49 protein-coding genes and 1 CRISPR repeat array (1 of these 50 running past the window's edge) are annotated in these 57,671 nt (G+C 50.5%); of the genes, 14 read left to right on the top strand and 35 right to left on the bottom strand.

Going from position 1 to position 57,671, the window contains the following annotated elements:
• Positions 1 to 556, top strand: the final stretch of a protein-coding gene (locus ACN0YR_RS15165; RefSeq protein ID WP_417850088.1) for an ABC transporter permease. Its footprint begins 584 nt before the window's first position; only the last 556 of its 1,140 coding nucleotides appear in the window; its start codon lies beyond the left edge, outside the window; its stop codon occupies positions 554 to 556.
• Positions 557 to 775: 219 nt separating this feature from the next.
• Here ACN0YR_RS15165 and ACN0YR_RS15160 read toward each other — a convergent pair whose 3' ends face one another.
• From ACN0YR_RS15160 to ACN0YR_RS15135, 6 genes are all read right to left on the bottom strand, one after another.
• Entirely contained in the window at positions 776 to 1,660 is an 885-nt protein-coding gene (locus tag ACN0YR_RS15160; protein ID WP_417850087.1) for a universal stress protein, read from the bottom strand.
• Entirely contained in the window at positions 1,657 to 2,151 is a 495-nt protein-coding gene (locus ACN0YR_RS15155; protein WP_417850086.1) for a hypothetical protein, read from the bottom strand. The genes ACN0YR_RS15160 and ACN0YR_RS15155 overlap by 4 nt, the downstream gene beginning before the upstream one ends.
• Positions 2,152 to 2,314: 163 nt before the next feature.
• Positions 2,315 to 2,833, bottom strand: coding sequence for a universal stress protein (locus tag ACN0YR_RS15150; protein ID WP_417850085.1), 519 nt, complete (start codon positions 2,831 to 2,833; stop codon positions 2,315 to 2,317).
• 714 nt (positions 2,834 to 3,547) lie between these two features.
• A complete protein-coding gene (locus ACN0YR_RS15145; RefSeq protein WP_417850084.1) occupies positions 3,548 to 5,380 on the bottom strand; it encodes a PAS domain S-box protein in 1,833 nt (610 codons plus the stop codon).
• A complete protein-coding gene (locus ACN0YR_RS15140) occupies positions 5,377 to 5,784 on the bottom strand; it encodes a response regulator (protein ID WP_417850083.1) in 408 nt (135 codons plus the stop codon). Before ACN0YR_RS15140 ends, ACN0YR_RS15145 begins: the two co-directional genes overlap by 4 nt.
• A gap of 2 nt (positions 5,785 to 5,786) precedes the next feature.
• On the bottom strand, positions 5,787 to 6,911 hold the full coding sequence (locus ACN0YR_RS15135; RefSeq protein ID WP_417850082.1) for a two-component system sensor histidine kinase NtrB: 1,125 nt from the start codon (positions 6,909 to 6,911) through the stop codon (positions 5,787 to 5,789).
• A 694-nt stretch (positions 6,912 to 7,605) separates the two neighbouring features.
• On the opposite strand from ACN0YR_RS15135, the gene ACN0YR_RS15130 reads away from it, so the two are divergent.
• A complete protein-coding gene (locus ACN0YR_RS15130; protein WP_417850081.1) occupies positions 7,606 to 7,881 on the top strand; it encodes a hypothetical protein in 276 nt (91 codons plus the stop codon).
• A 158-nt stretch (positions 7,882 to 8,039) separates the two neighbouring features.
• On the opposite strand, the gene ACN0YR_RS15125 is transcribed toward ACN0YR_RS15130, so the two are convergent.
• The 4 genes from ACN0YR_RS15125 to ACN0YR_RS15110 form a co-directional block, all read right to left on the bottom strand.
• Positions 8,040 to 9,206, bottom strand: a complete 1,167-nt coding sequence (locus ACN0YR_RS15125) for an NAD(P)/FAD-dependent oxidoreductase (protein WP_417850080.1) — start codon at positions 9,204 to 9,206, stop codon at positions 8,040 to 8,042.
• Positions 9,207 to 9,540: 334 nt separating this feature from the next.
• A complete protein-coding gene (locus ACN0YR_RS15120; RefSeq protein WP_417850079.1) occupies positions 9,541 to 10,008 on the bottom strand; it encodes a universal stress protein in 468 nt (155 codons plus the stop codon).
• 39 nt (positions 10,009 to 10,047) lie between these two features.
• A complete protein-coding gene (locus ACN0YR_RS15115; protein ID WP_417850078.1) occupies positions 10,048 to 10,938 on the bottom strand; it encodes a universal stress protein in 891 nt (296 codons plus the stop codon).
• 342 nt (positions 10,939 to 11,280) lie between these two features.
• Positions 11,281 to 12,642, bottom strand: a complete 1,362-nt coding sequence (locus ACN0YR_RS15110) for a sigma-54-dependent transcriptional regulator (RefSeq protein ID WP_417850077.1) — start codon at positions 12,640 to 12,642, stop codon at positions 11,281 to 11,283.
• Positions 12,643 to 13,430: 788 nt separating this feature from the next.
• Here ACN0YR_RS15110 and ACN0YR_RS15105 point away from each other — a divergent pair.
• Positions 13,431 to 14,966, top strand: coding sequence for an AAA family ATPase (locus ACN0YR_RS15105; protein ID WP_417850076.1), 1,536 nt, complete (start codon positions 13,431 to 13,433; stop codon positions 14,964 to 14,966).
• A gap of 140 nt (positions 14,967 to 15,106) precedes the next feature.
• Here the strand turns inward: ACN0YR_RS15105 and ACN0YR_RS15100 are convergent, their stop codons facing one another.
• From ACN0YR_RS15100 to ACN0YR_RS15085, 4 genes are all read right to left on the bottom strand, one after another.
• A complete protein-coding gene (locus ACN0YR_RS15100) occupies positions 15,107 to 15,982 on the bottom strand; it encodes a hypothetical protein (protein ID WP_417850075.1) in 876 nt (291 codons plus the stop codon).
• Between the two features lie 114 nt (positions 15,983 to 16,096).
• A complete protein-coding gene (locus tag ACN0YR_RS15095) occupies positions 16,097 to 16,546 on the bottom strand; it encodes a DUF423 domain-containing protein (RefSeq protein WP_417850074.1) in 450 nt (149 codons plus the stop codon).
• Positions 16,547 to 16,813: 267 nt separating this feature from the next.
• Complete coding sequence (locus tag ACN0YR_RS15090; protein ID WP_417850073.1) at positions 16,814 to 17,395, bottom strand: DJ-1/PfpI family protein; 582 nt, start codon at positions 17,393 to 17,395, stop codon at positions 16,814 to 16,816.
• Positions 17,396 to 17,616: 221 nt separating this feature from the next.
• On the bottom strand, positions 17,617 to 18,387 hold the full coding sequence (locus ACN0YR_RS15085) for an alpha/beta hydrolase-fold protein (protein ID WP_417850072.1): 771 nt from the start codon (positions 18,385 to 18,387) through the stop codon (positions 17,617 to 17,619).
• Positions 18,388 to 18,467: 80 nt separating this feature from the next.
• Between ACN0YR_RS15085 and ACN0YR_RS15080 the strand changes: the two genes are divergently transcribed.
• Positions 18,468 to 18,986, top strand: coding sequence for a hypothetical protein (locus ACN0YR_RS15080; RefSeq protein ID WP_417850071.1), 519 nt, complete (start codon positions 18,468 to 18,470; stop codon positions 18,984 to 18,986).
• 101 nt (positions 18,987 to 19,087) lie between these two features.
• The gene (locus ACN0YR_RS15075) at positions 19,088 to 20,278 is read left to right on the top strand and encodes an amidohydrolase family protein (RefSeq protein ID WP_417850070.1); all 1,191 of its coding nucleotides are present in this window, start codon (positions 19,088 to 19,090) and stop codon (positions 20,276 to 20,278) included.
• Positions 20,279 to 20,563: 285 nt separating this feature from the next.
• Here ACN0YR_RS15075 and ACN0YR_RS15070 read toward each other — a convergent pair whose 3' ends face one another.
• Complete coding sequence (locus tag ACN0YR_RS15070; protein WP_417850069.1) at positions 20,564 to 22,522, bottom strand: Na+/H+ antiporter NhaC family protein; 1,959 nt, start codon at positions 22,520 to 22,522, stop codon at positions 20,564 to 20,566.
• 282 nt (positions 22,523 to 22,804) lie between these two features.
• Between ACN0YR_RS15070 and ACN0YR_RS15065 the strand changes: the two genes are divergently transcribed.
• On the top strand, positions 22,805 to 24,841 hold the full coding sequence (locus ACN0YR_RS15065) for a serine hydrolase (RefSeq protein WP_417850068.1): 2,037 nt from the start codon (positions 22,805 to 22,807) through the stop codon (positions 24,839 to 24,841).
• Positions 24,842 to 25,174: 333 nt separating this feature from the next.
• Here the strand turns inward: ACN0YR_RS15065 and ACN0YR_RS15060 are convergent, their stop codons facing one another.
• Complete coding sequence (locus ACN0YR_RS15060; protein ID WP_417850067.1) at positions 25,175 to 25,642, bottom strand: DUF1579 domain-containing protein; 468 nt, start codon at positions 25,640 to 25,642, stop codon at positions 25,175 to 25,177.
• Between the two features lie 401 nt (positions 25,643 to 26,043).
• Between ACN0YR_RS15060 and ACN0YR_RS15055 the strand changes: the two genes are divergently transcribed.
• Complete coding sequence (locus ACN0YR_RS15055; protein ID WP_417850066.1) at positions 26,044 to 26,262, top strand: hypothetical protein; 219 nt, start codon at positions 26,044 to 26,046, stop codon at positions 26,260 to 26,262.
• A gap of 137 nt (positions 26,263 to 26,399) precedes the next feature.
• Here ACN0YR_RS15055 and ACN0YR_RS15050 read toward each other — a convergent pair whose 3' ends face one another.
• Positions 26,400 to 27,818, bottom strand: coding sequence for an NAD-dependent malic enzyme (locus ACN0YR_RS15050; RefSeq protein ID WP_417850065.1), 1,419 nt, complete (start codon positions 27,816 to 27,818; stop codon positions 26,400 to 26,402).
• A gap of 197 nt (positions 27,819 to 28,015) precedes the next feature.
• Here ACN0YR_RS15050 and ACN0YR_RS15045 point away from each other — a divergent pair, with 197 nt between their 5' ends.
• The 3 genes from ACN0YR_RS15045 (at position 28,016) to ACN0YR_RS15035 (ending at position 30,849) form a co-directional block, all read left to right on the top strand.
• Entirely contained in the window at positions 28,016 to 29,353 is a 1,338-nt protein-coding gene (locus ACN0YR_RS15045) for a sulfatase (RefSeq protein WP_417850064.1), read from the top strand.
• A 47-nt stretch (positions 29,354 to 29,400) separates the two neighbouring features.
• On the top strand, positions 29,401 to 29,940 hold the full coding sequence (locus tag ACN0YR_RS15040; protein ID WP_417850063.1) for a type 1 glutamine amidotransferase domain-containing protein: 540 nt from the start codon (positions 29,401 to 29,403) through the stop codon (positions 29,938 to 29,940).
• Between the two features lie 129 nt (positions 29,941 to 30,069).
• A complete protein-coding gene (locus ACN0YR_RS15035) occupies positions 30,070 to 30,849 on the top strand; it encodes an enoyl-CoA hydratase (RefSeq protein ID WP_417850062.1) in 780 nt (259 codons plus the stop codon).
• Between the two features lie 53 nt (positions 30,850 to 30,902).
• Here the strand turns inward: ACN0YR_RS15035 and ACN0YR_RS15030 are convergent, their stop codons facing one another.
• The 9 genes from ACN0YR_RS15030 to ACN0YR_RS14990 all read right to left on the bottom strand — a co-directional run bounded on the left by ACN0YR_RS15030 (position 30,903) and on the right by ACN0YR_RS14990 (position 38,991).
• Positions 30,903 to 32,030 (bottom strand): peptidase, encoded by a 1,128-nt coding sequence (locus ACN0YR_RS15030; RefSeq protein ID WP_417850061.1) that lies wholly within the window; start codon positions 32,028 to 32,030, stop codon positions 30,903 to 30,905.
• 136 nt (positions 32,031 to 32,166) lie between these two features.
• Positions 32,167 to 33,489 carry a UDP-N-acetylglucosamine 1-carboxyvinyltransferase gene (gene murA, locus ACN0YR_RS15025; protein WP_417850060.1) on the bottom strand — a complete coding sequence of 441 codons (1,323 nt, stop codon included), beginning with the start codon at positions 33,487 to 33,489 and terminating at the stop codon, positions 32,167 to 32,169.
• A 61-nt stretch (positions 33,490 to 33,550) separates the two neighbouring features.
• On the bottom strand, positions 33,551 to 34,450 hold the full coding sequence (gene prmC, locus ACN0YR_RS15020) for a peptide chain release factor N(5)-glutamine methyltransferase (protein WP_417850059.1): 900 nt from the start codon (positions 34,448 to 34,450) through the stop codon (positions 33,551 to 33,553).
• An 89-nt stretch (positions 34,451 to 34,539) separates the two neighbouring features.
• Complete coding sequence (prfA, locus tag ACN0YR_RS15015; RefSeq protein WP_417850058.1) at positions 34,540 to 35,610, bottom strand: peptide chain release factor 1; 1,071 nt, start codon at positions 35,608 to 35,610, stop codon at positions 34,540 to 34,542.
• Between the two features lie 237 nt (positions 35,611 to 35,847).
• Entirely contained in the window at positions 35,848 to 36,108 is a 261-nt protein-coding gene (locus tag ACN0YR_RS15010) for a type B 50S ribosomal protein L31 (RefSeq protein WP_417850057.1), read from the bottom strand.
• A gap of 262 nt (positions 36,109 to 36,370) precedes the next feature.
• Positions 36,371 to 36,940 (bottom strand): hypothetical protein, encoded by a 570-nt coding sequence (locus tag ACN0YR_RS15005; RefSeq protein WP_417850056.1) that lies wholly within the window; start codon positions 36,938 to 36,940, stop codon positions 36,371 to 36,373.
• Between the two features lie 117 nt (positions 36,941 to 37,057).
• Positions 37,058 to 37,624: a 2-amino-4-hydroxy-6-hydroxymethyldihydropteridine diphosphokinase gene (gene folK / locus ACN0YR_RS15000; protein WP_417850055.1), complete on the bottom strand. Its 567-nt coding sequence runs from the start codon at positions 37,622 to 37,624 to the stop codon at positions 37,058 to 37,060.
• Positions 37,625 to 37,734: 110 nt separating this feature from the next.
• Positions 37,735 to 38,106, bottom strand: a complete 372-nt coding sequence (folB, locus tag ACN0YR_RS14995) for a dihydroneopterin aldolase (protein WP_417850054.1) — start codon at positions 38,104 to 38,106, stop codon at positions 37,735 to 37,737.
• A gap of 153 nt (positions 38,107 to 38,259) precedes the next feature.
• The gene (locus ACN0YR_RS14990; protein WP_417850053.1) at positions 38,260 to 38,991 is read right to left on the bottom strand and encodes an SDR family oxidoreductase; all 732 of its coding nucleotides are present in this window, start codon (positions 38,989 to 38,991) and stop codon (positions 38,260 to 38,262) included.
• 88 nt (positions 38,992 to 39,079) lie between these two features.
• Between ACN0YR_RS14990 and ACN0YR_RS14985 the strand changes: the two genes are divergently transcribed.
• Both ACN0YR_RS14985 and ACN0YR_RS14980 read left to right on the top strand, forming a co-directional pair.
• Complete coding sequence (locus tag ACN0YR_RS14985; RefSeq protein ID WP_417850052.1) at positions 39,080 to 40,234, top strand: glycosyltransferase; 1,155 nt, start codon at positions 39,080 to 39,082, stop codon at positions 40,232 to 40,234.
• Positions 40,235 to 40,442: 208 nt separating this feature from the next.
• A complete protein-coding gene (locus ACN0YR_RS14980; RefSeq protein ID WP_417850051.1) occupies positions 40,443 to 40,805 on the top strand; it encodes a hypothetical protein in 363 nt (120 codons plus the stop codon).
• Between the two features lie 397 nt (positions 40,806 to 41,202).
• On the opposite strand, the gene ACN0YR_RS14975 is transcribed toward ACN0YR_RS14980, so the two are convergent.
• The 7 genes from ACN0YR_RS14975 to ACN0YR_RS14945 all read right to left on the bottom strand — a co-directional run bounded on the left by ACN0YR_RS14975 (position 41,203) and on the right by ACN0YR_RS14945 (position 49,187).
• Entirely contained in the window at positions 41,203 to 41,988 is a 786-nt protein-coding gene (locus ACN0YR_RS14975; protein WP_417850050.1) for an NIPSNAP family protein, read from the bottom strand.
• 192 nt (positions 41,989 to 42,180) lie between these two features.
• Positions 42,181 to 42,342: a DUF6800 family protein gene (locus ACN0YR_RS14970; protein WP_197442069.1), complete on the bottom strand. Its 162-nt coding sequence runs from the start codon at positions 42,340 to 42,342 to the stop codon at positions 42,181 to 42,183.
• A 274-nt stretch (positions 42,343 to 42,616) separates the two neighbouring features.
• Positions 42,617 to 43,363: an SDR family NAD(P)-dependent oxidoreductase gene (locus ACN0YR_RS14965; protein ID WP_417850049.1), complete on the bottom strand. Its 747-nt coding sequence runs from the start codon at positions 43,361 to 43,363 to the stop codon at positions 42,617 to 42,619.
• Between the two features lie 327 nt (positions 43,364 to 43,690).
• Positions 43,691 to 45,568 carry a DEAD/DEAH box helicase gene (locus ACN0YR_RS14960; RefSeq protein WP_417850048.1) on the bottom strand — a complete coding sequence of 626 codons (1,878 nt, stop codon included), beginning with the start codon at positions 45,566 to 45,568 and terminating at the stop codon, positions 43,691 to 43,693.
• Positions 45,569 to 45,588: 20 nt separating this feature from the next.
• Positions 45,589 to 46,116, bottom strand: coding sequence for a hypothetical protein (locus tag ACN0YR_RS14955; RefSeq protein ID WP_417850047.1), 528 nt, complete (start codon positions 46,114 to 46,116; stop codon positions 45,589 to 45,591).
• A gap of 446 nt (positions 46,117 to 46,562) precedes the next feature.
• Positions 46,563 to 46,934, bottom strand: a complete 372-nt coding sequence (locus tag ACN0YR_RS14950; protein ID WP_417850046.1) for an STAS domain-containing protein — start codon at positions 46,932 to 46,934, stop codon at positions 46,563 to 46,565.
• A gap of 168 nt (positions 46,935 to 47,102) precedes the next feature.
• Complete coding sequence (locus ACN0YR_RS14945) at positions 47,103 to 49,187, bottom strand: thioredoxin domain-containing protein (RefSeq protein ID WP_417850045.1); 2,085 nt, start codon at positions 49,185 to 49,187, stop codon at positions 47,103 to 47,105.
• A gap of 397 nt (positions 49,188 to 49,584) precedes the next feature.
• On the opposite strand from ACN0YR_RS14945, the gene ACN0YR_RS14940 reads away from it, so the two are divergent.
• Positions 49,585 to 50,112: a MarR family winged helix-turn-helix transcriptional regulator gene (locus ACN0YR_RS14940; RefSeq protein WP_417850044.1), complete on the top strand. Its 528-nt coding sequence runs from the start codon at positions 49,585 to 49,587 to the stop codon at positions 50,110 to 50,112.
• A 204-nt stretch (positions 50,113 to 50,316) separates the two neighbouring features.
• On the opposite strand, the gene ACN0YR_RS14935 is transcribed toward ACN0YR_RS14940, so the two are convergent.
• On the bottom strand, positions 50,317 to 52,710 hold the full coding sequence (locus ACN0YR_RS14935) for a polysaccharide biosynthesis tyrosine autokinase (RefSeq protein ID WP_417850043.1): 2,394 nt from the start codon (positions 52,708 to 52,710) through the stop codon (positions 50,317 to 50,319).
• Positions 52,711 to 52,783: 73 nt separating this feature from the next.
• A complete protein-coding gene (locus tag ACN0YR_RS14930; RefSeq protein WP_417850042.1) occupies positions 52,784 to 53,755 on the bottom strand; it encodes an SDR family oxidoreductase in 972 nt (323 codons plus the stop codon).
• Between the two features lie 659 nt (positions 53,756 to 54,414).
• Here ACN0YR_RS14930 and ACN0YR_RS14925 point away from each other — a divergent pair.
• On the top strand, positions 54,415 to 56,226 hold the full coding sequence (locus ACN0YR_RS14925) for a S1 RNA-binding domain-containing protein (RefSeq protein ID WP_417850041.1): 1,812 nt from the start codon (positions 54,415 to 54,417) through the stop codon (positions 56,224 to 56,226).
• Positions 56,227 to 56,954: 728 nt separating this feature from the next.
• Positions 56,955 to 57,648: a CRISPR direct-repeat array (repeat unit 36 nt; unit sequence GTTGCGGATTGGTCACCGGCTGGGGTTTGTTACACT).
• Between the last annotated feature and the right edge of the window lie 23 nt (positions 57,649 to 57,671).

Here is a 57,671-nt window from a genome sequence, read left to right as displayed (position 1 = left end):
AGCAGGATTGGTGACGCTCCACGAGGTGTACCTGAATGAAGGTGCCGATCCCGAGTCGGTGAGCCGTTCCATTGATGAAGCACTCCGGGCCGGACCAGTCCCGACAACAACCCGCCGCAAGGGAGCCTTTCAAGCGAGCACGCTGGCGGATCTCGTCGACCTGATTGGTTTCGCTCACTATCTTGGTTATGCCTGTGTGGGTCTTGTTCTTTCAATCGTGGCGACGACAACGGTGATGTCAGTTCAAGACCGCATTGCAGAACATGCCATCCTGCAAGTCATGGGAGTTCGCCCCGGCAGGCTATTTCGATTCATCCTGAGTGAGAGCACCGTCCTGTGCTTTCTCGGAGGTCTTCTCGGGACAGGGATCGCCATGGGAGTTCTCTACTGGAACGGCCTCGCCATTGGAGCAGAAGGGGTCACGATTGCGTTTCGACCTTCCTTGTCACTCGCTCTTTCTGCGATCGCAGTCTCCATCCTTGTCGGGCTCGCAGCCGGGATTATTCCCGCATTCAAAGCATCTCGAAGCTCGATCGTCATGGCCCTGCAGCAATAGAGCATCTTTCGAGTTGGTTTACAGGTTCTGCCTCGTGGCGAACAGCATTTTTACTGGAGAAATGTGTTCTTCACGGGCACACGGTAGAACAAACTGCTCTGGAGGATCTTCAACGCTGCTCTCTTTGCGATGACTCATCGGCTTCCAGCCTCAGCTTGAATGGAGGCTGCGACTGAATGCTGGCTTCACATAACTCCTGACTTTCTCTTTCTCGTGTCCTTATCGGTCGATCAAGACGGAGCAGGGTGAACGGTGCAGGATGCCGAGCGCCGTACTTCCCAGAAAAACACGTTTCAAGAGGGATTTCGGTTCGCTGCTCACGACGATCAAGTCCGCTTCATTCTCTTTGGCGGACTCAATGATTTCGCGGGTGACACTGTGGCCTGAACGAACTTCGAAGGCAATGTCCTTCCAGTCCGAACGAAATTGATTCGCCAATGTCGCCAGCCGCGTTCTCTTGTCTTCGACTTCGCGAAGTTGCATTCCGGCAAATTGCTCTGGCATGAGAGGATCAACTGAAAATGTGTTCTCTACAACAGAAACCAAGCGGACTTGGATCTCCTGGCAGTTGCAATGTTCCTTGAGTTTCGAGAGTGCCTTAACTGCCGAACCTGTTCCGTCTTCCGCAATCAGAATCGTCTGACAACGAACTTCGTCCAGTACGTTCTCGCGAGGTTTAACAACAAGGACAGAGCACTCTGAATGAGTTGCGACTTGATTCGAGACGCTTCCAAGAAAGACACGTTCCGAAAATGTCCAACCATGCGAACCGACGACGCAAAGGTCCGGTTTCGATTCTTCGATTTGCTCCAAAATCGAAGTTGCGGCATGACCGTCGAGGAGTGACTCGCCGATTGAATTAACTCTCGACTTCAGACGACTTGCGACGGCATCGAGGACGTCTTGTGAGGCTTGACGGAACTCGTCAACGGCCTCGAGAACTGCTGCAGGGAACTTCGCGCCTATCAAATGCAAGTCGGGAGAGGGGCAAACAGAGACGACGTTGAGATCAATCGAACTGTGTTCTTGGCATAGCAAATTAGCCATGAAACGTTCGGCGTACTCTGCATGTGCTGAACCATCTGTTGCGAAGAGAATTTTCATTTGAAAGCTCCTTGATCGACGACAAGGGTGTTCCGAACGTAACGATGACACTCAATGCAGGCCATTGTCACGCCCATCCATTTCAGAGCCGCTTGATCCAGGTTCTCTGCCTCGGCGGCACTGTTTAAATCATTTGTGAGTCTACGAAACTCGGCGCTGAATTGTTTGTAGATGGCATCATTGTTGACTCGCCACTTCTCGGACAAACTCATTTTATTCAATGCCTTGGCTCCTTCCTTGATGAGAGCCATATCTTCAGTCGTCAGCCCCTCCAGAATTTTGTTGGAAGCCGATAATTTTCCTCGCATGAAATGGCGTAAGTCGCTCACTGGTCGACCGTCGTCTTCTTTTGGAGATTCGGCAGCAGCTTGAGTTGGCTCTTGCGATTTTTTCTGATTCTCCTGAGCAGGAGTCTCTGAACGCATCACTCCCAAAACCAGAAGTGCAAGAAGGAAGGTCGCTAAACCGGTTCGAAGTATGTTCTTCAACATAAGGGGATTCCAATTGATGTGCAAGTAGGGTTCGCCTCGATGGAGTGGGCGAAAGTGATTTGAATCGTGTCCGTTAACAGGCCAATGTCATGGGTGAGCTCCGTTGTGAATCAAAGGCAATGTGACATTTCCGAGCCGGGGTGAGCTGGGTTTCAGGGATCGATCAGTCGCTGGTTTCATCATCATTTTTGTTGTCGGGAGTCGCTGCTCCGTCGACTTGATCACCTCGAATCGTTAACACAGCACACTGAGCGTGACGGAGAACCCGCTCTGCGACACTTCCCAAAATGGCGTGCGAAAAGCCGGTTCGACCATGAGTTCCCATAACAATCAGGTCGATGTTCTGAGTCTCCGCGAACTCGAGGATCTCACTGATCGGGCTTCCAAACTTTACGTGACCGTTAGCGGCTTTAGAGCCTTCAGGAAACTTGCTGATGAGGAGATCCAGTGATTGCTGTACAGCCGACGTAATTTCTTTGCGTCGTTGCGGTATGTTTTCAAGATAACCGGGGAAGGCAAGACCCATTCCGAAATCAGGGACATCGAGAGTTGCGTCGTGAATCACATGCAGTACCAACAACTCAGCATCGTATCGATTCGCCAGGTCACAAGCATAAGCAGCAGCTGCATCTGCACATTCACTGAAATCTGTGGGGAATAGGATTCGTTTCAAGTTCACCATTTGTCCACTCTCGCTCCTGAAGCAAATTTTGTTTTTGAGCAGTTTGCTCTACTGTGTGCCGGTGTCGAACTCGAACAGCAATTTAGAACCAGTCCGAAAACCTCTGGGATCACTGCTTTTCCCAACGTTTGAGAGAGCAATTTCAAGTTTCAGGACCAGCTCTATAAAAAGTGATCGTCTTCGCGTTCTGCCTGGTGGCGAGCAGCCGGTGAAGTTGTGAAAGTGATCTTCAGGGCCACAAGAAAAACACGAAAGTGTTTAAGTTGTCTCGCTGACCAAGGTGCAAAAAGAGGACCGTTTGCAAGTAAAGCTGGACACAAGAGTCAATAACCTCATGAACTCAGAGCTGTGCGAATCTTGCTGAAACCAAGGTGTGCTGTCTCGTCACGCTTCCCGGCAGCACGCGCGCGATATCGCACGGTCAGAGCGTTCACGCCGGCGCCTTAAGAACTGCTGCCTTTGCAGTCGAGGCTGGATCATGTTTCATTCAGGGCTTGAGCGTCCCCTTTAGAGCATCTTTCGAATTGGTTTGCAGGTTCTGCCTCGTGGTGAACAGCATTTTTACTGGAGAAATGCGTTCTTCACGGGCAAACGGTAGAGCAAACTGCTCTAGCCCACGGTGAGTCTCCAGGAGGATTTACCATCGTACCCATTATCGGATTTTCGAAGTGGTGTTTGCCACGGGCAGGGATCAGGACCAATATTGAATGTGCTTCAGTAGAGACTGGGCTGTTTGCACGGGAGGACAATTTCAATTGTTGCTCCGTTCGAAGTGTTGGCAGCGACATAAATTTCCCCGTGATGTGCCTCTACGATACGTTTCGAGATCGGCATTCCCAAGCCTGTCCCTTTTTGCTTGGTTGTATAGAATGGCTCGAAGATGTGGTTGGGGTCCTGATGCTCAATTCCAGGCCCACTATCAGATATTTGGACTCTGATGGCTGGAGCATTCTTGTATTCACAGGCCTCAGTTTTGAGCGTCACAACAGATTCCGGCGGAGAAGCAGCGGCTGCGTTTTCAAGAACATTGCGAAAGACCTGTTCGATTCGCAACCTGTCTACCACGCATTGCGTGTCAGGCAGATCAGCGTGAACTTGCAACACAATTGATCGATCTTCCACCGCCTCTGTGATGTGCTGCCAGGCTGCTTCCCAGATTTCTTTTAAGCGACAGTGGCCTAACGAAAGCTGGACCGGGGCAGCATATCCCCGGACCTCTTCATACAGCCTTTGCAATTCATTCAGCGCCTCTTCGATTCGGTGAGTCAGGTCCATATGAGCCGGTTGTTCGACGAGATCCAGCGAGAGCATGTCGAGGCATGCCCGAGCCCGCTGCAATGCATTTCGACTCTCGTGGGCCAGGCCGGTAATCATTTCTCCGATGGCAGCCAGTCGTTCGGACTGAACGAGTTGGCTTTTTATGTTCATCAGATCCGTCACATCGTGACCAATTGACAGGACAGCTGTGATTTCGCCGTCGGCATCTCGCAATGGCTTTCCCCACCACGCAATCTGTCGCAACAAGCCAGACTTCGTTCGGATTGGATTGACGTTGCCTTCAATCTCCGCTCCCAAAATCACACGAGCAAAACTTTCTCGAATTCGTTCCTCTGAGCTAGCTGGAATAAACAGTTCGAACCAGTTTTGATCACGGACTTCTTCGAGTTGATATCCTGAAACCTCTTCCATGAATTTGTTGAAACGGACGATTTTCCCTTCACGGTCAAGGATCAAGATAATGACCTGCGCCGTTTCAAGAATTCGGTCCGAGAAGTCGCGCTGTTTTCGTACCTGTTCTTCGTACTGTTGTCGTTCAGTCACATCGTTGATCAACCAGACTTCATGATTGTCGTAACGATATCCCGAGAATTCGACAATCACTTTCCGGCCGTTTTTTGTGACAAGGTCAACCAGCCGTGGCTGAGACAAGCCTGTCGTTCGAGCGTTTTCATAGGCCGACTGATACTCATCTCTGCGTTCTCCAAATAAAATTCGGAACCATGCATCTCGGTCAGACAGTTCAGCGTCGGAATAGCCCGTCAACTCTTCGACCCGCCGATTTACTCGGACCAGATTCGATTTGAGATCGACATACGCAGCCCCGGCAGGCAAGTTGTCGACCATAAACTGAACCTGTTCGTCGCGCATGCGAACTTCATCGCGGGCCTCTCTCAGTTCAACGAATCTTCTCAAGCGGGCGCGAAGTTGATCGGGGTCAATCGGTTTGAGCAGGTAGTCCGATGCACCAAGACGGATTGCCTGCAGGCTACTTTCAAGGTCGGCATAACCGGTGATCACCATCACAGCAGCTTCTGGAGCCTGTGCGATAATCTGGGGCAGAAGCTCTGTTAAGGTGCTGTCAGGGAGTTTGCGATCGACGAGAATTGCGAAATAATGCTCCCAATCCTTGCGATCAAGTGCCGCTGCCGCCGAATTCGCGATGTCGACTTGATAGCCGTCGAGCTTCAGAATCCTGGCCAACCCCTTGCAGAGTTTTTGATTGTCGTCAATGACCAGAACCGCGTGCCGAGATGCGATTTGAGTCATGATGTGGACCTGATGAGATCAAGCAGCTTCTCGATATCTAACGGTTTCGGAAGAAGTTCCACCGGTCCGATTGCATCGACTTCACCAACGACTTCGTCGGTGAAAAAAGCCGACATGAAAATCGTGAAAGTCTCCGGAACAATTTGTTTCAGTTGACGGAACACTTCGACTCCGTCGATTCCAGGCATACGGACATCGATCAGCACAAAGTGAGGCTGAAAGGCTTTGGCGAGGGAAATTCCATGTTCCCCATCGCTGGCGGTTTCAACATGGTAACCACTTGCTTTCAAGACTCGAGCGATCGTGCGACGCATTCCACATTCATCATCCACGACCAGCACACGGAGCGCCCGATCGACTCGATGAGATTTGGCGACGTCACATTCAACTCGCGATTGAATCACTCTTATGGCTCCATGACAACCTCACCACCAACCAATTCATGACTGGGCAGGGTAAGTCGAAAAACAGCTCCTACGCCCGTGTGATCAACCAGTTCGAGCGTCCCTCGATTCTGCTCAGCATAACGTTTGGAAATCACAAGCCCCAGTCCGATTCCTTTCGTCTTCGTTGTAAACAATGGCTCGAAGATTCGCAATCGCTGAGAATCGTCAACTCCTTCGCCCTCGTCCTGCACATCGATCATCACCTGTGAGCCAGAGCTGGAAATGACAATTTGAATTGTGATCGGATCAACTGAAGCCTGCACGCCATTCACGATCAGGTTTTCGAGGATTCTCGTAATTTGATCGGCATCGGCAGTCACGTCGAAGGATTTTATTTGAGACTGAACCAAAACCAGTTCATCATCAATCGGTCTGCGTTCCTGAACCAGTTTGTGGACGAAATTCACGACATCAAAGGTTGCGGTCTGCTGCGGTGGATCTCGAGTGTAGTCCAATAAATCACTGACAATGCGGTTGGCTCGATCAACCTCTTCCAGGATCTCTTCGACGGACTCCTGTGCCTCACCATCAAGGGACTCCTTAACCATGTTCAGGTAGTAGGCTGCATTTCGAATGACGCCCAACGGGTTTCGGATCTCATGGGCCACGCTCCCTGCGAGTTGTCCCAACAACGCTAATCGCTCCAGCGTATGCCTTTTTCGAATTTCGGACTCAGCTCGCTTGCGATCTGTTAAATCGACGATGTAAGCCATCACCAACATCCCCTCGCTGGTTTGCATGGGATGAAGACTGATATCGACCGGAAATTCGGTCCCATCTTTGCGGCGACCGAACAGTTCATGTCCCGCCCCCATTGGTCTGGCCTGAGGAGCTTTCAGGAATTTGTCACGGTCATTCACATGGCGGTCATGAAATCGACTAGGGATCAGACATTCGACAGCCTGAGCGATAAGTTCCTCCCGGTCATACCTGAACCAGTTTTCAGTCTGCCGATTCACCATCACGATCTCTCCGTGGTTGTCGACAATGACCATAGCTGCAGGGGACGATTCCACAACAAGGCGAAAACGTTCTTCGGCCGGTTGTCGTCGTGTGTCATCAGCGTTGAGGTTGGTTCTGCTCAAAGCGATCTTTCTGCGTGGGTGTGGGATTCAAAAAATTGACACAACGAATCAGTCTGCGGGAAGCAAAGACCGTACCTCACTACGAACAATGATTCCGAACTCGATGTGGCCGCCGTGTGGCTGCCAATTGTCCAGTTCTAGAGCAGTTTGCTCTACCGTGTTGTCTGTGAAGAACGCATTTTTCTATTAAAAATGCTGTTCGCCACCAGGCAGAACCTGCAAACCAATTCGAAAGATGCTCTATAGCCTGTGCAAGAGGATGAGGAATCATTGTGCATGGCTGCACAGTCTCGTGTCAACGTGCACGTTTTGCACTCTCCAACTGTCAGCATCAGAAAAAAAATGCTTCGCTCTTTTCCCTGAACCGAGCATGCGAATTCGCCGCAATCCCGACTGAAAAGTTAGTAATTCAGGAGATTTTCACGCCGTGAATGGCTGAATGCAGAGGCACCGAAATGTGTGTCAAATTTAAAAAGAGAACCGAAACTGTAGAATCCTCGGATTTCGGAACAATTGATGCAGAGTTGTTGCCAAACGGTACTGAAGTACCTCGTCGATGCGACTCTGGCAGGTCAGCATTCACACTTTTCTAAAGCTCAGCAGAGTAATCGAAGTTTGTAGATCAGCCTGTAACTTGAGTCTTGATAATACATGACAAAAGCAGGTGTTATCTGCAGAATAAGGAGATTCGCAAATGGCGTTATTGAAATTACCGAACAGCCCAGAGAAAGTCCGTCAGCCAGCCAAGTCAAATTCACCCGGTCAGCTAATCTGTAAAACTGCCAACGCCATTTTGAATCGGCAGTACGTACTTGGCATTCAGCGTCTGGAATGTCTCTGGGAAAACGGGATTCTCACAATTACTGGTCGGGTTCCCCTCTACTACCACAAACAGCTTGCACAACAACTTATTCTTGACGCCAACATTAGCGGCATCAACCTGCTTGTGAATGAAGTTGAAGTCTGCTGATTCTTAAGATCATTCCGCTTTGGCAATCAAGGAAATGGAGCAGCGGAGTCAGTCTGAATTGGTTGATTTGCCTGCTAGAGCAGTTTGCTCTACCGTGTTGCCTGTGAAGAACGCATTTTTCTATTAAAAATGCTGCTAATTTGAGCGATTGCTTCATCCTATGTGAACATCCATGGCGGAGTGGCAGTTTTAGACGATGACCTTTTGATTTTCTCACTCACGAAGGCTCCCACATTTTCAGCTAAATCAGCCCAAAGCGTCGCCCTTCCCGGAAAGATGCTGATGACATTCTCGAAGCGTTTCGGTTGTGTCGCATGGTCGATGATCGTCGGGTGAAAGACATGCCCAGGATTGATTTCTTCAGGGTGAAGTGCCTGAACCGTAATGCCCGCCCATTCTTTTCGCTGTTTCACATTTTCGAACGCGCCCGGGAGTAATCGTTTGACTCGCTCTTCGATGATCCGAATCTCTTCTGGATTGACCGTCTTATCTTTCGGATCTTGAACAACCTTCCAGCGTTCGCTCCCGAATACAGAACCGCTCGCGTGCGGGACATGGTTAAATCCCTCCTGATCGATCAGATGAAAAGGGTCAAGACTCAAGACCGGCTCAATGGCGAGAAGATGTGATTTAACGTACACGAGTTCGTAATCAGGTTGCTCGCCAGCGACGTTTTCAAATAATGGGTAGAATGATTTTTGACTCGCTGCGCCGACTGCAAGGATCACAAGTTGCCCTCGCAACTCTTCACCCGTTCCAAGTTCCACGCCGCAAACTTGATTGTTGTCTGTCAGCAGTTGCGAAACGAACGTTTCTGATCGAATCTCAACACCTGCCGCGCGTGCCGCGACGGATAAAGCTTCGAGAAGAACATGCGGCCGGAAAGATCTGTCTGGCAGTCGCAGCACCCACGACATTTTTTTTCGATCAACCTGCGGCATATTCCACGTCACTTCACCTTCAGTAAGTTCCCGATATGGGAGATTCGCTGCATCCCAGGCTGACATCCATTTTTGCCTGTCAGATGATTCTTCCAGACTGCCGAAGATCATTGGAGCCATATCCGGTTCCAGGCATTCAGGGCAGAATTGGACCGTTTGCAGCAGGGACTTATGGCAGCGAGACGCTAACTCATTATCGATTTGGGCAAATGAAGCACCGCTGTACAGCCACCCCTGATTTTCTGTTGATGCTGCGTGGCCCAACTTCGAGGTCTCAAGCAATGTGACTGGAAAGCCCGCCTGCGCTAGTTGTGTGGCACTTGCCAAACCGGAGAAGCCGCCACCAACGATAAGAATACGCTCGACATGAGTATTTGCAGCCATTTCAATCGCCTCTTCAAATTCAGAAATATTGGCGGATCGCCCTCCAAGTGACTCCTCACAACTTTGAAGTCCGTCGCCATTTGTCCTCAGGTAAAATTCTCCCGAAAAGTTACAAACTGGTATCGCTTGGTCATTAACCTTGGTAAGTAATAATGTCTATTCAATAGTAACCCGGTTTAAGGGGCAACGAAACGAAAATCTCAAACGCTGCGCTGCAAAAGAGAATTGACTTTGCTCCATCAAAACTCAACGAAAAATCTCAATCGCTTAAAATCTTTGGTTCGCGGGAACAATCGGCTTTCTCATAGCACTTTCATCCTTCACGAATTGGGCACTATGGCATGACGAATTCATGACCTTCGGGGTGAATCGTCATGACAGGGCAGGGAGCTTTGCGAACGACTCGTTCTGCGGTGCTTCCCATAAACATCTGCACAATGGCACCGCGACCGTGAGTTCCCATGACGATCAGGTCGATATCATGCTCCTTCGCATAGCGAACGATCTCGACGAAGGGCCTCCCTGTGCGGACACTCCGTGTCAAACGAAGTTTCTTGCGCCAAGTGCTTTCCGGATAGGCATGAAGCTTTCTGGCTGCTTCAGCGACCAGTTCTTTTTCAACAGATTCAACACCATCGTACCCAATACCGAATTCTGCATACGCTGCGCCGGGCGGTTCAAAGACAGTCAGCAAATGTAAATCTGCGTCGAAGACTTCAGCAAATTCGCATGCATAACGGAGTGCGTGTTCGCTGCAATCGCTGAAGTCCGTTGCCAGAAGAATTCGTTTCAAGTTCACCATTGCGGACCTCCCGGATAAAACGTCGCATCGTAAGAATAGTTATTCTGAATCTTTATGAACCCAAACAGAGCATTTGGCATGGCGAAGAATTCTTTCGCATGTGCTTCCAATCAAAAATCGCTTGATACGACTCAGCCCTCGATGACCCAGCACAACCAGATCGGCATCAACTCGCTGGATAGTGGCGAGCAACTCCTCTGTTGCAGAATTTGCACGCAGGACCTCGCCCGCAACTCGCGGTGTCGCTTTGCGGAGTTGAGCAACCGCAGATTGAACGATTCTCTCCCGCTCTGCTTTTTCTTTCCCATCAATGGCCTTGCGCAAGTCGGAATCCCAAGTCCCCAGGTGGCTCTCGTTTTGCAAAATGCTCACAACGAGAATGTCGACATTCTCTCCCCAGGGAATTCCTGCCATCATTTCAACAGCTTTCAGTGAAACGTCCGACCCGTCAACTGCCACGACAATTCGAAACGTTCGATTGGACTTCTTCACTTTCTCGGAAGGTCGAGTGACCAAAACCGAACAGTGTGCATGTTTCGCAATCGCTGCGGATGTGCTTCCCATGAGAAACTGTTGTGTAGCAGACTGACCGCGTGCCCCGACAATGATTAGCTCCGATTTTTTTTCCTCAGCAAGCTCTATCAATGTTTCAGTGGGGTGACCTTCTTTCAGACAACCTTCCACAGTTCCACGGATTCCATCGAATCGAGAGACTTCCTCAGCCAGCAGGGCTTCTCCCTCGGATTGATATTGCTCCAGAATCCCTGCCACACTTGAAGGAAACTCTCGTTTGAGATGAGCGAGTGAAGGGATGACATTTACGTAGGCAATTGTCAGTTCCAAAGGGCTGGTGAAAGGAATTCTGGCCAGCAACCACTGGGCGTCTTTGGATGCCTCTGAGCCGTCAGTGGCGAGTAAAATTCTCATCATGGTCTCCTCAGACGAAGCGCCTGTTTCCTTGTATGTTTCGCACCCCATACCGGTTTAAGACTCTGTGTGAGGCAAAACGTGTGCCGACGTTTCTCGCAGATATAAACCGAGTGTTTGCTGCAAACGCTTCAAAGAGTGCATAGAGGAACTGTGCGGGTTCGCACACTCTGGCTTGAAACCGCACACTTACATGGAAGCATCTATGGCCCACAAATGCCGTTCGACCATTTTGGTTTCATCACCCCTTCAACGGCAGTCGTGTCTCAGTGGGCAGCTCACGCTGGAAGAACGTATTTGATGAATGCGTGCTTGGAGTGATGAGACTCCCAGAGTCCGGTTGGCTCAGTCTCGATAACTCGTCTCGTCGATTTCGAACCGTTCCAGAAGCCGGTAAAGCTTACGACGATGAATCCCTAAGGTTCGAGATGCTCGAGCTTTGTTGCCCTGTTCCTCTTTTAAAACTTCGATGATGTGAGCCCGTTCAATCATGTCAAGTCGACGCACATTTTCCGAACGTTTCGGAGTCTCTCCAGAATCAGTCGACTCGACAACTTCCAGCGGAAGATCCTCAATCGTGACGAGATTCTCTTCCGCCAAAATCGTAGCCCGTTCGAGTGCATTGATCAGCTGCCGCACGTTGCCCGGCCAGGAATATTTCTGCATCAATGCGAGAGCATCCTCAGTGATTGACCAGTCTGGTTTCAGGAAATGGTTGATCAGTAAGTCGACATCTTTCCCGCGTTTACGTAACGGCGGGAGCACGAGCGACATGACGTTGATGCGGTAATACAAGTCTTCACGAAAGTTCCCATCCGCGACTTCTTCAGATAAATCCCGATTCGTTGCTGCAATGATTCGCACACTCACTCGGCGCTCCTGGTGAGAGCCCACACGCCGGAAGGAACCATCTTCCAGTACCCGCAAGAGTTTCGGCTGCAAGCTTAACGGAAGTTCGCCAATTTCATCGATAAACAGCGTTCCACCATCTGCGACTTCAAACAGGCCACTCTTCGTTGCAGTCGCTCCGGTGAAGGCACCTTTCTCGTGCCCAAAGAGTTCGCTTTCAACCAATTGCTCCGGGAGAGCTGCACAGTTAATGGTCACCAGTGGCTTTTCGGCCCGAACTTCACTGGCATGATGAATTGCCTGAGCAGCGAGCTCCTTCCCGGTTCCGCTTTCACCCTGAATCAAGACCGCTTTATCCGTTGGCCCTACACGCTTAATGAGGCGCATGACATCCTGCATTGGCTTGGACTCGCCAATCAGAAATTTTCCAGGACGACTACGTGCGATCACCGCCTTGAGTTGGCGGTTTTCTTTCTGCAAAGACCAGAGATCGTGGGCCAACCGACAGCGGTGTTCCAGATCAGCAAGGGGGAAAGGTTTGGTCAGGTAATCACACGCTCCCATCTTCATTGCAGCGACAGCGTTCTCAATTGTTGCTTGCCCTGTAAGAATCAGGATTTGAGTCTCCACTCCGTCCGACTTGACTCGCTGAAGCAATTCCAGACCGGAAATCCCCGGCATATTCATGTCAAAGATCGCGACCTGAAAATACTTTTCCTCGAACAGCTTCAACGCCTCTTGCGCATTAGCAGCTTCTTCAACCTGGTGACCCTTTCGCCTCATCCAGGCGACTGCCATCTCGCGGAAATTGTCGTCGTCTTCAACAATTAACAGATTCATTTCATTCGCTTTAGACATCTGCAATTCAATTCGAAGTTATGACGTAATTCTCAATGTGGCAAGGAGTGCTCTGACGAGCTCGAAGATCACAAAACAAGGGTATGAAGGGCACTCCCTCGTCGCGACGCAACATATCCAACGAGCTGGCACTCCCACATGCTCGGGCATGCAGGGGAATTCATGTTATGAATGCCCCTGAATCTTTCCCAGTCTGTGAAGTACCTGAGAAACTCATTCCCTTCCACTTCCTCGCATGTGCCACTCAATGTCTTCTTCGTGCATTGAGTTGAATCAAGTGAAGTCCGAGAAGCGACCGGGGCACGGTTCTGCTCGCTCTGCAAGTCCAGACTTCACATAACCCGTAGCCATGTATTGCCATTAGTCTCGGCGTACAACGAGGAAATCGAGACTCAACACTATATCAAGCATGTGGCGTGCCAAATCTTGTCTTCAACGTGAGTGGCGAATGTTACATTGGGAGTTTTCATGTCAGATTGATCATGAAGTCGTCGTAACAGCTGACAGCATTCATTCAAACGCTTGTTTCTGGTGTGCGGTATCGCACAGCTGCATCCGCTGTCCCTCTCGCTTCATTGTGTCCATAGGACTCTTGGGAAACCGCAGTGATGCGGACGGCATGTCATTCGCACAATCGACTGTGAGAGGCTCGATCTTTCTGCCAGTGACGAAGAGTACCTTCCAATGATCCTATATGAGCCAGTTTGCTCTCTCGTCTGCCTGGGGAACCCGCGAGCACGATTCGAAATATGCGACAGAATGCTACAGAAGGAAACAGGTGGCCGAAAATGACAGATTCCAGCAATCATCCACCATTGATTAAATCTCTCATGTCTGGCGATGCGTACCCTCACCCCGTCGAGAAAATTGAGCTTCTGGAAACGCACATTTCCTGGATTTTGCTGACTGGCAAATATGCCTACAAGATTAAGAAACCTGTTGAGCTTGGATTTCTTGATTTTTCCACAGAGTCACAGCGTCGGCATTTCTGCGAAGAGGAATTGAGGTTGAATCGACGCTTCTCGAACGATTTGTATCTCAACGTCGTTTCCATCAAGGAGTTCGGGGCACAACTAAAAGTAACCGAAGAGAGTTCCGGCCAGAGGGTTGAGTCAGCGGTGCGGATGCATCAATTTCCTCAAGCGGAGCAGGGCAATGAAATGCTCAAAAGTGGCCGGCTGACACATGTCGAGTTCAACGACTTTGCAGAATCCCTCGCACAATTTCATCATCAAGCAGGTTTGGCTCCCATCAAGGGGACCGATCCCGATTCGGCAGTTCATCTCCCTGCACTGGAGAACTTTCGGCATCTCAATCAGGTCGACTGGGACGATGACATTCGCCAAGCACTGAATGAGATACAAACGTGGACGACATCGACGTATCACGACCACGCCGAGACGTTCCGCCAACGTTCTCAAAACGGGTTTGTCCGCGATTGTCACGGAGATCTCCACTTAGGAAACATTGTCTGGTGGAATGAACGGCTGACACCGTTTGACTGTCTCGAATTCAACGAACAGCTTCGTCAGATCGATGTCATGAGTGAAATTGCCTTTCTCATCATGGATTTAGATGACCACCAACGATCAGACTTCGCCCGAAGTTTTCTCAATTCTTACCTGCAACAGACAGGAGACTATTCGGGATTGCAGGTCTTGATATTTTATCTGGTCTACCGCTCAATGGTGCGTGCGAAGGTGGCTGCGATCCGCCTGGAGCAAGGTCATCTCTCTCCAGCAGAGCAAGACGACTTGAAACAGGAGTGCCATGGTTACATCAAGCTGGCTCACCGCTATACGCAGTCGAAGTCTCCAACCTTGGCCATCACCAGTGGCCTTTCGGGAAGTGGAAAAACAACCGGCAGCGAACCACTGGTTCTTGAAGAAGCATTCGTTCGCATTCGATCCGATGTTGAGCGAAAGCGACTGTTTGGTTTGAATCCATTGGACCGCTCATCCAGTGAAATCGCTACGGGACTCTATTCACAATACGCTAATGCGAAGACGGAAGAACGACTTCTTGAAGCAGCGAATGATGCGCTTCAGACCGGTTTCTCCGTCATCGTTGATGCGACGTTCCTCAAGCAGACGCAGCGCGGTCCATTCATGCAGTTAGCCAAAGAGAATGAGATTCCGTTCAGGATTTATTACTTCGAAGCTGCTCACGACGTGCTTCGCGAGAGAATTCAGCAACGACACCAATTGAACACCGATGCCTCTGACGCAACAGTCGACGTCCTCGAACATCAGCTCAAAATTCAAGAACCGTTTTCAGCCGAAGAACAGCCTTTTGTCATAATGGGCAATGCAAGGAGCGATTAGAGCATCTCACGAATTGGTTTGCAGGTTCTGCCTCGCGGCGAACAGCATTTTTACTGGAGAAATGCGTTCTTCACGGGCACACGGTAGAGCAAACTGCTCTAGAACCGCTCCGGGAGATTGTGGAATGATCGCTTTTCCCGTTACGGGATATTTGGTTCAGCTGGGAGGCGGCGGTCGATGCGGAAGAGTCGCTCTGGATTTCGGGTGACAGTGACTTTCAGAGGCGGGGCGATCCCTCCTTGATCGACTTGGATTCGCTGAATATTTTTGGCATCAAAAGGAGTGTCGTTGATCCATCTGTGACCGTCGCCATGGATGTAGAGAACCGGTTTGCCGAAGACTTTGGCTTGCTCATTAAATGGATTGAAAAAGTCATCGTGAACCGGCTTCGGGAGAGCATGCCCAAAGAGGACAATCCCTCGCAGTTCGTCACCACAGCGGGCAATGTTTTGTGCTGTCCAGTCGGCATTTTGTTGGTGGCGCAACTTCCACTCCTCTGCATCATGCACACGTCCACCGACCAGATTGATCCCCAGAAACAGAATCCCTTCCTGTGTAAAAGCGAAGTTCTCTTCACGCACCAACTGACGGAAAACAGGCAATTTATGTTGCCAGTTTTGATCAAACCGCATGAAGTACTTCTCCCAGTGATTCCAGGCTGCCGACGGAATCAGACAGTCGTTCCATTCATTGTCGCCGGGAATGATGAAGAGTGGCGCTTTGGACGTTTGGAGTATTCCGCTGACTCGCTCATAGACGTCGGAAGAGCAGGGCATGAACCCTCGTTTGATGTCCCCGACATGGACGACGAACGATCCATCTTCCGGGAGCTCAGCGATCTGTTGAGTCAGCATCTCGTCTTCGCGAGGGGCATAAGGGATATCACCCATCACGTAAAATGTGAGCAACTCGGGGCGATCATTCGCCTTTTGAGCGTAGGCACGATTCGCTTGCGTCAGCAGACAACTCGACAAGCCAACGATCGCAATAACAAATTGAAACGTGCTTCGGCGCATTGCTTTGATCTTTCGATGAATTGTTGGAGCTGCTCTGGAACCCTGAATTTCAATTCTCAGAGACTCCGGAAATCTCTTCTTCTCTAAGGAATCAGAAGAGAGAGGCCAGCAGAGTCAATCTTCGTTGGGGGACTTTGAAGGAAAAGCCGAGATGCCCAAGGCAACCCAGCCAACCAGGAAGAAGACTCCACCCAGCGGGGTGATCATACCGAGTTTCGTTTGCCCGGTGAGAACCAAAACATACAGGCTTCCGCTGAACAGAAGAATCCCCAACAGAAAAGACCACCCCGCGATGTCTCGGCTGCGCCCTTCGATGGAAGCCGGAACCAACGCCAGTGCGATGATGGCAAGTGCATGGTACATCTGGTATTCCGCACCAGTTTTAAAGTCGGCGAGGTATTTTTGGGTGGCAGGGATTTCGACTCCCATCACTTTTTTCGTTTGGTCTCCATACAGTTTGATTAATGGTTCCTCCAACCCATGTGCAGCGAAGGCTCCAAAAACGACAGCGAGGAAACCCATGACTGCGCCGACACGCAACCAGAAAATTGATTCTTTAGACATTCTTTGACTCATTAAGTTCAACACATCAGCTCAACAGATCAGACTTGTCGAACGCCGAATTTGGAAAATGGAATGACGTGAAGCGAAACGATCTTTGCAATTCAGTTGAGATCGAAAAGGGATATTTGATTCCCGATCATCGGGGCTGTTTTATTGTAGCATTTTTCGGATTAGTGTTTGCCTTCTGCCTCATCGCGAGCAGTCGATGCTGTCGTAGAAGTCATCTTCTCGAGCAGGGAAAACATTGCAGGGAACATTACAAATGCTCTACTCAATTTCGATTTTTGCACCAAGGACTTTGACGAATTCTGCAATCCACGCAGGGTGAGCAGGCCAGGCTGGAGCAGTGACGAGGTTGCCGTCGACGTGGGCAGCGGCGACATCAATCTCTTTGTAGGTTCCACCAGCGAGTGTCACTTCTGGTCCACAGGCTGGATAGGCAGTGCAGGTTCGCCCGGAGAGAACGCCTGCTGCAGATAAGATTTGCAGCCCATGGCAGATCGCCGCAATCGGCTTATTCGCCTCAGCAAAGTGTTGAACGATGCTCAACACCTTTTCATTGAGTCGTAAGTACTCAGGTGCTCGCCCGCCGGGGACGACAAGTGCGTCGTAGTCGGCGGCGTTCACATCGGAGAAAGTTGCGTTGAGAGTGAAATTGTGTCCCGGTTTTTCGCTGTAGGTTTGATCGCCTTCAAAGTCGTGAATCGCCGTGCGGACCTGGTCACCAGCCTGCTTTTCCGGGCAAACAGCATGGACGGTGTACCCCAGCATTTGCAGCATTTGGAACGGAACCATGATTTCGTAATCTTCAACGAAATCGCCAGCGAGTAAAAGAATGTGCTTAGCCATATCAGGTCTTTTCGATCTCTTCTCAGAATGCGTGAAGTTTCCAGTATCATAGCGCTCCCAAGATGGTCCGCAACATCCAGTCAAAATCATTTCTCATCTGGGAAACAGATCGTGAAGCGAACTCCAATGAAAAAGAGAAGTCTGTAAGAGTTCACGTCACCTGAAACGTGGGAAATCTGTTGATTGAGACTGTGATTATCAGGCGGTGGAATTGGAGGCCCTTATTCCAGTACCTCTTCGCGTCGCAGATCTTCGTTGGTAACAAGCCAGTCAAGCATTCGTTGATAGGACTTGGCATTCTTGAAAATCCCGCCGTGATCGGCCCCTTTCCATGTCGTCTGAACAACGTCCACTCCAAACCTGCGAGCGGAGCTGACAGTCTCTTCCTGTTCCTTCCGCATGTAATCTTTCTCTCCTACAAAGTCCCAGACCGGGATTTTGGGGAAGTGCCGTAGTGACCACGGATGACACAGACCGGCGATCACGACCGATTTCGAGAAAAGTTGCGGCTCATGGAACGGAAGTTCCCACGCGCCTGACCCTCCCATACTGAAGCCAATGACGGACCGCATTTTGGGGTCAACCTGATATTGCTTGTCGATCTCGCGGACCAGCTCCCCGAGCATCTTCCAGTTCCAATTTTGAAATTGCCATCCCTCTTCTGAAGGTGGACAAATTGGGACAACAACGATTGCTGGTAAGTCCGTCAACCAACCCATCGAGTTCTTCAGCTCTTCCGGTTTCGGCGATCCACCCCCATGTAAAAACAGAATCATCGGCCAGTCACGTGCAGTGTCGTCTTCGTACCCCTTCGGAGTCGTCACGAAACATTGATACTTCAACTTTGTGGTCAAGGTTTTCTCTAAAGTGATCTCCCGAGTCTCCTGAGCAAGCCCTCGTTGACACACGACCAGCAGGAACGAAAGCAAGAACAATGTTTTCCCGAACCGTTTGAGCTCTCTGAGGAACGGTTGCATGTTGGGACTTGTCATTTTTGTTCCTGCTGTCATGTTTGATTCTTTGGAAAGATTCCGAGAAAACTCAAAGGGTTTCGAAGGTGGTATCGTACCACATGTTACTGGCGCAGATCCAATATTGGTCATTCCGATCTGCCCCGTGGCGAACAGTCCGCGGACAGTCCGCGAAGTTATGGAAGTGCGAGTTACGAGCGAGGTCAGCGTTGCGGATACTCTCGCAAGTTTTCTACTCCTCAAAAGGACAGATGGAGCGATCTTGCATGCAAGGAGACTTCAAAATTGTTCCAGATTCAATTTGGACCGATCCCTGGTGGGTCTACGATCCAGATTCGGTCGGAGTCTGGGGAGAGATCTACCGGAGCTTCAACCTGTTTGAAGGGATCGCGTGGGTGGTCTTTGCGATTCTTGTGACACGCCGATATTTCCAGCGAGGGAAGACTCGCTGGGAGATTGCGTATGCCGTGGCATTTCTGCTGTTCGGGCTGACAGACTTTCGTGAGGCATACGTTCAGTCAGCTCCGCTCGTGCTGGTCAAAGGAGTCATTCTTGTCATACTGTTACAGTTGCGACGCTATGTGATTCAGACCTATTCACCCACGAACTACTGGTATTAGAGCAGCTTGCTCTACCGTGTGCCCGTGAAGAACGCGTTTCGTCAATCAAATTGCTGTTCGCCACGAGGCGGAACCTAAACACCAATTCAAAAGATGCTCTAATGACCGCTATGTTGAAATTCTTTAGATGGCAGAAGCCCTTCGCTCTCTTTCTCTTCGTCGGATGCTTCTCTCTTCAAGTTCCCGCCACTGCATTTTCTCAAGACGAAGTCCCCGAACGTCCACGACGAATTTATCTCGATGAGTTTCGTCCGACACCGGTTCTGAAAGTCAAGGAACATATTCTTCAGCAGTCAAAATTTCCTTGTGTGAACGTCCATTCGCACCCGGGAAAACTTTCCGTTGAAGAGATCGACGAAATGGTCAAGACGATGGACGCAGCGAACATCGCTGTCAGTGTCAGCCTGGATGGCAAAGCGGGGCCGTCGTTTGCGGACCATTATCAGCTGCTTGCGAAACGTCATCCGAATCGATTCATTGTTTTTGTCCGCATGGATTACATCGGAGATGGAGCCCCGGATAAACCGGAGACTTGGGATGTCCACAAGCCGGGGTTCGGAGTGCAGATGGCAGACAAGCTGACCGAAGCAGTTCGTCAGGGAGCACAGGGATTGAAGCTGCTGAAAACTCTTGGCCTGTACTTGAAAGACCTTGATGGGAACCTCATCAAGCCGGACGATCCTCGATTCGATCCGGTCTGGGAACGGGCAGCTGAGCTCAACATTCCGGTGTTGTGGCATTGTGCCGATCCCATTTCTTTTTTCAGCCCGACTGACGAACGGAACGAACGCTGGGAAGAGTTGTATCGGCACCCCGAATGGAGTTTTTATGGCGAGCAATTTCCGAGTCATCAGGAATTAATCGATGGCCGGAATCGAGTGATTGCCAAGCATGCAGAGACATCTTTTATCTGTGCGCACATGGCAGACATTCCGGAAGACTTGGCGAAGTTGGGAACGTATCTGGATCGATATCCTAATATGAATGTCGAAATCTCAGCTCGCGTTGCAGAGCTGGGACGGCAGCCTTACACGGCTCGGAAATTCTTCCTCGAATATTCTGATCGAATTCTCTTCGGGACCGATGGCGTCCCTCCGATGTCCGAGCTGATCCCCCATTTTCGTTTTCTGGAGACTTTCGACGAAAACTTTCCATACGAAGACAACCCATTTCCACCGCAAGGTCTTTGGAACATCTACGGCATCGGATTGCCAGATGAGGTTCTAAAAAAGATCTATCACGAAAATGCTGAACGACTGATCCCAGGTGTTAAGGAAGCGATGAACCGCTGACATGAGACAGCCTTGTCCTTGTGGGCCTGCGATTAAAGGGATGCGGCTGATTGAGGCCGCTATCACAATTTCGAAATGGTGTTCGCGATCTGGCACGTGGCGAACAGTCCTGCTGTGAGAACGGCAGCAAGAAACGGAATGAAAATTCCAAGAAAGAAACGCGTTCGATTATCTCGAATACGGATGAGGTTTCACCAGATACTTCAAACGCCCGACGAAATGTTCGCGGTATCTAGAACTGGTCCTGAAACGTGAAGTTGCTCTCTCAAACATTGAGGAAAGCACCTATTTCAGAGGTTTTCGGACTGGTTCTAAACTGTTCGCTTCTTCGACTTCACGACCGATGATTCTCAGTACCAGCCACTGCACGACGATTGCTGCGATGATGGAGATGTACGGGGAAATCCCCAATGCGATGGGGACGTAACCGAGACAAATTGCAATGGTTGCCACCGTGAGAGCATAAGGAAGTTGCGTACGGACATGCGAAAGGTGATCGCATCCGGTTGCTGCAGATGAAAGGACGGTTGTGTCTGAAATTGGCGAGCAGTGATCACCAAAAATTGCGCCACCGAGAATCGAGCCAATTGTTGCCAGCATCAGCGGGTGATTGCCAATTTCTTCAAACGGAATCGAAAGCCCAAGCAGGAGTTGAAGTTCGATCGAAACCGCCAACGGAATCAATAGTCCCATTGTTCCGTATGATGTTCCCGTGGCGAATGAAACGGCAGCTGCCAGAAGAAATGTGATCAATGGAAGCCAGCGCGGAGAAAGATGATCGCCGAGAGAGTCTACCAGATAGCCGGCGGTGTTGAGGTGTTCTGGATTGCAAACGGTTCCGATCGACCAGGCGAGCACCAGGACGACAACTGCTGGCAACATTTGCTGCATGCCATCAATCCCCATCTTCATCGTCTCCCCAAGTGAGCACGATCGAGAAATGACCACACTGAGAACTGCAGCGAAGACTGCCCCCGTCGAAGCAAGTAAAAGAGCGCGGCTGGATTCTTCGAAATCATGATAGAGTGCGATTCCCAGGCAGAGACAGAGCGTTGCAAGCGGGATCAGAGCATGACGAATCATAGGCTTCGAACCATCTGTGAAATCACCCTTCACAGAAGAAGTTGATTCATCATTGTCGTGTTGTCGGTCTTGCTCCGCTTTCAGCATCGGCCCAAAGTCGCGTCCCGTCCAGGCAATTTGCCCGACGAAGATCAGCGTCAGCAACGGGTACAGCCGATAGGGAATCGTCGCGATGAACGTTTGATAAATCTCACCTGTCGAGAGGCCCAGACTTTCGTACGCGGTGCGCATATATCCGAGTTCAACACCGACCCAAGTTGAGACTAGCGCCAGCCCCGCGACCGGTGCAGCTGTCGAATCGACAAGGTAGGCCAGCTTTTCACGAGAAATTTTTAACCGATCCATCATCGACCGCATCGTGCTGCCGACCAACAGCGTGTTGCCATAATCATCGAAGAAAATCATCAAACCAAGGAGCCAGGTCATGAGTTGCCCATGCCGGCGATTTCTCACATAAACTGTCAGTCTCTCAACCAGTGCTTGCGTCCCACCGCTTCCAGACATGATCCCGATCATGGCTCCCAGAAACATCGTGAACAGAATGATCTGCATGTTCCCGCGGCTTGCTAAGTTCGAAAGAATGAGCGGATCGATGACCTGGATCATGCCTGAAAATGGATTGGTGGCGAGCAGCATCATGCCAGCGAGTGAAGCCAGAAACAGCGCACCAACCACTTCCTGCCACCAGATTGCCAGAATGATGGCAACAAGGGGAGGAATCAGACTGACCCAACCGGGACGAGTTTGCACGGGCGAAATGACAGCCGTGGCCTGCTCATTCATTGCCACCGAAATACTGGAACCGACGAGAATGAGTCGCTGATCCTTTTCAGAATTACTTCGAACTTCCAGAACTCCAGCTTCAAATTCCGGCAGCGGACGTTCACTTCCTCCTTCGGTCAGTTGAACTCCTTTGATCACAGCCTGCTGGTTAAACGATGTGTCGATTTCACCTTCTTCGGTCAAGGCGACGATCCGCAGACGCGGAATCGGAAGCCCATTCAACTGAACCTTAGGTGATTCGACTCGAAACCGAGGGCTATTCTTTTCGTCAGCTCCAAAAGTTGATTGAGTTAAAAACAACGACAAAAAGAAGAGCAGCAGCAGAACGACTCGTGAGATCAGCATTGCAGAATTTTGTCGTTCATGAAGTGCGTGCATCAGTGATCCATCTAACAACCGAGAACTTCAACGTGGCTGGGCTGCGAAGCCACGCGAATCAATCCGTACGGTTTATACTGCAATCTGCCGGACTTCAACAACGCCATCTCTGCTGAGAAATTTATCTCCGTTCAGTCTCTCATCCAGCTCCTGTTCAACTCTCAACTGAATGTACCGCAGACTTGCGAGCGTGACGCGGTCGCAATAAAACAATCTGTTCTTCATACTGAATCGTGTCAAATCAAATGACTCCCGTTCCAATTGATTCATAGCAGGTCATCAATGCCGTCCATTCTCCCCATGCGGAATTTAGTCTTCGCGGTTCTGTTCTCGTTCTTGGCTTTGAGCAGTGCTTCAGTGATCGCTCAGCCGGATGAAGCCTCCAGCCCCCTGAAAGATTCGTTGACCAGCCTGGTGGAATCGTTTGAAGGTGAGGTCGGAATTGCTGTCAAACATATTCCGAGTGGTGAGACGGTTCTCATTAATGCCGACGAGGCAATGCCAACGGCGAGCTTGATTAAAATTTCAATCATGATCGAAGCCTACCGGCAAGTTGAAGCGGGGAAGCTCGACCTCGCAACGCTGATTACGCTGAAAGAGGAAGACAAAGTTCCCGGCTCAGGAGTCTTGACGACTCATTTCAGCCCCGGGATGCAACTTTCTCTTCGAGATGCGATTCGACTCATGATGGCCTACTCCGACAACACAGCCACAAATCTGGTGATTGATCAGGTCGGACTTAAATCAGTTTCGGACACGATGGAAGAGTTTGGCTTTCCTGAAACGAAAATCCATTCGAAAGTCTATCGCGGATCAAGCACAACCATCTTCCCTGAACGTAGCAAGAAATATGGATTGGGAAGTACAACTGCTCGTGAAACAATGAGCATTCTGGAGAAACTCAGTCAGTCAGAATTCGCAAACGAAGAGTTCAACAAAGAAATGTTGGAGCATATGCGGAAGTGCATCAACCAGGATCGCATCCCTCCTTTTCTCCCAAGGAGAACAGTCGTCGCGCAGAAGACCGGCTCGATCAGCACCGCGAGAACTGTCGCCGGGATTATTGAATCTCCGAGTGGTCCGATTGTTGTCGTCGTTCTCACCGCCAAGGGGAATCGTGACTCCTGGTCCGCTGGAAAGACAACCGATCTGTTCATGGCAAGCATCTCCAAGCGTGCGTTCGATCATTTCAATAAAGACTTGATTCCTGACGAAACAGCACCACAAGAACTTCGTGAAGGAGCAACGGGCTGGCTCGTTGAAGCACTCCAGAGAACGTTGAACGACCGGATGGTTCCCTCACCGGACTTAGCGGTCGATGGCGATTTTGGTCCATCGACCAAGTCAGCCGTGATGGACTTTCAATCATCAAAAGATCTGCAAGCAAGCGGAGTCGCGGATGCCGCAGTTTGGAAAGCACTTGGACCGCTCATCACCAGCGATCTCGTAATCACAAATCCAGACGATTTCGACATGAAGCTGCGCAAGAAGGCTGAGTCGGATTCACTGGAGGGAATCCCGTTTGTCACCTGCAAAGCCTGGATCGTCGGTGATCCCGACTCAGGAAAAATCATTGGCAGTGCGAATCCAACAAGGCGACTCGAAAACGCGAGTACCACCAAATTGATGACCGCATACATCACGATTCAGCAAGTCCGTAAAGACCCGGCGCTTCTTAATGAAATCGTGACAGTCACCAGCCGCGCAGCCAACACTCCTGGTTCAACTGCCAAAGTGCAGACCGGTGAAAAACTGACGATTCACGATCTGCTTTACGGGCTATTATTGCCTTCCGGAAACGATGCTTCTGTCGTTCTTGCAGAGCATTTGGGGAATCGTTTTGAAGCTCCGGAAGAGGATGCCGAGACTGAAGATTCACTTGTGAAATTCGTTGCTGAGATGAATCGCGTGGCGAAAAAATTGGGGATGGAAAATACTCAGTTTCGCAATCCACATGGTCTCTCACACAAAGAGCATAAGACGACTGTTCAGGATTTGTTTCGTCTCGCATCCGCCATCGCTGAAGATGGGATGCTGCTTCCGTATGTGCAAACGCGAAAACACATCGGACGACTTGAGGGTGCCAGTGGATATGTTCGCTACGAACTCTGGACGAATTCAAACCAGCTCCTCAACATTGACGGTTACCTCGGAATGAAAACCGGAACCACTCGCCCCGCCGGAGCCTGTCTTGTTTCATTCGGCGAGCGAGACAATCAAAAGTTGATCTCGATCGTCCTAGGAGCCACCTCTTCTGATGCACGTTATACTGACACACGGAACCTGTTCCGCTGGGCCTGGAATGAACTTGCGAAGTGATACAGCCAGCTTCGATCTACACTTCTCCCACACGGATCAGGGCAAATTCGATGTTGGTCTTGTGCGTTCTGCCTCATCGTGAGCAATCTATGAACTCATGAAGGTGACCTTCATGGAAAGACGTTATTGAAGACGCTCTCAACTACAAGCGGTTTAGAGTATCTTTCTAATTGGTTTGCAGGTTCTGCCTCGTGGAGAACAGCATTTTACTAGAACTGATCCTGAAACTTGAAATTGCTCTCTCAAACGTTGAGGAAAGCGGCTATTCCAGAGGTTTTCGGACTGGTTCTAGAGAAATACGTTCTTCACGGGCACACGGTAGAGCAAACTGCTCTAGATTCGTTCGTAAACGGTCTCGACCGCTTTCGCTTCCTGACCATTTGGAGTGACGTTGTATGCGGTAATCGTTACATGATCATTATCGATAATTTCGTATACAGTTTTCCATCCCCAAGGTGGATGCTTCGTGTCGACGTGGTATTTTCCGAAGACTGAAAATCCGTATTCGGTCGCTTCACCCTCAGATCGCATGATTCCGTAGTTCATGTGAAAAGTATCTAACCAGGCGGATTCGAATTTACACGAAGCCTTATTGAAGACGAGAGTCTCTTCGCCTGATCTCAGGTTTTTCTCGATCTCTCCAATGTATGTATGGCGCACGAACGGACCGCCGTAAATCAGCTCAAATTTTCCTTCGACCGCTGATTCATCCGCCAACTCGTCTGGTTCAAACCAAGTCTTGCAAGTCCCTCTCCAGGAGCCGACCAGCACAGCGAAAACGTCTTCTGGTTTTGTGTTCATGGGATTCTTCTCTGACTTTTGATTCGATTTTATATTGCTGTTTCATAGTAACGTGAAACTGAAGAGAACAACAAACCGGCTGAGCAGTTTACTTTACTGTGTACGCGCGAAGAACGCGTTACACCAATGAAATCGATGTTCGCCACGAGGCAGAACCCGAACACCAATCCACAGAATGCTGTGAGACTCCTCTTCGATCATTGAATCCTCACTGAGAACGAACCAGCGAGCAAAACTTACCACTGAATCTTGGCAATCACGCTGTGAAGAAACCAATTATCGAGCATTCCTTTCTCAAAAGATTTGAGACGAACTGAATTCTTCATGTTGAATTCCTCAGTGAAGAACAACTACAGTCCGTTTGACTCGTTTTTTTAATACATTTGAGGAAGGAAAATCAGATGGCGAAGAAGAAAGCTGCTGCCAAGAAGAGCCCATCGTTGACTGAGATTTACGACACCGTCGCTGGAAAGGCTGATACAGCGAAGTTGCAAATCAACGCCGCCGAAACAAAAAGAGTGCTCGCCTGTTTCTTCGATGCCCTCGAAGATTACTCCGCAGCCGATGCAATGGACATCATCGCAAAAGGTCTGAAGGCTGCTCAAAAACGCCGCCGATAAGAACAAGACCGTAGAGGTGTTCTTCAACACAGAAGCTTCTGCTTCTTAAGAAACTTGCGAATTCGGGGGGCTTCCCATATCGGGATTGCCCCCACTTTCGTTTCATTCCAAGTGTCTGGCGAAGCTGCCAACCACGTTTATTGTGACGGCCTTCCCTTACGTGCGACGCCAGTTTCGGTCGCGACGCGAGCAACTTCCTCAGCGACGGCTGTCGCGACGCGGCGATCAAACACAGACGGAATCACATAGTCCGGATGGACTTCATCATCTGCAATCACACTTGCGATGGCGTCTGCTGCTGCGATCTTGATTTCTGCATTGATGTCTCTGGCTCGAACATCCAGAAGACCACGGAACAGACCGGGGAAACAGAGAACGTTGTTGATTTGGTTGGGGTAGTCCGAGCGTCCCGTTGCCATCACCTTGACGTTATCAGTGGCATCTTCTGGCAGAATTTCAGGATCAGGATTCGCAAGCGCGAAGACTATTGCATCGTTCGCCATCTTAGCGACATCTTCCTGTTTCAACGCGCCGGCAACCGAGACTCCGACGAACAGGTCCATTCCGGAAATGACTTCGGACAACGTTCCAGTCTGGTTTCCCGGGTTGGTGTTTTGGGCAATCCAGGCTTTGAGCGTATTCGAATCATTCGTTCGTTCTTTGGAGATCGCTCCTTTGCTGTCACAAACGATCATCTTGTTCACTCCGACAGAGTGAAGTAATTTCGCAATCGCCACCCCAGCAGACCCAGCCCCGTTGATCAGGACATTCAGCTCTGAAATTTGTTTGTCGACGACTTTCAGTGCGTTCTTTAACGCTGCTAAAACAACGATAGCAGTCCCGTGTTGATCGTCATGGAATACGGGGATTTCGAGTTCTTTTCTGAGTCGATCTTCGATTTCAACGCATCGCGGTGAGGAAATGTCTTCAAGGTTGATGCCACCAAACGTCGGTGCGAGATACTTGACGGTTTTGATGATTTCTTCAACGTCTTGCGTTTCCAGGCAAATCGGAAACGCATCAACGCCTCCGAACTCCTTGAAGAGGAGGGCCTTTCCTTCCATCACCGGCATTGCGGCGCGGGGACCAATGTTTCCAAGCCCCAGGACAGCTGTCCCATCGCTCACAACTGCGACGGTGTTTCGACGAATTGTCAGATTGAACGACGCATCGGGATCCTCAGCGATTGCCTGACAAACCCGGGCAACTCCCGGCGTGTAGGCCATTGAAAGATCGTCGCGTGTTTTGACGGGAACACGCGAGATGACTTCAATCTTTCCTCCCAGATGCATGAGAAATGTTCGGTCCGAAACATTTGAAATTTCGACTCCCTCGAGTGAACGAACTTTCTCAACAATTTTTTCTCCATGCTCGACATCCGTGGCCTGAACCGTGAGGTCGCGGGTGATGGCTCCGTCGAGGCTGCTGACGATATCGATCGCTCCAATCGAGCCTCCTGCATCTCCAATCGCAGACGTGATTTTCCCCAGTCCGCCAGGTAAGTCGCCATAACGAAGACGAATCGTGATACTGTATGCAGGGCTGTAGTGACTCATTGATCGACCATTTCAGAAAAGTGACAATCCGTTTCTGAAAGTTTAGGGAGAAACAATTTGAAAGGAAACGAGCGAACATAAAATCATTGAGGAACTGCCAATGAATTTTTTTCGATGCGGTGCAAAACCACGGAGCGATCTGCAACAATCTTAAAGCTGAAGAGAATTAAGAACACCACCTCCGATTGAGTCGAGCGATGTTAAAACAGATTCTTGCAATCCTATGCGTTGCTCCCTGCCTTCAGGTTTCACAAGCTGACGAACGCCCGAATATTCTCGTGATTCTCGTTGATGACCTGGGCTATGGGGATTTGAGTTCCTACGGGGCTCAAGACCTGAAGTCGCCGCACGTGGACCAGCTCCTTTCTGAAGGGATGACTTTCACCGAATTTTACGCCAATTGTCCAGTTTGCTCGCCAACGCGCGCAGCTCTCTTGAGTGGTCGATATCAAGACATGGTCGGCGTCCCCGGTGTGATTCGGACACATCCCGAAAATAGCTGGGGCAACCTTGTTGACGATGCGGTGCTTCTTCCATCTGTTTTAAAGAAGAACGGATACAACACAGCGTCTGTTGGCAAATGGCATTTGGGATTGGAATCGCCTGACCGCCCAACCGATCGCGGCTTTGATTTCTTCAAGGGGTATCTGGGAGACATGATGGACGATTATTACAATCACCGTCGTCATGGAATCAACTACATGCGACAGGGGACGGAGGAAATCGATCCAGAAGGGCACGCAACCGATCTCTTTACGGACTGGTCCTGTGAATACATACGTGAACAGAAAGACGGCACCGAGCCATTCTTTTTATATCTCGCTTACAATGCCCCACATACTCCGATTCAACCGCCGGAGGAGTGGTTTCAAAAGGTCAAAGCTCGCGAGCAGGGGATTTCTGACCAACGTGCGAAACTGGTCGCCCTCATCGAACACCTGGACGAGGGCATTGGAAAAGTGTTGGCCTGCCTGAAAGAAACCGGACAAGCCGAAAACACAATCGTGGTCTTTACCTCCGACAATGGCGGGCAAATCAACGTCGGAGCTAACAACGGTCCGCTTCGAGACGGAAAGCAGAGTATGTACGAAGGGGGCCTGAAGGTGCCTTGTGGAGTCCGCTGGCCAGGGAAGATTCAACCGGGAACCAAAAGCAAGTTCCGAGCATTGACAATGGACATTTTCCCCACAGTGTGTGAAGCGGCCGGCGTAAAACTTGACAAAAATTTGAACCTCGACAGCAAGAGCTTTCTGCCGACCTGTCTGGGGAAGAAGCAGGAAGAATTGCGAGATCTGTGGTTCTTTCGTCGTCGTGAAGGTGGGGCTCGTTATGCCGGAAAAACAATCGAGGCTGTCCGCCGCGGAGACTGGAAACTTCTTCAGAACAGCCCGTTCGAGCCACTCGAACTCTACAACCTCAAAAACGATCCGCTAGAGAAGAATAATCTCTCAAAGAAAGCTCCCAAAATTTTTAATGAACTGAGTGCAGCCCTGAGAGCAGAGATTCAACGGTACGGAACAGTTCCGTGGCAATAACGTGAGGAAACAACAAGCAGTGAAAATACTCTAACAAGGAAAAGACAATGGCTCGCCTCCCACTTCACGGAACTCGGATCCTCTGTTTTGTCGGTGACATTTACGAAGATCTTGAACTGTGGTATCCGAAGTTGCGTCTGGAAGAAGCTGGCGCACATGTCACTATCGCTGGTCAGAAAGAAGGCGTCGTGTACGCTGGGAAGAATGGGTATCCCTGTGAGTCTGAAGCTCGTATTGATGACATGGAAATCGATGATTTTCACGGGGTGATTTGTCCCGGTGGGTTTATGCCGGACAAACTGCGACGAGACCCGAAAGTGCTCAGCCTGATCCACGGGTTTCATACGCAACAAAAAATGATCGCAGCGATTTGCCATGGCGGATGGATGCCGATCTCTGCGAAAGTTTATCAAGGCGTTCGTGTGACTGGATCGCCCGGAATCAAAGACGATCTCGTGAACGCCGGCGCGATCTGGGAAGATGCCCCCGTTGTCGTTGATCGACACTTCATCAGCAGCCGCAAGCCAGGCGATTTGCCAGACTTTTGCCGAGCGATGATCGAATTCCTGCAAGACCAAAGCCTGTAGCAGGAATCCAACCGTCTACTTTCGAAATAAAATCGCCACCAATTTGGAATCCGGGTAGGTGTCTACTGACCTGCTCAGTAAACGTCGTAGAACATCAACTCAGCTTAAATGAACCACAAGAGGATAGGAATGACTGCACAGATCAGCGAGTTGATCGTTGAGGCAAACGAAGGTGTAACAACACTCCGGCTGAACCGACCGCAACGACGTCACGCATTGTCGCTTTCGCTCTTACAGGAGCTTGAAGAAGCACTCAAGCAAATTTCACAAGATCGTTCAGTGCGAGCGGTTGTGATTGCTTCGGACGGGCCGGTTTTTTCATCAGGGCATGACTTGGGAGAGATGCAAGGTTGCTCAGAGGAAGAGTATCAAAAACTGTTTTCCACCTGCGCTCGGGTGATGCAACTCGTGCGCAAGCTTCCACAGCCGGTCATTGCTCGAGTACAGGGATTTGCAACGGCTGCGGGGTGTCAACTGGTTGCTGCTTGCGATCTTGCCGTCGCAAGTGACCAGGCACAATTTGCAACTCCAGGAGTAAAGATTGGACTCTTCTGCACAACGCCAATGGTCCCGTTGGTCCGCAACGTTGCTCCGAAAATCGCGATGGAAATGCTCTTAACCGGCAAGCCGATCTCAGCAGAGAAAGCACTCGCTGCTGGATTGGTGAATGCTGTTGTCCCGGTCGATCAACTGGATGATGCGGTCAAGGAATATACTTCAGCGATTGTTGCTTCGAGTCGCCAAACTTTGGCAATCGGGAAACAGGAATTCTATGCTCAACTGAACATGGATGAATCGCACGCATACGATCAGGCAGTCGACGTTATGACAAAGAACGTTTTACAGCACGATGCACAAGAAGGAATGTCTGCATTTCTGGAGAAGAGAACGCCCCAGTGGGAAGAGTAAAACTTCGCCGGAGACTTCAAGTTTCAGGCGTCAATTGAAGTGGAATCGTTTTCTCATACCCACTCAAGCTTCGTCACACGACCAGCTTCCACCCATTCCGTGACAATCATATCTCCGTCCTCGTCGAAGCAGGCATCGTGAGGATGGACGAATTTCCCAGGCTTCCATTTGTCAGGTTGCTTCCGAACCTGCATGCCATCGAGGACGTATTCTGTCCATGCAGGATCACCTCCCAAATTGGCGAGAAGATTGTTTTCTGTGTCAAAGAGCAAGACTCTGGAGTGCAGGTCCGGGACAACCATGAACTCTTCCCAGGTGTCGATATCTGCCGGGAAGCTGAGACCATCGACGTTCTTGACGGTAACATCGCGTCCTGCTTCGTCTTTCAATGTCGTCGTTTCCCCAGATTTTTCAGGGTCACGCACACCTTGAAGAATCTCGACAGGTTGTCCATCGAGTGAAAAGTATTGCAGCCGCGCATTTGCCCGGTCGGCAACGACAAGCATCTGTTCGCGTCCCGGGCGAGCATCCAGCCACAGACCATGCGGTGTTTTCAGTTTCCCGGCTTGTGCACCATTTCCTCCCCAGGAGCGAATCCATTTTCCATCACTGTTGTACTGATGGATCAGATGCGAACCGTATCCATCTCCAACATACAGGTCGCCCGTCGGCCCAAAGCTAACGTTTGTGGGGCGAAAACCTTCCAGGCTGGAATAGAGATGAGCGTCACGGGGATAGCGTTTCTTCCAGACCCATTCTCCCTGTCGATCGCACTTGATGACCTGTCGATTGTAGATGTCCGACAAGTACAAATACTCTTCTTCGTTTTCCCTGCGGATATCGATTCCATGACCGCCTCCGGCAAACTCTTTTCCAAAGGAGCGGACAAATGTTCCTTCCGGATCAAAAACAACGACGGTATCGCAGGGACTCTTCACATCGCCCTGATGAGTGATGTAGACAAACCCTTCCCGATCAATGGCAACGCCATGTGTGTTTCTCCAGGTGATATGCTTTGGAACGCTTCCCCAATTGTGATGGCATTCGAATTGGAAATCGCCTTCGCCGATAACGGGGCGTTTTGCATCAGCTTTGTCTGCAGCGCCAAGAATCGCGGGAGCTACCCCACCAGTGAAGAGAGAGGCCGTCGTCGTTTGCAGAAATGTGCGTCGAGTCGCCATGAGCAAATCCAATATTGGTCTTCACATCCTTCCTCGCTGCGAGCAGGTTTTGAAGTCGCGAAGGTGCTCGTTGCACTCCTGATTAAACAGGACAAAGATGCTGAGTCCAATGTACTTCAATCGGTCGCAAAATTCATTACGCTGACCGACGAAGGTTCGTCCGTTCACTCGGCGAACGTCGTTGGGCATCTTCTTCGCGGCATCGAGTCACATTCGCGCCGAGAAGATTCAGCTTGGTTTCCAGGGCTTCGTAGCCACGGTCGAGGTGGTAAATACGATGGATGACCGTTTCATCCCTGGCCGCCAAAGCTGCCAGAACAAGGGCAGCACTCGCACGTAAGTCACTCGCCATCACATGTGCTCCCTGAAGCTGAGCCACACCTGTGATTAAAGCACGATCCCCCTGTTGACGAATTTTTGCGTTCATTCGGTTCAGCTCAGCACAGTGCATGAACCGATCTGGAAATACCTGGTCTCGGATCACGCTGCGGCCGGGAAGAGTACACAAAAGCGCTGTCAGTTGAGCTTGAATATCGGTCGGAATTCCGGGGTAGGGCAGGGCGGTGATGTTCACTGGCGAGAGTTCCCGTTCGCACGCGATCTCCAACTGAGAGACACCCGATTCGTGAATCGATACTCCTATCTCCTGCAAGACAGTCGTCACTGCTGACAAGTGCAGAGGATTGACGTTTTGAATTGTGAGTTTCCCGCGAGTCATGGCACTGGCAATCATCAGAGTCGCCGCCTCGATTCGGTCTGGAATGACAGTCTGTGTCGTCGGGCTCAACTCCGCGACACCTTCAACTTCAAGAGTTGGGGTACCTTGCCCAGAGATCTTGGCACCCATTTCATTGAGCAGGTCAGCCAGAGCGACGACTTCGGGCTCCATGGCTGCTGAAGTGAGTCTCGATTTTCCTTGTGCAAGAACAGCAGCTGTTAACAGATTGCAGGTTCCCGTCACAGTACTCCCATTCGGTCCTGCGAGATCAATATCGGCTCCACGAAGTTGCGTTGCCTGAAGGATGATATCCCCCTGATGGATATCGATCTGCGCGCCCAGCGCAGCGAAGCCACGGAGATGAATATCAATCGGTCGATGTCCAATGTTGCATCCACCGGGGAGAGAGACGCGGGCATGTCCTCGCCGCGCCAGGAGTGGTCCCATCACACAGACACTGGCCCGCATTTTTCGGACAAGTTCGTAGTCGGCTTCTGAGTGAGATTCATCAACAACTTCGAGAGAGAGACTGCCATTAGCGTGTCTCGTCATCTCACATCCCAGAGAAGTCAGCAGTGAAGAAAGAGTACGCACGTCGACGAGATCGGGGACATTGTTGAGAATCGTTTTCCCATCAGTCAGCAAAGCAGCTGCCATCATCGGCAATGCCGCATTCTTCGATCCACTCACAGCAACCGTGCCGCACAGCGAAGTTCCGCCCTGAATTTTGAAAACGTCCATGTTTTATGAATCAGTATGATGTTTTGCTGCGAAGCGACGAATCGCCAGCACCTGATGAATTTCATCCCTGGCTTGAACTTCCTCGCCAGCATCCTAGCACGACTCTTGGCTGTGCGGACAGGTCATCTTCACTGCGGACGTCAGAATAACCCCGCTCACGCATGAGCTGACATGCGGTCTCTGCCTGTTCAGGACTGAGTTCAAACATCAGCCAGCCGCCAGTTTTCAGATAATCCGGGGATTGCTGTACCAGCAGCCGGATGATGTCGAAGCCGTCTTCACCGCCGTCGAGTGCTTCGTGCGGTTCATGGCTGCGAACATCCGCATCGAGAGTTGAAATCTCCGCCTTGGGAATATAAGGCGGATTACTGACCACGATGTCAAACTGCTTTCGTGGTTCAATCGGTTCGAAGAGATCTCCTCGAAGGAGGTTGACCCGATCAGTCAGTGCATGCTTTTCGATGTTTCTCTGAGCAACAGAAAATGGCGCCGGATTCTTTTCAACCGTCGTGACGGCGACGGTCGAATGGTTTTTCGCAATGGCAATCGGAACGCAACCGGTTCCGGTACAGAGCTCGAGAACTTGGGGAGACGTTAATGGTTTCAGAAGGTCGAGCGCGAGTGAAACCAGCGTTTCGGTATCGGGGCGAGGAATGAAGACCTCAGGAGCGACTTCAAACTCAAGACTGAAAAACTCACGATGACCAACCAGATATGCGACCGGCTCGGCAGCTGCTCTGCGTTTGACGAGCGAACGCATGAGTGTTCGTTCGTTATCAGAAAGCGGTTGGTCGTACTGCGTGTAGAGTTGAATTCGTTGGCATCTGCGAGCATGTGCCAGCAAAATTTCGGCATCCAGTCGAGGGTTCTCGCAATTGTTTTCCTTCAAATAGCCGATTGTCCAATCGAGTACTCGACGCACTGTCCATGGATCGTCAGTCGTCATCTGTTCAGCCGCCACATTCTTGTCCTCCCTGAACGAACTTCATGAGCAACTCTTGCAATGACCTGTCAGTGGCATCCTGCACAGAGGTGTAATGTTATTCGAAATCAAAGTACTTTACGTTTGAGTTTTTCCTGTCGGTCAAACTCGAGCATGGCATTCACCATCTCATCCAGGTTGCCCTGAAGAATTTGATCGAGTTTGTAGATCGTCAACCCGATGCGGTGGTCAGTCACTCGGCCATCGGGGTAGTTGTAAGTTCGGATTCGCGAGCTTCTGTCTCCGCTTCCAATCAGCGTTCGACGTTCTTCAGCTCGTTCTTCGTTCGCCTTGCGCTCTTTTTCTTCGAGAATACGACTGCGCAAAACTCGCATCGCACTCGCTTTGTTCTTGTGCTGGCTTTTCTCGTCCTGACACTTTACGACAACGCCGGTTGGAATATGTGTAATACGGACAGCACTTTCCGTTTTATTCACTTTCTGTCCCCCAGGACCACCAGCTCGCATGGTGTCGATCTGAAGGTCTTCGTCGCGGATATCAAGTTCCACTGCGGAGACTTCTGGCATCACAGCCACTGTTGCAGCACTTGTATGGATTCGACCCTGGGTCTCTGTTTCCGGAACCCGCTGAACTCGGTGTCCACCACTTTCGAATTGTAACTGATGGAACGCACCTTCTCCTGTTACGGAGAATACGATTTCTTTGTACCCGCCGATATCTGAGCGAGAGACATCCATGAGCTCGATTTTCCAACCCTGGATCTCTGCATAGCGAGAATACATGTCGAACAAATTGCCCGCGAACAGAGCTGCTTCGTCGCCGCCCGCTCCGGCGCGGATTTCCATAATCAATCCTCCACGGGTGATGGAATCTCCCGCGACGACGATTTCTTCAAGCTCTTCTTCGAGTGTTGTCAGTTGATCTTGTAAATCGTCGAGTTCTGACTGGGCATATTCTCGAGACTCTTCATCATCCTCAGCTTCCAGCATTTCCTTGGCAGCTTCGATGTTTTCGACGAGGCTCCGGTGCTGCAGAACAGCATCCGCAACTTTTTTGAGGCCACCATATTCTCTTTGAATCTCCACCATGACAGATGGATTCGACAGGACCTCAGGGTCCATGAGCTGTTGCTCCAGCTCAAGAAAGCGTTCCAGTTTCGTTTCCAGACTCGGATACATGTTTTCGTTCCTGATTTCGTGCAGAGTTGCGAGGGAGCTTGAAGGAAGTTCGACGGGCTTCAAGATGAACTCAGCTAGCGGAACGGTCGTTCGAATATGAGAAGGAACATGAGTCAGCGGATCCAAATGTGGATTCAGAGAAGATAGCAAACGAAGACAAAGACGTAGGCAAGATAAAACGACAGGACGCACTCGAGCTGAGGAGTGCGTCCTGTGAAATAATCAATGACGATATCGTTATTCGCCCTCTTTTTTGCCCCAGCCGTATTTCTTTTGGAACTTTTCGACGCGACCAGCGGAGTCAACGTACTTCATTTTTCCGGTGTAGAACGGATGTGATACCGAACTGATATCAACTGTTACGAGTGGGTACTCTTCGCCATCTTCCCACTTGATAGTTTCCTTTGACGTCATCGTTGAGCGTGTCAGGAATTTGTAGTCTGCACCGATGTCGTGAAACACAACCGGGTGGTAGTCAGGATGGATGCCGTCTTTCATTGTTTTACCGTCAATTCTTTGTAAGTTGGAACCTTGAGTTCTAACCAAGGTCATATCATGCCTCGAATAGATTGATCGTCCAAGTGAGTGAACAATCAACTCTCAAACCGGCACGGACAATCTCATTTCGATGAAAATCTCGAAGCGAGGAGGATAACGGATTCCAAAACGATCGGCAATCATTATTCAATGAAAATGAAATCTCTGTAACCCATTCAATATCAACAGGTTAAGTCGATGTTGAAACTTTACGGTGCGAGAATTACAGCTCGTAAGGTTTTTCGTCCTTCATGTTCGCACCAAAGACGGCTCGAATCTGTTCTTCTGCCGCTTCGACTGTCGCTTTCTCTCCGGTCAGCTTCAGGAAGTAGCTTCCTGTTCGCCCTTCAGGAGCGGCCAGCATGACGTTAATCACGCGATAGTTTTCGACAGCTTCACTTTTTCGTTGGAACGGAGGGCCGATTGAGCGGTTATATGTTCCGGTCAAGTCAACGAGAATGTACTTTCCGTGCTTCGACTCACCTTGAGTCATCTTGATTTGCCGACCTTCTTGCTGAAACTGTCCGATCCAGCGTTGAATATTTTGAGCGGCACTTCCACCGAAAGGTCCGGAAATGACCAACTCAGCAGGCTCTCCCCCTTCTTTCACGGCGGGGACAACGAATTGTGCCAAACGCAAATTGTTGGAAGCTTGCTGTTGTTTCCAGGTTTTCGGGATGGCGAGCGTCAGGTCAGATGCTTTGACTTCGACGGTTTCGACTGTCTTCGCTTCCTTTGCTGCATCTTCAGCATAGGTGGCGAGTGAGAGCCCCGCCATAAAAGCGAGACTCATAAGCGGTATCAGTTGTTTTGAAAATGACATTCTTAACCTCGGAAGGGTTCTGGTTGATAGTAGCCCAGAAGTTGAATTGACCCACAATCTGTATTGTGCGGAAGAGTGCGTCCGTTTTCAATCGTAGGGCGTTGTAGATGGAATGGAAACGGCTTCAAGAGTTCTTTGAAGCGAAATGTCTAAACGTAATTTGAGTGTTTCAATCCCGGACGCCTGCTGAGCAATCTTTTGAAGAGAGATTTCGAGAAGTGGGTGAACGAGTTCCGGCGCGACCTCTGCAAATGGGATCGACAGAAAAGCACGCTCGGAAATTTCCGGGTCTGGGATTACGAGATCCTCCGAATCGAAAGTCAGTGCACCGTACAAACCGATGTCGAGGTCAATCGTTCGAGGTCCATTTTTGTTCGCAGGATCACGGACTCGCCCCAGTTCCTCTTCGAGAGACCGCAGGACTTCGAATTTTAATGGACGTGCAGCGAGTGCTGTTTCGGCGAGAATCGCGGCGTTGCAGAATGGAGCTTGATCAAGAAAACCGAGAGGGGCAGACTCGTAGACCGAAGAGACTTTCAAGACTGTGAGCTTCAGATGTTGAGCAAGAGAACGAACAGCTGCGGGAAGATTTTTTTCGGGATCGATATTCGAACCCAGGGCGATAATCACGGACGTTGCAACTGGTTCAGTCATGTTTTCGTTCCAGCGAGACTGAAATGTGTGTGCTGTGCAGGCTCTTTTGTTTGCCCAAGGATCAATGACTCTGTAACGGTAAACCCTCGGCGATCAGCAATGTTTCGTTCTTACTGCTCGGTATTGGGTGTTTGAGATCTCTCAATTGTCACTCCGACCGAACGGGAAAATCTGAGCGCCCCCGGTTTCTCGATGCTTACCCAGACTCGCTCGATCCGCTCGTTTTGCAGGCAGAGCTGGGCCACTTCCTCAGCCAGTTTCTCGACGAGTTGAAAATCTGATTCTTCCACAAACGCAATAACAGATTTACAAATCGTGCGGTAATTCACCGCGTCTTCGATGTCGTCAGAAGCTCCTGCAGGGCGGATATCAACCTGGAACTTCAGGTTGATGACAACGTCCTGTCTGTTTTTTCGTTCATCGGGATTGATTCCAATGATCGTCCGCACGAGCAGGTCTTTGATTTCAATAAAGTCAGACATTCAGTTTTCCGAAATTGCCATTTGAGCGACGCACGACTTCCTCTGGATTGATTCATCTTCATTCAGAATCCAGAGACCGCCTAATCTGGACACAATCGTCCAAATGAATCTTAGTGCTCTCGCTCAGAAATACCACAATGAAACGTTCGTCTATTAACCGAGTTGCTGTCCACCAGTCACGTGTAAAATCTCGCCTGTGACAAATTCAGAGAGCAACAAGTACAGGGCTGCCTCCGCAATTTGCGAAGGAGAGCCGGTTGTTTGTAGTGGATTCAGATTGGCTTTCTGTTGAAAGTCCATCTCCGATTCTCCCGGAGCGGGCAATATCGCTCCAGGAGCAATTCCGTTGACCCGGATCTGAGGTCCAAGTTCTTGTGCTAAAAGTTTCGTTTGCGCAATCAGCCCCGCTTTCGAAATCGTATAGGCCACCTGCCCGGGAACCGGTTTTTCACCACGCCAGTCAACAATGTTCACTACCGCACCGCTTTGTCCGTTCAGTTGTTGTTGGAAAGCCTGAGTGACAAAGAACGGAGCTTTGAGATTGATATTCATGTGACGGTCCCAGCATTGTTCGTCCGTATCGCTGAGTGTCCCGGATTCAAAAATCGCTGCAGAGTTGATCAAGATGGAGATGGGACCGAGTTCCCGCGTTGCGTGCTCGACCACCTGTCGCGCTGCCGTGACAGGTTCTGCAAAGTTCGCAGAAACGGAAGTTGCTCGAACTCCGAATGCCTCAAATTCTGCCACCGCTGAGTCTGCCTCGTCTTGAGATGATCCATAGTGAACGCACACGTTGACCCCAACTTGCGCGAGGTGGCGCCCGATCTCTCGACCAATTCGTACTGCCCCACCGGTGACAATCGCTGAAGCTCCTGTCAGAATCATTTCAACTCCTCCGTCTCAACCGTTCCGTAAGCTTGTTCACAGTCATCCCTCTTAACCATGATAGCCAACTTTCGTCATATTCTGTTCCATGCTGAAAGATGAACTCTCACAAAAAGACGAATTTCATCCGCGGGAAACAAGTCCTGTTCGGATCGCTTTTTGTATTACTGAGCTTGACCCCGGCGGAGCAGAATGGGCGCTATTCCACATTGTCTCCCGGTTGGATCGAAACAAGTGGACCCCGCAAGTCTATTGCCTCTCCTCTGGAGGTGAACTGGTGAGCCGGTTTGAAGAGCAGGGGATTCCCGTAAAATGCTACGGAGCAAAGAGTCGCCGCGATCTCAAAGTGTTTCGCTGGTTGGAAGCGGAGCTGCGGAAATTCTCACCCAGGATTGTGCAAGGGTTCCTGTTCCACGGAAACATTGTCAGTCGAATCGCAGGGAGCCGGGCAGGGGTGCCGATTCGGCTTGCAGGCCATCGCGTCGCAGAGCGTGAGAGGAGATGGCATCTCTGGGTTGATCGACTGACGAAACGGTTTGTCCAGCACCATGTCTGCGTCAGTTCTGGTGTTGCGAAGTTTCTTTTAAAGAAACTCCGAATTGAAACATCTCAGCTGACTGTGATCCCGAATGGAATTGATCCAGAGTTCAAGTTGGGAAGTTTTGGTGGTCTGCGTGAAGAACTGGGTCTGGAACCTCAAACTCGAATTATTCTGGCAGTCGGGCGGCTGCATCGCCAGAAAGGGTTCAAAACATTACTTGAGGCGTTTCGGAAGAACGCGCAAGAGTTGGCTGATATCCATCTGGTTGTCGTGGGGGAGGGACCAGAACGGGCCAGTATTGAAGCATTCGTTGATCGATACTCATTACATGGCCGCGTGACCCTCACTGGCTTCCGTCCCGACATTCCTGAGCTCATGAGCGAGTCTGACCTGTTCGTACTCTCCTCGCTGTGGGAGGGAATGCCAAACGTGGTGTTGCAGGCCATGCTGATGCACTTACCAGTGATCGTAACGGACGTCGAAGGGGTCGCCGATCTCATCACTAATGGAGTATCGGGACGTATCGTCAAACCCGGCTCCATAAAGGACTTACGAACTGCGATGCAAGAATTTCTGGTAGATGATACCGCCGCCCAGGAAATGGCAACAAACGCGAAAGCTATTGTAGTCAAAGAGTTTACGTGGGATCGTGCGGCAGGTGAGTACGATCAGTTGTATCAGTCGCTTATTGAGAAGGCGTAATGCTGCCAATTTCGAGCTGAGCGAGATGCATGCCGAATGGGCTCGAAAAAAGAAGAAAATTCCAATCCCTACGGGGAGCAAGACCTGCGTCATTCGGGGGTGAGGGAAGATCGATTTTGCCCCGTTCTGTTCTTGACGAACCGGGCAATCTGAATACCCTTAGCCGTTGTGTGGGGACTCGTTAGGAAATACCAACCTGACGGTCAAAATGAGCAAGAATCGACGACAGTCCTGGATTTCTACAGGCCCTCAGCCATTAACGAATTTCTCGTGGCAAGGTCTGCTCTGGGACAAGTTCTATCCCGTCGCACGCCATTTCCCTACAGAACTCTCAATTTTCAATTTGCGTTGCCATCGATCAACGATTTGGCATGCAATCATCGAAGTTTCGACGTTCATTAATGAACGTCAGCGAATTCCGCTTGCTACTGGGCAATCGGAGCTTGTGGCTCATGACGAGCTGCGCAAAGCTTGTGGCTGGGAACTCCTTCCTTCGCAGCCACAAACCCATTCGTCCCACGCAGGGGAACGGAATCTCCTGGGGACGACTGGGTTTTTAAATACGGCTTGACTGAGATGGCACAGCGGCCTGAATTCGCAATAGCAACTCGCGTACGGCAATGATCATGGCAGTGATCATTGCAGTGAAGCCTGTATGATTCATGATCGCGAGGAAGCCTCCCAGTTCATAGAAGGGAGGAACTCTGCGGACCGTTTACGTTAGAGCATCTTTCGAGTTAATCTGCAGGTTCTGCCTCGTGGCGAACAGCATTTTTACAAGAGAGACGCGTTCTTCACGGGCGCAGGGTAGAGCAGGCTGCTCTAGTGGAGGTTAATTCTTGGTCTTCAGTGTCCAATTTAGGCTCCGGTGAGTCACCGGGCTGGTCGGCTACCCAAGATGCGGCGAGGTGGGTGCGGATCTACCCTGAATTTGCTCCAGGATTGGAGCAAGTTCGGCCAAAGTGGGATTATTCTGGAGTGTAGCCGGTTGGGACCATGTAGAGGCTTGCCGGACGTTGCGACAGAATTTTTCCGTCCTTTTCAGGAGCTGCGCGTGCTTTCTTCCATTCTGGATCAGCACCGAATTTCTTCCAGCCAGCTTTTGCAGCGTCTCGGTTTTCGTACTCCAGGACATAAATAAGCGTGTTCTTGGAAGCTGGATCATCTTGCGGAGTCCAGTAGCCAAAGGACTTCAACCCGTGTCGCGAGAAGATTTTCATTGTGTGGTCACGGAAACGAGCATTCAAGGCATCAAGTCGCCCCGGTTCAGTGACGTAAGTTCTCAACTCGTACGTCTTATTCGGGTCTGCCTTCCCGATTTTGGGGGAGTAGTCCGTCAGCGTCATGTAAGTTGATTCTGGTGATTTTGAAAGAATCTTACCGTGCGCTTCACGACTCGCCTTGGCGACTGCTTTCCATTCCGGGTCTGCGATGAACGCCTTCCAGGAAGCTGCGGCGGCATCTCGACTCTCGTGACGGATGATGTAGATCAGTCGATCCTTGTTGTCTTCAGAATCACTGCTCTCGGTAGCGTTGGCTTCTGTGTCGCTGGGAATCCAGTACGCAATATTCTTCATTCCGTGCTTTTCAAAGATCCTCATGGTGTGATCTTTGAAGCGGCTATGAAGAGCATCAATCTTTCCCGGTTCGCAAGTGTAAACCCGGAGCTCATACACACCATCGTCAGCAAAACTGTACATGCTTGATGTGATTACAGAGAGTGATGCGAGCGCAGCATAAAGAATTCGCAACATCTGAAGCTCCGTTCAGCGACGAAAATTGATGAGAAACATAGCTGGAAATGAAAGCAACCGGGTCGAAAGGACCACTGAGGCTTTCAACTTGGAATGACAGTCAGACCAACATGCAGTGAGCAGCCCGGCAAGTGTGCTGGCTTACTCAAGCTGACTTACAGTTGTGATTGCCATTGCAAGCTTGAAAAGACATTACTCGAGAACCGCAAACGGGCTGACTCGGTATGCTTTTTCAGCAATCTCTTTCTTTTCCGCGTCTGATTTGGCTTCAGCATGCATTTCGCGGAGTTTTTTTAGTTTTTTACGTCGAGTTCGGCGACGAGCCAACTCACGTGATCGTTCAATACGCCCCATGTGCCTGTAAACTGCTTTTAATCGATGGTTGGTAATGCGATTGGACACCCCAAATCGCGAGGGTTGTTAGAGTATCTCGCAGCGGCTTCATGGTCAACGGACCTTGAGGAACTCAATTCAAACGAAATCAAGGGATTGTCTCGAATGGATGTTCCCGAGAGTGACCTTTGATCAAATCCGCCTCAGTCTGATGGTCTTTCAGGAGAAGACCGGATGGTGAAGACCGGATGGTGAACCGGCGACCCCGCACGGGTTCGTGACTCGCGAATCTCGTCTACATTGTTCGTCCGCCGTCCAAAACGATGCACTGACCAGTGGTCATGGTTGTTCCGACAGCCAAATAGAGAATCGTATCGGCAACATCTTCGGGGGTGGAGCATCGGGGAATCGGATAGTCAGCGGTGAATTCATCGATCTGTTCTTCCGTCATCCACGTACGTAACCAGCGTGTGTCAATTGGTCCGGGACAAACAGCATTCACACGAATCTCGGGAGCAAGCACTCGTGCGAGAGACTTCGTCATCGTATTGAGAGCCCCTTTGCTGGCACAGTAGGCAATTGAAGAGCCGACCCCACCGATTCCCGCGACAGAACTCGTGTTGACGACTGCGCCATTGCCACTCTTCTTCAGGAGTGGGGCAGCCGCACGCGTCACGAAGAAAGGCCCTTTGAGATTGACGTTGAGGATGCGATCCCAGCGTTCCTCTGTCATTTCATCAAGATTTTTATGTGGAACGGGGAAAGTGCAGGCGGCATTGTTGACTAAAACATCCAATGCCCCGAACCGGTCGTCGACCTGCTGAATCATCTTTCGAACCGCTTCGTCGTCGCTGACATCGCACTGAATGAGGAGTGCTTCCGAACCAGCGGCTTCGACAAGTTTGACGGTTTCTTTCGCTTCGGTCTCGCTCTTGGTGTAATTGACTACTACATCAAAACCCAATTCTGCAAATTTTTCTGCACAAGCTCGCCCGACACCGGTCGCAGACCCGGTGATAAGTGCAACTGATCTTTCTGCCATGACTAACCTTTGGTTCACGATCTCGATTCGGTTCTGGAGCAGTTTGCTTTAGAACTGATCCTGAAATTTGAAATTGCTCTCTCAAACGTTGAGAAAAGCGACTATTCCAGAAGTTTTCGGACTGGTTCTACTGTGTCCCCGTGAAGAACGCGTTTCTCTGATGAAATTGCTGTTCGCTACGAGGCAGAATCTGAACACCAATTCGAAAGGTGTTCGTTCGGAGGTTATCGTGACAGCCAGCGGCGGCCCTGAACAGTCAGAATCGGGACTCAAGACTCAGAATCGTGAGCAATGTTGATCGATTGCTCAACGCTCAACTGCAGATCGTTATGCAGCGTTCGCATCACTTTGCGGAGGTTTTGGGCGGATCGATCTTGGTTTATTGTTCCCGCTGCGAGCTTTGAGATCGAAGAGACCGAAGATCTCTCCGGCGGACAAACTTAGTGAACTGTTTTCATTATCTCCATCGCCCAGAACCCGTTTAAAGAGTTCGCGCTTCTCCTGCAAAACCTTGTCGATTCGTTCTTCGATGGTGTTTTTGCAGATGAATTTGCTCACGATAATCTGAGACGCCGTTGCTCCAATTCGATGTGCCCGGTTGATCGCTTGATCTTCAACTGCGGGGTTCCACCACCGGTCATACAAAAAGACGTATCCGGCAAACTGCAAATTCAGCCCAACAGCCCCTGTGCCGTAACTCATCAAGATTAAATTGCATTTGGGGTCGTGCTTAAATTGGTCGAGAATCGGCTCGCGTTTTTTGGTGGGGATTCCACCGTGGTATGTCAGACAGCCGAACTGTTTCGTCCGTTCTGCCAGCCAGTCGAGCGTCTTTGTCCATTGGCTGAAGAGAATCGCCTTGCCTCCCGAGGCGGCCACTTCTTCCATATCTGCCACTAAGCGATCGAGCTTGCAGGAATCGCCTGTCATCGGATCAGAATTACAGATCTGTTTCAAACGCAGCACAAGCTCGAAGACGTGTTGAATCGTAATCGACTCGCCCATCCCATCGAGTTGGATCACTCCTTCTTTTTCGGCAGTTTTGTAAGTGTATTCCTGCGCTGGAGCGAGATCGATCATGGCGTCGCGGTCGATTCGTGGAGGAAGGTCCTGTGCCACGAGATCCTTTGTTCGTCGCAGAATGTATTCTTCGCTTAACTGCGAGAGCTGTCGAATATCCGGGGAAGCATGCTTCGGAACGACGTTCATAAACTGGAAGAGCGAAATCATTTCCTCAGCCCGATTTTCAATCGGAGTCCCTGTCAGGCAGAGGCTGCGGTCGCGAGGAATCGAATGAATCATTTTCGCTGTCACGGATTCCCGGTTTTTGATCCGCTGCGCTTCATCGAGTACGACCATGTCATACTTGGGGTGATCTTCTTCGCGCATGTTCATGAAGTCTCGCACGACGACTTCATAGTTTGCCAGCAAGACCATTGAACCGGGCATCTGCCAGATCATTTGGCGGCGATTGATATCACCTTCTAAAGTGGTGATCGGAATCTCTTCCGCCCAAAGTTTGAATTCGCGCTGCCAGTTCGGGATCAGCGGTTTTGGGCAAACCATTAACACGCGGCGAATTTGACCTGCTCGAAGCAGCAAGCGAATTGCCGTGATGGTTTGCATTGTTTTGCCCAGTCCCATTTCATCAGCCAGGAGTGCTGACTGCTGAGCAAATAACCACGCAATTCCCTCGTACTGATAGGGAAACGGTTCGAAGGGCATGATCAGCTCTTGCCCTTTTAGCCATGATTCCAATGGGGGTTGAAGAACGTAAAAGAGCCGGTCTTCGATGGAGAGTGCGTCACTCGGCGGTTGAATTCGGGTCGATTTTCTCTTCTTCGCACTCTTATCTGGATTCGCAACCTTCGGACCTGCGAGCTCTTTGAAGTTCTCGTCGGACTTCTTCGCTCCTGCGACTGGTAAGAATTCGATCCCATCAGGGAACGTGAGCCCAAAAGTGTTCAATTTCGGCCAAAACGGTTTCCAGGCTGGGATGAAGCCAGCTTTATCAAGGAGTGGAACCGAATTCGAATCGAGTGGTGGAAGACGCTTTAACGCTCCATTCATTCCAGTGATGTGCAAATGAGGAGACCCCATCTGGAAATCGGTCTCACTTACTTCCGGGGAAGCAAACTCGAACGGCATGGACTGAGGAGAAGCTTTAGGGCTCTCTTCTTGAACATGATCGTGATTATTGAACATGAAGGAAAATCACTTTCGAATCAGGCGACAGCGTTGGATTTGACAGTCTCCAACAGAGCGTCTTTCACACGTTCGAGCGGTTCAGCAAGATCAGCATCTGAGGAAATTCGCGCGCATTTTTGTTCGAGCAGGTCCTGATCTCCGGCATAGTCTCGATGAAACCGAAGTTGCTGCATCCCGAGCTGAATCCTGGTTTGGTCCGGGAGGTCTTGCTGCGGGTCATTTTTCGAAACGAGGCACCCAACCGGAACGGGGATTGCCATTCTTAAGTCAATCAGTTCATCTTGCGAAATGATGACCAGTTCGGGCTGAACTTTCAGACGTTCAAAAAGAGTTTTTCCGATCAGTTCGGAATAGACGAACGGTTCGAGAGTTGGCCCGTAGAGAATTTCCTGAGTTTTGTTCGGACGTATCGGTGTTGTACACTGGAACTCAAGCGGTCTCCCGAGTTGGTTGGTGACCAGCAAGCCACCGACATACCCGAGATCGGTTTGAACCACCCACAGAAAGCCAAGGTGAAACTTCTTTTGATCCGCCGGCTGCGACATCGAGACTCCATTCCTGTCGATTGAGATCGGGAAGTCCTTTCCCCACTTTTTTCGTCTCTGCTCAAATCGTCCACATAGGGAAAGAACTTGAGTCAGAGCAGCTGAGCCGTCAGGACTCTCCTCGAATCCAAGAATCCCGGAACCTTTATTCGTTGAGCTTCAGTCATGCTACCAAATCGCTGCAAGGGCTTCAGATGTGGTGCGATGTGTTGTATCTCTTTTGTTAGTAGTAAGATACGCTGAATTGTTGCCCGCGAGACAGTTGTTGACGGTTCCCAAAAAAGATCTGCGACCGCTTTGGTATGTTGATCGTCACGCCGGATAGGCGAGTGCCGTTCCGTTATTGCCCTGTATCCGTGGATATCGCCTCAACTGACAAATCGAGCCGAACGGACATTAAAGGTGCTGAGAGAAGCAGGGGAGGCAGGAGGCTTTACGCAGCCTCCCTATTTTCCAGTCTCTTTGATATTCGCCAGAGCATCTTCAATCGAATCAAAGTGTGGCCAGAGCTTGAATAAGCTCATGTTCTGCAGCACTTGCTTCATTTGTTCATTCGCGCTGCAGAAACGGGCTTGCCCGCCACGAGCGCGGGTTTCGCGCATCATCGAAACCAGCGAACCGATGAACTCTGAGCCGAAATAGGTGAGTTGGGCGAGATTCATGACCAGGTGCTTGTTTTCCGGCTTCATCATTTGCTGCCGAATCACGTTCGATTCAAGGTGCAAATCCTGATACCGGAACGCACTCCCTTCACCCATCGGAGTCACAACCAGGATATCGCCCAGCTTCTCTACATTAAAGATTTTAAGATGTCGCATGTTGCTCAACTTTTTCAGCTGGTCAATTTACAACGATAATAATGACCAGGAAGGATAGCAAAAATTCTGACCGCTCAAAGTTCCGGAAATGAGCGGTCATCTTCGTATAAATTGATCTCTCTGTCATCCGTGTCGGAATTCGCAGGTAAATATCGTCACGAAATCTTATCACTCCTCCGATTCAAGTGCACAGAGTTGCGTTTTGAGTTGCTCAACTGATTCAGCCGGAACATGACACGTCCCCCGCTCACACAAATAGACCCGACTTGTCACTGGGTCTTTCCCTTCAAATAAGGAGCGAGTCAGTTCTCCAGGATTCGTTTCCTGCGAAATGGCGATCAATCCATTCGGAAGAAACGTTCGTCGAAGATGCGTGAGCATTTCCTCGCTTGCCTGAGAGTTTTCACCTTGAATGACCACAATTTCTCGACTTGGACCGAGTAGGAAATCGACCGCAATCAGGCCTTGGCCGCATGCTCTGGGGTGTTCCTGAATGAGACCGCTGAAGGAATCGATTGTCCGTACTGCCAACGTTTCCAGTTCGGACCGCTTGCAAAGCCGCCCCAGTTTGGCGAGGACAGTGGCTGCCACTCCATTCCCGGAGGGGACTGCGTTGTCCTGATAGTCTTTGGTCCGAGCAATCAGAGACTCGTGGTCGTTCGCGGTGTAATAAAACCCGCCATGCTCTTCATCCCAGAAGGTCTCGATCATCTTCTCAGAATATTTCACGGCCTGTTCAAGCCATTGCTCTTCACCACTGGCCTGGAAAAGCTCCAGCAGGCCTTCGATAAAACAGGCGTAATCATCGAGGTAAGCCTGAAAGCGAGCCCGGCCATCTTTGTAGCTGTGGACGAGATTGCCGTCGGCATCATGAATCTTGGAAAGTACGAAGTTCGCAGCATTTCGTGCGGCGTTGAGATATTTCGCATCATCCAGGGCAAAGGCCGCTTGTGCCATCGCTGCAATCATCATGCCGTTCCAGGAGACCAGAATTTTCTCATCCCGGCCTGGTGCGATTCGCTGCTTTCGAAGTGAGTACAACTCTTTCTTCGCAGAGGCGATGATCTCCTCGATTTCTTCGAGACTGACTTCCAGTTCGGTGGCGACTTGCTCCAATGACTTCGGGCGATTCAGGATGTTCTGACCCTCCCAGTTCCCCGACTGACTGACGTCGTAAACGGCATTGAAGATACGTGCTCGTTCTTCCCCAAGCGCTTCGACAAGTTCCGCTTGCTTCCAAACGAAAAACTTTCCTTCGACACCTTCGGAGTCTGCATCCTGTGTGCTGTAGAATGCCCCTTCCTCTGAAGTCATCTCTTCAAGAACATAGTCGAGAGTCTCTACGACCGCTCTGTGGAATTCGTTTTCGCCTGTAAATTGCCAGGCTTCAAGATATGCGGGGACGAGCAGGGCGTTGTCGTACAGCATTTTTTCAAAGTGCGGGACCAACCAGTGTGCATCGGTCGAATACCGGTGAAACCCTCCACCGATCTGGTCATAAATCCCGCCGTGGAGCATCTTTTTCAAGGTGAGAGAAACCACATCGATCGCTTCCTGAGAGTCAAAGCGTTTTCCCAGACGCAACAAGGCTCGCAGGTCCATGGGATGCGGGAATTTCGGAGCTCCTCCCAATCCCCCATGCTTCATGTCAGCGACTGCGATGATGGATTTCATCGCGGATTGCAGCGTTTCGACATTGAGCTGAGCTGAGTCAAAAACAGGGGCCGCCATTCCTTGAATCGCCTCGACGAGCTGATCGGCGCTCGTGACGACTTCTTCACGTTTGTTCTGCCAGTAGTCTGTCAGCTTCAGTAAAATGTCCTGAAATCCGGGCATCCCCATTCGTGATGTCGGAGGCCAGTAGGTTCCACCGTAAAACGGCTTTCCGTCAGCTGTCATGAAAACAGACATGGGCCAGCCGCCCCGCTTCGTGATCAATTGCACTGCCGACATGTAAATCTGATCGACGTCAGGGCGTTCTTCGCGGTCGACCTTGATTGAAATGTAATTTTCATTGAGAAGCTGGGCGATCGTGTCGCTTTCAAAGCTTTCATGTTCCATCACATGACACCAGTGACAGGCGCTGTAGCCCACCGAAAGGAAGATCGGTTTGTCCTCAACACGAGCTTTTTCGAATGCTTCCTCCCCCCAGGGATGCCAGTCCACCGGGTTGTAGGCATGCTGGAGGAGGTACGGACTGGTCTCGTCGATCAGTCGATTAGGTGTCCGTTCGTGGGATTCTGTTTCTGTCATGTCAGCCAGGGAGATGCGAGGTCAATATTGCTACACGGTTCTCGAAAAGTGTGTCCAGTTCTCTCACGCAGCCAGGATTTATGCCGCAACAAAACATTGCGTCAGGTCCAACAACTTGCTCCGTGGAGGCAAGACTTCCTTCCATCCTAAATGAATTCACTCGCACTTGCCGTACATGATGCCCTGAAATCAAAAAGATTCATCGCTTCCTCGAAAGTGCCGGGTTCTCACTCATGACCCGCTGACACAACTTAATACATCAACTTGCAAGAGGTTAGGCTTTTGGCGTACTATGACGATTGAAGCGAGTGTGTGGCCCATCAGGGAGAATTTCCAATTTCCACAACACATCCTTAACCAGAACGGTTGTTGTCATCCCGTTCGCGAGACTAGGTCGATGCTGAAATACGACTGGGAAAATAGTGTTGGGTACTGGGTATGCGCCACGTCGCATGCCCTCCGTAAGAAGCTGGACTCGCACCTGGCAAAAGAGGGAATCACCATGCGTCAGTGGGAGGTGCTGGCCTGGCTTTCCGCGAGCGGCAATGGATGTCAGTCGGTCATTGCCGATCAGCTCGGAATTGAAGCAAACACATTGGCTGGCGTGCTCACCAGAATGGAGAAAGCTGGACTCCTCACACGACGGAATTGCCCAGATGACCGTCGAAAGAACACGATTCACCCCACAGCAAAAGCAGAAAAACTCTGGAAGCGTGTTGCTTCGGTTCAATATGCGATGAGAGAGCAAGCTGTCCAAGGGTTGTCAGCGGAAGATCTTGCACTCTTCAAAAGTATGTGTGAGCGAATCTACAACAACGTCACGGATTTGAATGCGAATCACGCAAGCTTCGATCCCTGCAAGTCTGCAGATCCATTCGTTGACAATGTTTTGAAGTCCAGTTCAGAAGACAATACGGCGCCTTAATCTCTCTGCTGAATCTCCGGCGGTTGCTCGCTGCCTCGTTCTACTCGCCTCTTTCCTTGCACTCACATTCTCCCGGTCCGCTGACCTTTGTGAATTGCTCCTCATGGAATGGTCGCATTTTGCTCTCTTGCAGCGGCGATCCGCGCGTCATCAGACTCTCGGCGAAAGAGATACTTCACAGAGACTGGAGAGCACGAATAGGTTTTAAGTCTTAACGATTTCCGTTGACTCTGCTGGTTGAGGCCGTTGTGGTGGATTCTTTGATCCTTTTTTGGATTCATCCTCGTTGTAGTAGCTTCCATACGATTCGTAACCGTAGCCGGACTCCGAAGCCGATTCGATATCGAGTCCATTAGCGATCAGACCATGAACATTCGCACCGTGGACTCGCAAGGTATCCATCGTTCTAACAATCGCAGCACGTTTGTTTTTCTTCAGTCGCGCAACCAATGAAATCCCATCGACATGAGCGGAGAGAATGGCTGGGTCGCTGACAGCCAGAACTGGCGGCGTATCGAGGATGATAAAGTCAAATTCGCTTCGCATTTCATCCAAGAGAGCAGGCAGGTTGACTTGGGAAAGGATCTCTGCTGGATTCTCCGGACACAACCCGGCAGTAATGAGAGACAAGCTTTCCGAGGGAGTTTTTCGAATTGCATTCTGCCATTGAATTTCATTCAACAGGATATCGGTAAAGCCAATTTCCTGTGGAAGTCCCAGCAGGTGATGCAACGTGGGACGTCTGAGGTCGCAATCGATCAGCAGGACACGTTTCCCCGCCTGAGCCATTGCGAGAGCAGTGTTGACCGCAATGGTACTCTTTCCGTCACCCGGTTCTGCACTTGTGATTTGCAGCACTTTTTCGTTATTTCGCAGCCCATGAAACAGCGTTGTGCGAATCGTTCGGAATGCTTCCGCTTCTCGCGATCCCGGACGATGCAAGAAGACGAGAGAAGTTGTCAGTCCGGTCTCTTTGGAGAGTCGTTCAGCATCGGGCGTGGAGACGAAATTCGGAATCGTGCCAAGTAATGTCGTCTCCGAAAGTTTGCAAAGTTCATCCACGTTCTTGATCCGCGTGTCCATCCATTCTCGGAAGTATGAGAGAATAAAGACGAGACCAATTCCCAGGAATCCAAACATCCCCACGATCTTAATCACACGTTTCAGCGATCGCTCAATTCGAACCTGAGCGATCTGTTTCATGCGATAGCCTTCCTGTTCTTTGGAGACGTCGTACGTGGCGATTTGATTGAAGACTTGCGAGAGTTGAGCTTTCTTGATGCTCAAATCGTCTTTCAAACGCTGGTCTTCAACCTGATACAGTTCCGCATCTTTCGCTTTCTTTTCTGCGTCTTCACGCATGATGGTCAGGTTCTTCGCGATGCTTTTCAATTCTTCCAACTGGCTTCTGAGAGTCTCTTCATAGACTGAGATCAGATCCATGCCTTCGTGGTTTCTCGCATCGGCAGGGTTATTGCTCGAACGTTGATACGCCGGGGGCGTCAGTCCCTGTTGAGCATATGAGTTCAGAATCGTGTCGATTTGCCGACGAACGTTGCGTACATCGGTATGGTCCGCACCGAGAGAGTGCAGCAAGCCTTGTTCAAGCAAGCGTGCGGTTAAAAACTGTTGGTCCAGTGCTGCCTTTTCCGGTGGCCCTGAGAGTGCACCTGCTCCACCTCCAGAAGATGCATTCTTTCCGGCTCCCGTGCCGGTGGAAAGTGAATAGGTCACCCAGAACTCGAGGGACTCGCGCGAGTCACCACGTTCTCGGCGGCGTTTCAGTTCCGAAAGTTTTGCTTCAATCCCGGACTGTTTAATCTGCCCTTCGTTTTGCTCCTCTTCAATCGACGTCAGCTCAGCTTCGTAGCGGCTTTGCGGCGGAACAGGAACACCGTTGGCACCGACGATGGGCGATGCTTTTAGAAATACCGGAGCCGAGACTCGGAACTCACGATAATCTTTCTCCAGCTTGGCGATTTCGTCAGATAACTTTTTCTGGCGATTGAGCAGTGTGTCGTACATCTGTCGCGAGTTCTCATCGCGTGTTTCGTGAAGGTAATCTCGATAAGACTCAACAATCGCCTGAACAACAGTTTTCGCAATCGCCTTGTCCGGGTGATCGAACGAAATATCAAAGACGTTATCGAAGGAGTTCTCCTGTCCGGCACTTCTCGAAACCGCCATTCCTTCGCGGATGTTTTTGTATGGGTCGTAAGCCGTCGCCAGAGCGGGAACACTATTCAAACCGTGCTTCTTGAATGCAGGCTCGATGATTAAGTCGCTTTTGATGAGCTCGACATGATCACCGCGATCTCCAAAACGATTGGCTTCACCATCGTTGATTGGAACCGAGGCTTTCTTTGAAACGAGCACTTGCGTATTCGCAGAATAAATCGGCCCCATGAACAGGTACATTCCGATGCCCGCCATTCCACCCAGGCAACCCCCGAGGATCAGCGGCTTCCAGATGGAAAGTAGAAAACGCCCAATATCGATACTGGCTCTCGAACTGGCGGAGTTGCCGCTCATAAACCCGAAAGGGGCAAAATCAAATTCTGCCTCGGAATCACTTTTCTGTTCTGTCTCGGATGACACTCGACAACTCCCGGGAACTTTCGTTCCGTATCTATGATGAACTCAATCTTTTGCGGTTTTTTTGGAAAGAAAATCAGGCGCGAGCAACTTCTCGCGCAGTCTGTTCCGCACAATAAAATTTCAATGTTTCTTGCAGCCCCTCTTCGAAGCTGAACTTCGTGGTGTAGCCCAATTCCTTCTTAATCTCAGAAATCTCCGCCCATGAATGAAGCACATCACCTTGTCGAACTGGCTGGAAGTCCGGCTCAAACGGTTTGTTGAGTCCAGTACAGATGGCATGCAGCAAATCCAAGACTGTGATCGACAACCCGGATGCAACGTTGAAGACTCGGCCAGAGACACCCGGTGTCGTCGCTGCCAGCATATTGGCATGGACGACATTGCCGACATACACGAAGTCACGTGATTGTTCACCTGTTCCAAAAATCTTTGGTCGACGACCTTCAAGCAGGGCAGCAGCAAACAGAGGAATCACAGCAGAGTAGGGGCTTTTCGGATCTTGGCGTGGACCGAAGACGTTGAAGTAACGCAGCCGCACCACTTCCATTTCGTATGAGTGGGCAAAGGCTTCGCAATAGTATTCCGCAGCGAGTTTGGCAGCTGCGTAAGGTGACAGAACTTCCGGAGTCATGCTTTCCCGTTTCGGCATCTCCGGGTTGTCTCCATAAGCACTGCTCGAACCGGCATACACCACACGCCGAACACCCGCCAGGCGAGATTCGTTCAAGACATTGATCGCTCCGGTGACACACGCATCGTGAGTCGCCATTGGGTTTTCGATGCTGACCGGGACAGAAGGTAAAGCGGCCTGATGAAATACGGTATCCACACCTTCAACGGCCTTTCGGACGATTTCTGGATCGCTGACATTACCTTCGATGAACGTCAACTTGCCTTCCAGGTGAGCAAGGTTCTTCAGATGTCCGGTTGAAAGGTTGTCTAAAACCCGAACAGTACAACCCTGTTCAACCAACTGTGTGGCAATATGCGAACCGATAAACCCTGCACCACCAGTGACCAGGCACGTCGACAATTCCAAAGACATTCAAAACTCTCCCGTCCGATTTTATTTCGTTTTATGATTGATGGTGTTGCTCAGCCCAAAATCAATGTAATGGGACTTGTTCGGTCTCGTGAATGACCAGGTTTTTCGCTGGCGAAAGACGTTATTCACGGTCACGAAAAAACGCATTTGTGCCGACGAAATTCAGCCAAATGACTGCAGTTCGAGTGAATCACAACGATTTCAATCCGCTTGTGAGGGTTGCTGAGATTGAGTTCACCGTACCAGTCAATTTACACTAATTTCTGGCACAAGAGGAGAAGTTGCCCAGGGATTGAATAATTCCCTCAACAAACTGTAAGGAATGGACAACTCTTGACGACTTGTGATGTTGAAGCAACGCCACGCAAACTCACTACGTTTGCTAAAACCCATATTCTCGGTATAAAGCGTTTCAGAACAGACATTAATGATCTGTAAATTTCACGAGAGAGCAGCCCGAATCACTTGCAGATTCGCTACTAAATGATTGACAATCACAACAGTCATCACTGTGAGCCATCACAGCGAACATAATAAATGTGACAAGACCATTTTTGTCCAGTTGATTCGAGCCGAGGAGTTGAATCAATCCTGGATCGCTTCGATGACGAAGCGTAGTCTCCCATCTCCTCATCTCACGAATGTTTTAGGTTTACGGAATGAGCACGGATAAGAGTGCCCCTCAATCTGATTCCCCCAAATCAGATTCCCCTCAAGATGAGGCTCAAGTGGCGTCCCCTATTCAAGAGACCCCAGCAACTGAGTCAGTTCTCACTGATCCCATTGCGACTGAGTCCACTCCTGCGGAAACTCCTGTCACGGAAGCAGCAAAGCCAGCAGTACCCGAGGTCGCTGTCACTGCTCCTGTCGAGGAGAACTCGCAGGCCTCAGGTTCAGAAAACGCGGCAGTGACTCCGCAGGCACCAGTTGCAGAAGCGGAATCGAGCGGTGCTCCGGCAGAGGGAACGCCAGCACCGGAAGCAGCCTCACCAAAAGATGAGGGCTCCAAACTCAAGCTCAATCCGACAACCACTCCACTCGATGCACGCCCAGTTCCATCGCTGGGTGGAGAAGCCGGTTTCGTTCCGCCCGTTCCAGAGGGACCGATTGAACTCCCCGGCGCTAACGACGATGAGATCGAAGCGGAAGTTGCGAAAGCTCTCAGTGGAGGGGAGTCAACATCCTCGACCACTGCAGATTCGACTTCAACCTCAGAAGCCGGTGCTCCAGTAAAATCGAGTGTTGATTCCTCAATTGAAGCAGCCATCGAACAGGCAATGGGTGGAGCAGATGCGCAAGCAGAAGGTGAGGAGATCCCTCAGCAGAAGCTCGATCCGGAAGACCTGGAACCCGGGCAAAAGCTAAGCGGGATCGTCCAGTCGGTGAGCGGGGACAATGTGTTCCTCGATTTCGGCATGAGACTCAGCGGTGTCGTTCCCCTCAAATCATTCGGAAGCAAAGGTGCACCGAAGCCTGAGGAAACTCTCGAAGTTCTCTTCGAACAAGTCAGCGACGAAGAAGGATTGATTCTGACTCGACTCCCCGGTGGAGTCGCAGCCGCAGTCCAAAGTTCCGATTGGGATTACTTGCAAAAAGGGCAAATGGTCGAAGCTCTGGTCAAGAAAACCAACAAAGGTGGACTGGAAGTGACCGTTGGCAGTCTGAGAGGTTTTATCCCAGCCAGCCAAATCGATCTCGGCTTCGTCGAAGATATGGAAGTCTACGTTGGTAAAAAGGTGACTGCAGAAATCACCGAGCTGAAGCCAGCGAAGAAGAATCTCGTCCTCAGCCGTCGCAAAGTTTTGAACGCACGCCGAGCCGATGCGAAAAAACTGTTGATGGAAGAACTGAAGCCAGATCAAGTTCGCACAGGAATAATCAAAACCATCAAAGACTACGGTGCGTTTGTCGACCTGGGCGGCACTGATGGCTTCCTCCCGATCTCACAGATCAGCTGGATTCGAATCGGCCATCCATCGGAAGTCATTTCCGAAGGTCAGGAAATCGAAGTCAAGGTTCTTAGCATTGATCGTGAGAAAGACAAAATCAGCTTGGGGATGCGTCAGCTTACGCAAAACCCGTGGAAAGTTGCGGAGTCGAAATACGAAAAAGGCTCAAACGTCACCGGTCGAGTGACCAAAACTGAAACCTTTGGTGCTTTCGTCGAACTCGAACCCGGCATTGAAGGTCTTGTTCATATCAGTGAACTTGAGCATCGCCGCGTGAAGCGTGTTACCGAAGTGCTCAAAGTCGGAGACATGATCGAAGTTCAGGTTCTTGAAGTCGATCCCGGTAAAAAGCGAATCAGTTTGTCGATGAAAGCTCTCAAGGCCAAACCAGAGCCTGTCGACAGGCCAGAAGAGCCAGAAGTCGAAAAGTACGAGCGCAAACGCAAAGGTCCCCTGAAAGGCGGAACCGGCAGCGAGGGCGGTGGCGGCTTATTCGGAAACCCCGGCGACTTTGGGAAGTAAGGTGCCATGAGAGTCACCTCTTCGGTGCCTCCAACTGCTCCCATGCGATTCCAGCCCAAGAAAGCCCGGCCACAATGTCCGGGCTTTCTTTTTTGTGCATGTTCAACGCTTGTCGAGCCCATGAAGATGAGTTCTGTGACCCCATAGACCACTCACCGCGAGGCAGAACGCGTTTAGAGCATCTTTCGAATTGGTTTGCAGGTTCTGCCTCGTGGCGAACAGCATTTTTCCTAGAGAAATGCGTTCTTCACGGGCACACGGTAGAGCAAACTGCTCTAGAATTCTCGAAGATGCTCTCTCGGCACCACAAAATCACGACAGACCAAGGGCAGAGGCAATTCAAGAAAAGAGCAGGGCGGAGCCAAAGAACAGAGAAACAGGCCCAAGTCAGAAACCGAAACCAGCAGTGTCCCCACAATACCGCAGGAATACGACACCGCACCGCTAGAATATTGCATAAAAAATGCCGTTCACAATGAACGGCAAAGTGGTCGCATCCGGACTCGAATAATTGATTGCGTCTTGCCGTTTTTTGACTATTTGAAATCTTAGGGACACAATTAGGGACCACTAGGAGTCGAGGGCCGGGATTCTTTGTTTTTTGTATTCCGTCCTCACTGCGTCTTCTGAAATAGAAATGAAAAAACTGGACAGTCCAATTCCTTCTGGATTTGTACTTCTCCATATCGCAGGTACATTCGGTTTTGCGTTCCGGTTTCTGTAACGGAAGAGTGGATTGGTCACCGGCTGGGGTTTGTTACACTCTCGGTCGCAAATTTCCATTGCTTGCCGATGTTGCGGATTGGTCACCGGCTGGGGTTTGTTACACTCGAGTTTTACCAACAGTCTCTACACCTAGCGTTGCGGATTGGTCACCGGCTGGGGTTTGTTACACTTGAGCCGGAGAGGGTGTTGGTCCAAAGTGGTTGCGGATTGGTCACCGGCTGGGGTTTGTTACACTGCGACTTTGCAGCAGGCGACTCTCTTGAGGGTTGCGGATTGGTCACCGGCTGGGGTTTGTTACACTCTTTGTTCTTCTTGCACTGCGTGTGCGTAGTTGCGGATTGGTCACCGGCTGGGGTTTGTTACACTGGAAACCTCGTCAACAGTAAGGTCAGAGAGGTTGCGGATTGGTCACCGGCTGGGGTTTGTTACACTCCTTACTTGACAGCTCATCCGTGACGTGAGGTTGCGGATTGGTCACCGGCTGGGGTTTGTTACACTCAGCTGATCCACCGTTGGATGTTGCGGATTCGTTGCGGATTGGTCACCGGCTGGGGTTTGTTACACTGCATCATCGATCCCGCCAAAGAATGGAGTGTTGCGGATTGGTCACCGGCTGGGGTTTGTTACACTACCGAGTGCCATAGCTAAAACCTTTTCCCGGTTGCGGATTGGTCACCGGCTGGGGTTTGTTACACTCGGCGAGAAGTTGACTCATAGCG

The organism is Thalassoglobus sp. (genome assembly GCF_048270125.1).
In the GTDB taxonomy this organism is placed as follows: Bacteria; Planctomycetota; Planctomycetia; order Planctomycetales; family Planctomycetaceae; genus Thalassoglobus.
This window is presented reverse-complemented; position numbering and strand designations above follow the sequence as displayed.

Coding starts and splice junctions, on each gene's coding strand:
- ACN0YR_RS15160 (WP_417850087.1), bottom strand. CDS start 1,660: ATGAAAATTCTCTTCGCAACAGATGGTTCAGCACATGCAGAGTACGCC.
- ACN0YR_RS15155 (WP_417850086.1), bottom strand. CDS start 2,151: ATGTTGAAGAACATACTTCGAACCGGTTTAGCGACCTTCCTTCTTGCA.
- ACN0YR_RS15150 (WP_417850085.1), bottom strand. CDS start 2,833: ATGGTGAACTTGAAACGAATCCTATTCCCCACAGATTTCAGTGAATGT.
- ACN0YR_RS15145 (WP_417850084.1), bottom strand. CDS start 5,380: ATGACTCAAATCGCATCTCGGCACGCGGTTCTGGTCATTGACGACAAT.
- ACN0YR_RS15130 (WP_417850081.1), top strand. CDS start 7,606: ATGGCGTTATTGAAATTACCGAACAGCCCAGAGAAAGTCCGTCAGCCA.
- ACN0YR_RS15125 (WP_417850080.1), bottom strand. CDS start 9,206: ATGGCTGCAAATACTCATGTCGAGCGTATTCTTATCGTTGGTGGCGGC.
- ACN0YR_RS15120 (WP_417850079.1), bottom strand. CDS start 10,008: ATGGTGAACTTGAAACGAATTCTTCTGGCAACGGACTTCAGCGATTGC.
- ACN0YR_RS15115 (WP_417850078.1), bottom strand. CDS start 10,938: ATGATGAGAATTTTACTCGCCACTGACGGCTCAGAGGCATCCAAAGAC.
- ACN0YR_RS15110 (WP_417850077.1), bottom strand. CDS start 12,642: ATGTCTAAAGCGAATGAAATGAATCTGTTAATTGTTGAAGACGACGAC.
- ACN0YR_RS15105 (WP_417850076.1), top strand. CDS start 13,431: ATGACAGATTCCAGCAATCATCCACCATTGATTAAATCTCTCATGTCT.
- ACN0YR_RS15100 (WP_417850075.1), bottom strand. CDS start 15,982: ATGCGCCGAAGCACGTTTCAATTTGTTATTGCGATCGTTGGCTTGTCG.
- ACN0YR_RS15095 (WP_417850074.1), bottom strand. CDS start 16,546: ATGTCTAAAGAATCAATTTTCTGGTTGCGTGTCGGCGCAGTCATGGGT.
- ACN0YR_RS15090 (WP_417850073.1), bottom strand. CDS start 17,395: ATGGCTAAGCACATTCTTTTACTCGCTGGCGATTTCGTTGAAGATTAC.
- ACN0YR_RS15085 (WP_417850072.1), bottom strand. CDS start 18,387: ATGACAAGTCCCAACATGCAACCGTTCCTCAGAGAGCTCAAACGGTTC.
- ACN0YR_RS15080 (WP_417850071.1), top strand. CDS start 18,468: ATGTTACTGGCGCAGATCCAATATTGGTCATTCCGATCTGCCCCGTGG.
- ACN0YR_RS15075 (WP_417850070.1), top strand. CDS start 19,088: ATGACCGCTATGTTGAAATTCTTTAGATGGCAGAAGCCCTTCGCTCTC.
- ACN0YR_RS15070 (WP_417850069.1), bottom strand. CDS start 22,522: ATGCACGCACTTCATGAACGACAAAATTCTGCAATGCTGATCTCACGA.
- ACN0YR_RS15065 (WP_417850068.1), top strand. CDS start 22,805: ATGCCGTCCATTCTCCCCATGCGGAATTTAGTCTTCGCGGTTCTGTTC.
- ACN0YR_RS15060 (WP_417850067.1), bottom strand. CDS start 25,642: ATGAACACAAAACCAGAAGACGTTTTCGCTGTGCTGGTCGGCTCCTGG.
- ACN0YR_RS15055 (WP_417850066.1), top strand. CDS start 26,044: ATGGCGAAGAAGAAAGCTGCTGCCAAGAAGAGCCCATCGTTGACTGAG.
- ACN0YR_RS15050 (WP_417850065.1), bottom strand. CDS start 27,818: ATGAGTCACTACAGCCCTGCATACAGTATCACGATTCGTCTTCGTTAT.
- ACN0YR_RS15045 (WP_417850064.1), top strand. CDS start 28,016: ATGTTAAAACAGATTCTTGCAATCCTATGCGTTGCTCCCTGCCTTCAG.
- ACN0YR_RS15040 (WP_417850063.1), top strand. CDS start 29,401: ATGGCTCGCCTCCCACTTCACGGAACTCGGATCCTCTGTTTTGTCGGT.
- ACN0YR_RS15035 (WP_417850062.1), top strand. CDS start 30,070: ATGACTGCACAGATCAGCGAGTTGATCGTTGAGGCAAACGAAGGTGTA.
- ACN0YR_RS15030 (WP_417850061.1), bottom strand. CDS start 32,030: ATGGCGACTCGACGCACATTTCTGCAAACGACGACGGCCTCTCTCTTC.
- murA (WP_417850060.1), bottom strand. CDS start 33,489: ATGGACGTTTTCAAAATTCAGGGCGGAACTTCGCTGTGCGGCACGGTT.
- prfA (WP_417850058.1), bottom strand. CDS start 35,610: ATGTATCCGAGTCTGGAAACGAAACTGGAACGCTTTCTTGAGCTGGAG.
- ACN0YR_RS15010 (WP_417850057.1), bottom strand. CDS start 36,108: ATGAAAGACGGCATCCATCCTGACTACCACCCGGTTGTGTTTCACGAC.
- ACN0YR_RS15005 (WP_417850056.1), bottom strand. CDS start 36,940: ATGAGTCTCGCTTTTATGGCGGGGCTCTCACTCGCCACCTATGCTGAA.
- folK (WP_417850055.1), bottom strand. CDS start 37,624: ATGACTGAACCAGTTGCAACGTCCGTGATTATCGCCCTGGGTTCGAAT.
- folB (WP_417850054.1), bottom strand. CDS start 38,106: ATGTCTGACTTTATTGAAATCAAAGACCTGCTCGTGCGGACGATCATT.
- ACN0YR_RS14990 (WP_417850053.1), bottom strand. CDS start 38,991: ATGATTCTGACAGGAGCTTCAGCGATTGTCACCGGTGGGGCAGTACGA.
- ACN0YR_RS14985 (WP_417850052.1), top strand. CDS start 39,080: ATGCTGAAAGATGAACTCTCACAAAAAGACGAATTTCATCCGCGGGAA.
- ACN0YR_RS14980 (WP_417850051.1), top strand. CDS start 40,443: ATGAGCAAGAATCGACGACAGTCCTGGATTTCTACAGGCCCTCAGCCA.
- ACN0YR_RS14975 (WP_417850050.1), bottom strand. CDS start 41,988: ATGTTGCGAATTCTTTATGCTGCGCTCGCATCACTCTCTGTAATCACA.
- ACN0YR_RS14970 (WP_197442069.1), bottom strand. CDS start 42,342: ATGGGGCGTATTGAACGATCACGTGAGTTGGCTCGTCGCCGAACTCGA.
- ACN0YR_RS14965 (WP_417850049.1), bottom strand. CDS start 43,363: ATGGCAGAAAGATCAGTTGCACTTATCACCGGGTCTGCGACCGGTGTC.
- ACN0YR_RS14960 (WP_417850048.1), bottom strand. CDS start 45,568: ATGTTCAATAATCACGATCATGTTCAAGAAGAGAGCCCTAAAGCTTCT.
- ACN0YR_RS14955 (WP_417850047.1), bottom strand. CDS start 46,116: ATGTCGCAGCCGGCGGATCAAAAGAAGTTTCACCTTGGCTTTCTGTGG.
- ACN0YR_RS14950 (WP_417850046.1), bottom strand. CDS start 46,934: ATGCGACATCTTAAAATCTTTAATGTAGAGAAGCTGGGCGATATCCTG.
- ACN0YR_RS14945 (WP_417850045.1), bottom strand. CDS start 49,187: ATGACAGAAACAGAATCCCACGAACGGACACCTAATCGACTGATCGAC.
- ACN0YR_RS14940 (WP_417850044.1), top strand. CDS start 49,585: ATGCTGAAATACGACTGGGAAAATAGTGTTGGGTACTGGGTATGCGCC.
- ACN0YR_RS14930 (WP_417850042.1), bottom strand. CDS start 53,755: ATGTCTTTGGAATTGTCGACGTGCCTGGTCACTGGTGGTGCAGGGTTT.
- ACN0YR_RS14925 (WP_417850041.1), top strand. CDS start 54,415: ATGAGCACGGATAAGAGTGCCCCTCAATCTGATTCCCCCAAATCAGAT.